Origin of the sequence: Synechococcus sp. R5-13 (genome assembly GCF_047462015.1) — a bacterium.
Taxonomy (GTDB): domain Bacteria; phylum Cyanobacteriota; class Cyanobacteriia; order Thermostichales; family Thermostichaceae; genus Thermostichus.
Genome location: NZ_JANSIL010000060.1, coordinates 1 through 57,671, shown reverse-complemented (window position 1 = coordinate 57,671; position 57,671 = coordinate 1). Strand labels below are relative to the sequence as shown.

The 57,671-nt window shown below is 59.4% G+C and carries 42 protein-coding genes and 1 other annotated feature; of the genes, 21 read left to right on the top strand and 21 right to left on the bottom strand.

The genetic code is table 11. The annotated features are described in order from the left end of the window. Positions 1-12: 12 nt before the first annotated feature. Positions 13-172 (top strand) — a sequence feature (ribosomal protein L10 leader region). A 58-nt stretch (positions 173-230) separates the two neighbouring features. Both rplJ and rplL read left to right on the top strand, forming a co-directional pair. Continuing rightward, the gene (rplJ, locus tag NW840_RS05145) at positions 231-794 is read left to right on the top strand and encodes a 50S ribosomal protein L10 (protein ID WP_011432851.1); all 564 of its coding nucleotides are present in this window, start codon (positions 231-233) and stop codon (positions 792-794) included. A 65-nt stretch (positions 795-859) separates the two neighbouring features. Next, on the top strand, positions 860-1,270 hold the full coding sequence (gene rplL / locus NW840_RS05140) for a 50S ribosomal protein L7/L12 (protein ID WP_414342772.1): 411 nt from the start codon (positions 860-862) through the stop codon (positions 1,268-1,270). Between the two features lie 57 nt (positions 1,271-1,327). Here the strand turns inward: rplL and NW840_RS05135 are convergent, their stop codons facing one another. After that, a complete protein-coding gene (locus tag NW840_RS05135; protein WP_414342770.1) occupies positions 1,328-2,410 on the bottom strand; it encodes a Rieske 2Fe-2S domain-containing protein in 1,083 nt (360 codons plus the stop codon). Between the two features lie 157 nt (positions 2,411-2,567). On the opposite strand from NW840_RS05135, the gene NW840_RS05130 reads away from it, so the two are divergent. Both NW840_RS05130 and NW840_RS05125 read left to right on the top strand, forming a co-directional pair. Next, positions 2,568-2,834 carry a hypothetical protein gene (locus NW840_RS05130; protein WP_414342768.1) on the top strand — a complete coding sequence of 89 codons (267 nt, stop codon included), beginning with the start codon at positions 2,568-2,570 and terminating at the stop codon, positions 2,832-2,834. A gap of 69 nt (positions 2,835-2,903) precedes the next feature. Next, positions 2,904-4,004, top strand: coding sequence for a TonB family protein (locus NW840_RS05125; RefSeq protein ID WP_414342766.1), 1,101 nt, complete (start codon positions 2,904-2,906; stop codon positions 4,002-4,004). A gap of 280 nt (positions 4,005-4,284) precedes the next feature. Here NW840_RS05125 and rpsU read toward each other — a convergent pair whose 3' ends face one another. Further along, the gene (rpsU, locus tag NW840_RS05120) at positions 4,285-4,470 is read right to left on the bottom strand and encodes a 30S ribosomal protein S21 (RefSeq protein ID WP_011432857.1); all 186 of its coding nucleotides are present in this window, start codon (positions 4,468-4,470) and stop codon (positions 4,285-4,287) included. A gap of 354 nt (positions 4,471-4,824) precedes the next feature. Next, positions 4,825-6,111 carry a trypsin-like serine protease gene (locus tag NW840_RS05115; protein ID WP_414342765.1) on the bottom strand — a complete coding sequence of 429 codons (1,287 nt, stop codon included), beginning with the start codon at positions 6,109-6,111 and terminating at the stop codon, positions 4,825-4,827. 194 nt (positions 6,112-6,305) lie between these two features. Here NW840_RS05115 and NW840_RS05110 point away from each other — a divergent pair, with 194 nt between their 5' ends. From NW840_RS05110 to NW840_RS05090, 5 genes are all read left to right on the top strand, one after another. Then, positions 6,306-6,929, top strand: coding sequence for a ParA family protein (locus NW840_RS05110; RefSeq protein ID WP_041436401.1), 624 nt, complete (start codon positions 6,306-6,308; stop codon positions 6,927-6,929). After that, entirely contained in the window at positions 6,926-7,219 is a 294-nt protein-coding gene (locus tag NW840_RS05105; RefSeq protein ID WP_011432860.1) for a hypothetical protein, read from the top strand. Before NW840_RS05110 ends, NW840_RS05105 begins: the two co-directional genes overlap by 4 nt. A 251-nt stretch (positions 7,220-7,470) precedes the next feature. Next, positions 7,471-8,649 (top strand): 1-deoxy-D-xylulose-5-phosphate reductoisomerase, encoded by a 1,179-nt coding sequence (locus NW840_RS05100; RefSeq protein ID WP_414329119.1) that lies wholly within the window; start codon positions 7,471-7,473, stop codon positions 8,647-8,649. A gap of 59 nt (positions 8,650-8,708) precedes the next feature. Then, positions 8,709-10,478 (top strand): ABC transporter ATP-binding protein, encoded by a 1,770-nt coding sequence (locus NW840_RS05095; RefSeq protein ID WP_414342762.1) that lies wholly within the window; start codon positions 8,709-8,711, stop codon positions 10,476-10,478. A 112-nt stretch (positions 10,479-10,590) separates the two neighbouring features. Continuing rightward, positions 10,591-12,147, top strand: coding sequence for a UDP-N-acetylmuramoyl-L-alanyl-D-glutamate--2,6-diaminopimelate ligase (locus NW840_RS05090; RefSeq protein ID WP_414342760.1), 1,557 nt, complete (start codon positions 10,591-10,593; stop codon positions 12,145-12,147). A 2-nt stretch (positions 12,148-12,149) separates the two neighbouring features. Here NW840_RS05090 and carA read toward each other — a convergent pair whose 3' ends face one another. The 9 genes from carA to NW840_RS05045 all read right to left on the bottom strand — a co-directional run bounded on the left by carA (position 12,150) and on the right by NW840_RS05045 (position 25,859). Further along, the gene (gene carA, locus NW840_RS05085; protein ID WP_414342759.1) at positions 12,150-13,337 is read right to left on the bottom strand and encodes a glutamine-hydrolyzing carbamoyl-phosphate synthase small subunit; all 1,188 of its coding nucleotides are present in this window, start codon (positions 13,335-13,337) and stop codon (positions 12,150-12,152) included. A gap of 61 nt (positions 13,338-13,398) precedes the next feature. After that, complete coding sequence (locus NW840_RS05080; protein WP_414342757.1) at positions 13,399-13,953, bottom strand: Tfp pilus assembly protein FimT/FimU; 555 nt, start codon at positions 13,951-13,953, stop codon at positions 13,399-13,401. A gap of 5 nt (positions 13,954-13,958) precedes the next feature. Next, positions 13,959-15,056 carry a type II secretion system protein J gene (locus NW840_RS05075; protein ID WP_414342755.1) on the bottom strand — a complete coding sequence of 366 codons (1,098 nt, stop codon included), beginning with the start codon at positions 15,054-15,056 and terminating at the stop codon, positions 13,959-13,961. A gap of 50 nt (positions 15,057-15,106) precedes the next feature. Beyond that, positions 15,107-15,862 (bottom strand): prepilin-type N-terminal cleavage/methylation domain-containing protein, encoded by a 756-nt coding sequence (locus NW840_RS05070; RefSeq protein ID WP_414342754.1) that lies wholly within the window; start codon positions 15,860-15,862, stop codon positions 15,107-15,109. 64 nt (positions 15,863-15,926) lie between these two features. After that, positions 15,927-23,204, bottom strand: a complete 7,278-nt coding sequence (gene hpsA / locus NW840_RS05065) for a hormogonium polysaccharide biosynthesis protein HpsA (RefSeq protein ID WP_414342752.1) — start codon at positions 23,202-23,204, stop codon at positions 15,927-15,929. A gap of 141 nt (positions 23,205-23,345) precedes the next feature. Beyond that, complete coding sequence (locus NW840_RS05060) at positions 23,346-23,942, bottom strand: response regulator (RefSeq protein WP_414342751.1); 597 nt, start codon at positions 23,940-23,942, stop codon at positions 23,346-23,348. A 105-nt stretch (positions 23,943-24,047) separates the two neighbouring features. Then, a complete protein-coding gene (locus NW840_RS05055) occupies positions 24,048-24,650 on the bottom strand; it encodes a pentapeptide repeat-containing protein (RefSeq protein WP_414342750.1) in 603 nt (200 codons plus the stop codon). 61 nt (positions 24,651-24,711) lie between these two features. After that, positions 24,712-25,581, bottom strand: a complete 870-nt coding sequence (locus NW840_RS05050; protein WP_414342749.1) for a DNA-formamidopyrimidine glycosylase — start codon at positions 25,579-25,581, stop codon at positions 24,712-24,714. Positions 25,582-25,631: 50 nt separating this feature from the next. Continuing rightward, positions 25,632-25,859 (bottom strand): photosystem I reaction center subunit IV, encoded by a 228-nt coding sequence (locus NW840_RS05045; RefSeq protein ID WP_414329200.1) that lies wholly within the window; start codon positions 25,857-25,859, stop codon positions 25,632-25,634. Between the two features lie 119 nt (positions 25,860-25,978). On the opposite strand from NW840_RS05045, the gene NW840_RS05040 reads away from it, so the two are divergent. Beyond that, the gene (locus NW840_RS05040; RefSeq protein ID WP_414342748.1) at positions 25,979-26,863 is read left to right on the top strand and encodes a penicillin-binding transpeptidase domain-containing protein; all 885 of its coding nucleotides are present in this window, start codon (positions 25,979-25,981) and stop codon (positions 26,861-26,863) included. A 116-nt stretch (positions 26,864-26,979) separates the two neighbouring features. Next, positions 26,980-27,132 carry a chlorophyll a/b-binding protein gene (locus tag NW840_RS05035; RefSeq protein WP_011429120.1) on the top strand — a complete coding sequence of 51 codons (153 nt, stop codon included), beginning with the start codon at positions 26,980-26,982 and terminating at the stop codon, positions 27,130-27,132. A gap of 220 nt (positions 27,133-27,352) precedes the next feature. Here the strand turns inward: NW840_RS05035 and NW840_RS05030 are convergent, their stop codons facing one another. The 4 genes from NW840_RS05030 to NW840_RS05015 form a co-directional block, all read right to left on the bottom strand. After that, positions 27,353-29,041, bottom strand: coding sequence for an NAD+ synthase (locus tag NW840_RS05030; RefSeq protein ID WP_414342746.1), 1,689 nt, complete (start codon positions 29,039-29,041; stop codon positions 27,353-27,355). 37 nt (positions 29,042-29,078) lie between these two features. Continuing rightward, the gene (locus tag NW840_RS05025; protein ID WP_414342745.1) at positions 29,079-32,288 is read right to left on the bottom strand and encodes a PAS domain S-box protein; all 3,210 of its coding nucleotides are present in this window, start codon (positions 32,286-32,288) and stop codon (positions 29,079-29,081) included. A 206-nt stretch (positions 32,289-32,494) separates the two neighbouring features. Beyond that, positions 32,495-34,366 carry an excinuclease ABC subunit UvrC gene (gene uvrC / locus NW840_RS05020; protein WP_414342744.1) on the bottom strand — a complete coding sequence of 624 codons (1,872 nt, stop codon included), beginning with the start codon at positions 34,364-34,366 and terminating at the stop codon, positions 32,495-32,497. Between the two features lie 614 nt (positions 34,367-34,980). After that, the gene (locus NW840_RS05015; protein ID WP_414329292.1) at positions 34,981-35,196 is read right to left on the bottom strand and encodes an IS630 transposase-related protein; all 216 of its coding nucleotides are present in this window, start codon (positions 35,194-35,196) and stop codon (positions 34,981-34,983) included. A gap of 285 nt (positions 35,197-35,481) precedes the next feature. On the opposite strand from NW840_RS05015, the gene NW840_RS05010 reads away from it, so the two are divergent. The 5 genes from NW840_RS05010 (at position 35,482) to chrA (ending at position 46,185) form a co-directional block, all read left to right on the top strand. Next, a complete protein-coding gene (locus NW840_RS05010; protein ID WP_414342742.1) occupies positions 35,482-40,089 on the top strand; it encodes a glutamate synthase-related protein in 4,608 nt (1,535 codons plus the stop codon). A 104-nt stretch (positions 40,090-40,193) separates the two neighbouring features. Continuing rightward, positions 40,194-41,285: a magnesium-protoporphyrin IX monomethyl ester (oxidative) cyclase gene (gene acsF / locus NW840_RS05005; protein ID WP_414342741.1), complete on the top strand. Its 1,092-nt coding sequence runs from the start codon at positions 40,194-40,196 to the stop codon at positions 41,283-41,285. A 47-nt stretch (positions 41,286-41,332) separates the two neighbouring features. Beyond that, positions 41,333-42,808 carry a site-2 protease family protein gene (locus NW840_RS05000; protein WP_011432882.1) on the top strand — a complete coding sequence of 492 codons (1,476 nt, stop codon included), beginning with the start codon at positions 41,333-41,335 and terminating at the stop codon, positions 42,806-42,808. 41 nt (positions 42,809-42,849) lie between these two features. Beyond that, positions 42,850-44,811 (top strand): tetratricopeptide repeat protein, encoded by a 1,962-nt coding sequence (locus tag NW840_RS04995; RefSeq protein WP_414342739.1) that lies wholly within the window; start codon positions 42,850-42,852, stop codon positions 44,809-44,811. Positions 44,812-44,913: 102 nt separating this feature from the next. Beyond that, complete coding sequence (gene chrA, locus NW840_RS04990) at positions 44,914-46,185, top strand: chromate efflux transporter (RefSeq protein WP_011432884.1); 1,272 nt, start codon at positions 44,914-44,916, stop codon at positions 46,183-46,185. Between the two features lie 74 nt (positions 46,186-46,259). Here the strand turns inward: chrA and lgt are convergent, their stop codons facing one another. Continuing rightward, positions 46,260-47,399 (bottom strand): prolipoprotein diacylglyceryl transferase, encoded by a 1,140-nt coding sequence (lgt, locus tag NW840_RS04985; RefSeq protein ID WP_414342737.1) that lies wholly within the window; start codon positions 47,397-47,399, stop codon positions 46,260-46,262. Between the two features lie 479 nt (positions 47,400-47,878). On the opposite strand from lgt, the gene NW840_RS04980 reads away from it, so the two are divergent. Beyond that, entirely contained in the window at positions 47,879-48,403 is a 525-nt protein-coding gene (locus NW840_RS04980; protein WP_414342736.1) for a molybdopterin-dependent oxidoreductase, read from the top strand. A gap of 5 nt (positions 48,404-48,408) precedes the next feature. Then, the gene (locus NW840_RS04975) at positions 48,409-49,617 is read left to right on the top strand and encodes a Coenzyme F420 hydrogenase/dehydrogenase, beta subunit C-terminal domain (RefSeq protein ID WP_414342735.1); all 1,209 of its coding nucleotides are present in this window, start codon (positions 48,409-48,411) and stop codon (positions 49,615-49,617) included. A gap of 279 nt (positions 49,618-49,896) precedes the next feature. On the opposite strand, the gene NW840_RS04970 is transcribed toward NW840_RS04975, so the two are convergent. Further along, on the bottom strand, positions 49,897-51,093 hold the full coding sequence (locus NW840_RS04970) for an aspartate aminotransferase (RefSeq protein ID WP_414342733.1): 1,197 nt from the start codon (positions 51,091-51,093) through the stop codon (positions 49,897-49,899). A 160-nt stretch (positions 51,094-51,253) separates the two neighbouring features. Here NW840_RS04970 and der point away from each other — a divergent pair, with 160 nt between their 5' ends. The 3 genes from der (at position 51,254) to NW840_RS04955 (ending at position 54,466) form a co-directional block, all read left to right on the top strand. Then, complete coding sequence (gene der / locus NW840_RS04965; RefSeq protein WP_011432890.1) at positions 51,254-52,633, top strand: ribosome biogenesis GTPase Der; 1,380 nt, start codon at positions 51,254-51,256, stop codon at positions 52,631-52,633. A gap of 23 nt (positions 52,634-52,656) precedes the next feature. Further along, the gene (gene smpB, locus NW840_RS04960; protein ID WP_011432891.1) at positions 52,657-53,121 is read left to right on the top strand and encodes an SsrA-binding protein SmpB; all 465 of its coding nucleotides are present in this window, start codon (positions 52,657-52,659) and stop codon (positions 53,119-53,121) included. 139 nt (positions 53,122-53,260) lie between these two features. Next, positions 53,261-54,466, top strand: coding sequence for a BMP family lipoprotein (locus NW840_RS04955; protein ID WP_414342732.1), 1,206 nt, complete (start codon positions 53,261-53,263; stop codon positions 54,464-54,466). 11 nt (positions 54,467-54,477) lie between these two features. Here the strand turns inward: NW840_RS04955 and NW840_RS04950 are convergent, their stop codons facing one another. The 3 genes from NW840_RS04950 to era all read right to left on the bottom strand — a co-directional run bounded on the left by NW840_RS04950 (position 54,478) and on the right by era (position 57,634). After that, positions 54,478-55,080, bottom strand: coding sequence for a glutathione S-transferase family protein (locus NW840_RS04950; RefSeq protein WP_414342730.1), 603 nt, complete (start codon positions 55,078-55,080; stop codon positions 54,478-54,480). A gap of 98 nt (positions 55,081-55,178) precedes the next feature. Then, positions 55,179-56,309: an aromatic ring-hydroxylating oxygenase subunit alpha gene (locus tag NW840_RS04945; protein ID WP_414328837.1), complete on the bottom strand. Its 1,131-nt coding sequence runs from the start codon at positions 56,307-56,309 to the stop codon at positions 55,179-55,181. 233 nt (positions 56,310-56,542) lie between these two features. Then, positions 56,543-57,634 carry a GTPase Era gene (gene era, locus NW840_RS04940; protein ID WP_414342728.1) on the bottom strand — a complete coding sequence of 364 codons (1,092 nt, stop codon included), beginning with the start codon at positions 57,632-57,634 and terminating at the stop codon, positions 56,543-56,545. Positions 57,635-57,671 lie beyond the last annotated feature (37 nt).

The window sequence follows — 57,671 nt, the reverse complement described above, 5'->3', positions numbered from 1 at the left end:
CAGAACATCTTTCCCCAGTCGAATAGCAAGCCGAAGACAGCAGGTGCCCGCGGGCTTAATGTCCTGCCGAGGTTTGAGCGAAGTTCAAAGGGATCCCTTCTTGGATCGCTTTTGATGGTGCGCTTATCTCCATGCGTCTCGGCCACGGCTGGGACGCATTCTGTTTGGCAGAACCCAGATTCACCACCCGTTAACCCTGGGTGACCATTGACAACAAAGGAGGTGAGCGCATGGGCAAGCAACCTTTAGCGAAGAAAGCGGAGATCGTCGATAAAGTCCGATCCCTGCTGCAGGCCAGCCAAATGGTGCTGGTGATCGACTACAAGGGGCTGACCGTTGCGGAGATGGACCAACTGCGGGCAGAGCTGCGCAAGTCGGATTCGGTTTGCATGGTTGTTAAGAATACCCTGATGCGGCGAGCCATCGCCGACCAAAAAGCTTGGGCAGGGATCATTCCCTTTTTGGCGGGGCCGACGGCCTTTATCTTGATTCGGGGCGATATTTCAGCCGCCCTGAAGGCGTATCAAGATTTTGCCAAGCAAACCAAGAAAACCGAGTTCCGCGGTGCTGGCATTGAAGGGCTATCCCTGACCTTGGAGCAGGCCAAGGCCATCGCCGAGCTACCGCCCAAGGAAGTGCTCATGGCCCAAGTGGCGGGCAGCCTCAAGTCGGTGGCCACCGGCCTGGCGGTCGGGCTCAATGCTGTGCCCACGCAAGTGGCGCGCGGTATCCACGAGATCCCAGCCTCTCTGGGGCGGGCCATCCGGGCCATTGCCGACAAAGAGGCTGCCTAAAGGGCTTCGGTTCATCAGCCCAAACCTATGTCATCCATTCCATTACCCCTTAAGGAGAAACCATCATGCCTTCAGAGCGCGTTGCAAAGATTTTGGAAGATTTGAAAGCTTTGAGCTTGCTGGAAGCTTCCGAGCTGGTGAAAGCCATCGAAGAAACCTTTGGCGTCAGTGCAGCAGCCCCAGCCGGCGGTATGGTTATGGCAGCTCCCGTGGCAGCAGCGGCGGCAGCTCCGGCGGCAGCCCCTGAGCCGGTGGAAGAGCAAACTGCCTTTGATGTCATCCTCGAGGCTGTGCCAGCCGACAAGAAGATCGCCATCCTCAAGGTGGTGCGCGAGTTGACCGGCTTGGGTCTGAAGGATGCCAAAGATCTGGTCGAGGCGGCTCCCAAACCCGTCAAAGAAGGGGTTGCCAAAGAGGAAGCCAACGACATCAAGAAAAAGCTGGAAGAAGCCGGCGCCACCGTCAAGATCAAGTAGTTCCAGTTACGAGGGGAGCGCCTCTCCCTGCTCTGACGAGGAATCTAATCAAGACTCTCAAACCCAAGGGGGGCTGCTCCGGCCCCTCTTTTGGGTCTGCCCGACCATTGGCGTGGGTTCGGGATCCCTGCTCTGCCGCGCTTCCACCTCTCCGTGAGCTTTCAAGAGGGCAGCCAGCTTGCGACGCATGACGATGCTGGGTTTATCGGTAAACATGTGCTGCTCCGCCTTGATATCGAGGGGAACGTCATAGTCGGTGCTTTCCAGAACCCGTTGATCCTCAAGGGTCACCTGCCGATCGAAGGCGATGATACTCTCAGCACTCACCTCTGCTTCCGAATCGTTGCGTAAACAGAATTGCACCACCTGCGAGGTTTGGTCGTCGATGGGGGTAGCCGCTGTGAAAATGATGTGGATGAGGCCGTTGGGGTAGGTGATTTTGAGCTTGCGACCAAAAGGCATAAACCAGGTGCCCTCCAGGATACGCACTGTGCGATCCTCTGACATCCGCAAGTTTTGCTTCTGCAAGTCACTGTTGAACACCGGCAAAACAGAGGTGGCCCGAAGGCCATATTCCAGTTCTTCAAGGCTGTCCAGATCTGGGGGTACAGGCTCGGAGATCACCCCAAAGCTCTGGTGATGGACGAAGTGGGGATGGGCATTGTCAAAGGAGTTTTCCATCAGGCGCAGGCCGGCGCATTTCCAGACCTCATAGAACTGATGAATTTGGCGAAACCGGGGATCCGCCACCTCTGAGATCTCGGGAATATCGGTCAAGGGATCCGCCAATGCCACCCAAACACAGCCATAGCGCTCTTGGCAGCGAAACCCCTCCACCTTGTAGGTGCGAGGGATGAAGTTGTCTGTAAGTTGGGGTACCTTCACACAGGTGCCAGAGCCGTCAAATTCCCAGCCGTGATAGGGGCAGCGGATGTGGCCATTGCAAACAACCCCTTTGGAAAGTTGGGCCGAGCGATGGCAGCAACGATCCAAGACGGCGCAAGGCTGCCCTGACTCATTGAGCCAAAGCACCAGAGGAGTCTTCAGCAGCGTGAAAGCTTGTGGGCCGGTTTCCAGGGCCGACATCGGGATCACGGGGTACCAAAACCGCCTCAGGACAGGTTGCTGGGTAACAAGCATAAACCCGCTCCACAAGCTCTAGTTCGGAGAATCATGAGCTGGCTTTTCGTGAGCCCAGGTGGCTCAAAGCATCGCCCCCCGTGAAAAAGATAGGCGTTGAAATGGCAGAAGTCCGTATAAGCCAACACAGCTTTGCCCTGGGCGCGTTTGTGCATCGATGGCTACCCCTCTGCCCGGGGATGGGCTATTGATCGAAGGAAGCAGAGAAGCGTCGGTGGGCTTCTGTTGGCATGTGGCTGTGGGGAGAGGTGGAAAGGTGCAAAACGAATTGAACCCCAACCGAGATCTCCGTAACACAGGGATCCCGGCCCAACCTACTGCAGAGTCCACCTCCCCCAAACCAGAACCGGCTGCTGAGAGCCGGCCAAACCAACTGACGGATCCAGATCCTCGCCTCAGCCGTTCTCAACAAGAACGACAGTAGGAACGCCGCTCCTTACCTTGGCGTCTGGGGCTGGCCAACGTGCTCTCGGCAGGGTTGCATTTCATCGCGATGAGCTGGGTGGGTTGGCAGCCTAGGATCCGGGAAGAGGAGGAGATCCTCCCCTTTCAGTGGGTGGAGATGGCGGATGAGCCGCCCCCAGAGCCGCAGTGGATTGCGCCCGTCTCCGCCCGTGAGTCCGGTGTCTCTGAACCTCGGGATCACGTATCGGTGCGGCAGTCGCAAGTGGCCAATCCAGGTGAATGGGTAGAGGTCACTTCTGCGGCGGCACAGCCTTTGGTTGCCTCAGCCGCAGGGAGTCCTGTCCCTGGGATCCTCCCCCCATCCCCAAGGGAGCTTGAGATGCCCCAACCCAACCGCGACTCTGCCTCTCCTCAGCAGCAGCCAAAGGCCAGGTTAGAAAATCTATCAGCGGGTTTAGCAGCTCTGGAGCAGGCAGTTGCCGATCACAATTGGGCGGAGGCGCTACATCTGACGGAAGAATGGCTGGATCACTGGCCTCTGTCCTCTCCACAGCGCCAGCAACTGCAGGACTATCGTCAGCATCTGCAAAGCCTACTGGCTACCTCCTCGCCAGCAGCAGTGGAGACCAAATCGGCTCAGATCTCTCCTGCTCAATCCCTCAAGCCTCAACCCGAAAGAGCAGCAAGTTCTCCTGAGGTTTTGCCACAACCCTACCTGTCGGCTCCAGCGGATCCGCATCCAACTTTGCCCTCTCCAGAGCCGATCGCAGCCCCGTTGGAAGAGCCTTCTCCCACCTTGCCCCCGACTTTTCCTACCGGATCCCACAACTCCGACTTCGGTCGCACCAGTGGGATCGAGTCCTCTCAGGCAGGCCCACCCAGCCTAAATGCCACCGCCGATCCGGATTGGGGAGACTACTTGGCTCAATTTCAAGAAAGGGTTCGCCAACACTGGATGGTACGGCGGGCATCCGGATCCTACGTAACGGTGGTGCAGGTGCGTCTGGATCGACAGGGATCCTTGCGGGAACTGCGCCTGCAAACCCCCTCAGAAGATCCCCTGTTGGATGCAGCCGTGCTCAGTGCCATCCAGCGCTCAGCCCCCTTTGCTCCTTTGCCCGAGAGCTATGTTGGCGAAGAAGTAAACTACCCGACCCTGACTGCTTCGCAGTACAGAGAGGGCTTTTAGTAGCCCTGCAGTTAGTAAACTAACCACGGACCTCTGGGATGGTTTACAGCACCCCCAATCGACCGTTACCAGTGCCTTAAACAACCGTTTCTGGTGTCCGCATCATTACTATAGCACAGAATATATCCGCCTTTCATTCCGACCCTCCTGCTGTTGCAGAGAGTGCGGGGCTTCCCTGCAGGCTGGCCCAACCCAGATTCCGAGAAACTAACGTCAGAACCTCAGGCAAGGCCACAAGCCCTGTTCAGAGGGGTTCAGATTTCCGAGTGTCGGCAATGGCCTAGGCCATAGATTTGCGGCGGTTCCGCCGGACGGCCACCGCTTTGCGCTTGCGCTTTTCTAGGTTGGTTTCAAAGTGCCGATGGTTGCGCAAATCCCGCAAAATGCCCGCCTTAGAAACCTGACGCTTGAAGCGACGCAGCGCAGATTCGATCCCTTCGTTTTCGCCAATCGTCACTTGGGTCATAGGAAAGACATCTCCTCCGTCAATCAAATGGGTTTGGTTACAACAGGGATCCCTATCGTGACATACTCCCGACTCCGACTGCTGGCGGTACGGAGCGGGCTTCTCGCTTCATTGGGGAGCTAGTGCAAGAACCCTCCACGAGCAGACACGGGATGCCCCACCGCGTAGCTGTACCAGATTCCGGCAATGCCGTTTTGCACAGCCAGGTTGATTATAGAACAGGGGATGTCCGCCTTTCATTCCGACCCTCGTCCTACGGACAGAGGGCGGGGCTTCAAGGACTCCGTCCCGCTAGCGCGAACGGCGGCCTAGCTAAACGATCGCCACACCACTGCTTGCTGCCACAGTTCGTGTTCACTGCGCCCGGCTGCCAAAGTTGAGCCCCGCAACCACCTCACCTTCCCTCAAATTGACAACGAATGAAGCAGTTGTCCCGGTGGGGGGTGGAGGGGAGGGTGGTGCTGGAGTTGGGCTGGGGGCACTGCCGATTACCGATTGCACAAAACCGGCGAAGCTAGACACCCGCGTATACACCCCATAGAAATTGGGCTGGGCGCAGCCGATGCCAAAACTGGTGATTCCGGCCAGGGCAAAACCCGTGCCACTGGACACAATCAAAGGCCCACCGCTATCAGCCTGACACGTATCGACTCCTCCCTGGGGAAAGCCGGCGCAGAGCATAGTATCCAAAATGGTGCCATTGTAGGATTGGGGCGCGTTGCACACCGCATTGGAGACGATGGGAACGGTGGCCTGCTGCAAATCTCGGGGAAAGCCGCTGGGTTCTTGATCCAGGGCGCGGGGGGAGGTAGCTCCCCAGCCGAGGATGGTGGCGGCAGTGCCAGGGGCCGTCAGGTTGGTTTGGTTGGGCTGCACCAGTGGCAGGGTGGCCAGAGCCACTGGCCGAGAAAGGCGCACCAGGGCAATGTCGTTCCCCCCAAGTTTCCCCACCTGGGGGTTGTAGCCGGGGTTGAGGACAATTTGCGCGGCGCGAATGCGTTGGCCGGCACCGATTTGCAAGCGGTTGGTACCCAACAGCAGATCCAGATTTTGGGCACTCACTACCTGCTTGCCTTGTTCGTCGAAAAAACAATGGGCAGCGGTAACTACCCACTCCGGTGCAATCAGGGATCCGCCGCAAAACTGCGCTCGAAAGGGATCCGGCTCAGCCGCGTTCAGCAAGGCCACCATCCAGGGAAAGGCCCCTTCGGGAGCAGGTCTGCCGCCCACAATCCGCTCCAGCCCCAAGCCTGAGCGCGGCGTGGTGAAGATTCGCCCTGGGGGCAAAAGGGCGGTGACGCGGTAGGTGCCAGGGGGCAAGTTGGAGAAGCGGAAGTTGCCGCCGCCGTCGCTGACGGTGCTGGGCTCCCCCGGGTCGAGGCGGCCATTGCCGTTTAAGTCCAAAAACGTGGTAATGCCCGGCAGCCCCGGCTCCCCCGGATCCCGCAGCCCATTGCCGTTGAGATCGTCGAAATGGGATCCCTCAATTCGTCCTGTGGGAGGGGCCGAGACTGGGGGAAGCAGGCGACTGGAACCGCCACCGCCACAGGCGCTCACACTCAAGGCCAGACTCAACCCCAGCAGAACAGACCAGGAGCGAGCCAAGCCAAGGGGGGAATGGGATCGCGAGAGATGAGGCATGGTCAGATTCTCCAAAGCCAGCCGGTTATGCCAGCCAAGGATATCCTACCGGCGAAGCCTAAAGATTGCGCAACCGGGAGAACTTCTCCCCGCGGCCGGCTCTCCCGAGTTGCCCCAAGACCCCAATGCCCACTTTTGCCTCTTGCCGCCCGTGCACCTGGGCAGTAAAACCAGGGTGGGAGGGTGTGTGGCAGATGAATATCGCGGTCTTGGGGTTCAAAGGGGGCGTGGGCAAAACCACCACGGCGGTACACCTGGCCCTCTACCTTCAGCAAAAACAAGGGGCAGCTCCTGCGGGTGGGTCGGGGATGGCCCTGTTGATCGATGCCGATCCCAATCGCTCGGCCTCTCGCTGGGCAGAACGGGGATCATCCTTTCCTATCAAGGTATTGGCCGGGGATCCCACCACTCCCACGCCCACAGGCTTTCAGCACACGGTGATCGACACTCCTGCCCGTCCCACCCCGGAACAGTTACACGCTCTGGCGCAGCGGTGTGATCTGCTGCTTTTGCCCTGTTCCCCGGATGCCTTGGCTCTAGATGCCTTGATGCTGACCGCCAAGGCCCTAGACCGGTTGGGGGCAAAGCACTACAAGGTCTTGCTGACGCTGGTTCCCCCCTGGCCCAACCGAGATGGAGCGGAGGCCCGCAACTTTCTCAAGCAAGTCGGGATTCCTCTCTGCCACCATTCCATTCGCCGCACGGTGGCTTTTCAACGGGCTGCTCTGGAGGGGGTCTGTGTTCACGAGATCCCAGAGCCGAGAGCCAAACAAGCTTGGTCAGACTACGTTGCTGTGGGGGAGGAAATCTCGTCATGAGCAAGTTTGAGCGCCTTCTCGACCGGCAGCCAGAGGGGATCCCGGCCCGACCCGCCCCGAAAAAGCTGAGCGCCCAAGCCTACAAGATTCCAGAACCCAAGCCGACCCTCGAGCAACCGGAAGCAGGCGCCAAGCCCAACAGCTCTGAGTACGTCAAATTGACGGCCTACATCCCCAAAGAGACTCACCGAGCCGTGAAGCGCATCCTGTTGGAATCGGATCAAGATCTTTCGGAGCTGATCGAGGCGCTGCTCAGCCAGTGGCTGCGTTCTCAGTCGGGAAAGGTTTGAAACCAAAATCTGGGGAAGGGGGGCATCGCGGACCCCACAGCCGCATAGGATCCCGCTGTCGGGGATCGGAGGGAGCACACAGATTCCAGATCAGAACCAGATAAGAATAAGATGAAGGGGCGTGAGGCAGGGATCCCCGAACGCGAGGTGGGGCCGTTCGCAATAGCGGGACGGAGTCCTTGGGCAAGTTGCGCGAGGGGAAGTCTGCGTTGGGAGGACGTTACGCTCTTTCAGGGGTAAAGGGATCCTTTATGCAAGCCATCACCTTGCTCGGCTCCACCGGCTCGATTGGCACCCAAACTCTGGACTTGGTGGCCCAGTATCCAGAGCGTTTTCAGGTTGTTGGCCTGACCAGCTACAGCAACGTCGCCCTCTTGGCCGAGCAGGTGCGGCGGTTTCGGCCCCAGATGGTTGCCATTGGCCGGGAGGAGCTGCTGCCGGAGCTGCGGTCGCTGCTGACGGGGATCCGACCGCTGCCGGAGTTGGTGGCCGGAACGGAGGGGCTGTGTCAGGTGGCGGCTCACCCGGCGGCCCAGCGGGTGGTGACGGGGATCGTCGGCTGCGCCGGTTTGTTGCCAACCCTGGCGGCCATCCGTGCCGGCAAAGACATTGCCCTGGCCAACAAAGAAACCCTGGTGGCAGGGGGGCCGGTGGTGCTGCCCTTGGTGCGGCAGTACGGGGTGAACCTGATCCCCGTCGACTCTGAGCATTCGGCCATTTTCCAGTGTTTACAGGGGGTGCCCGCGGGATCCCTGCGAAGAATCCTGTTGACTGCCTCGGGTGGCGCCTTTCGGGATTGGCCTGCCGAAAAATTGGATCAGGTCACCCTGGCCGATGCCCTCAAGCATCCCAATTGGGTGATGGGGCGCAAAATCACCATCGACTCGGCTACCCTAATGAACAAGGGCCTGGAGGTGATCGAGGCCCACTGGCTCTTCGGCCTGGACTACGACCACATCGACATCCTCATCCACCCGCAGAGCATTGTCCACTCCCTGATCGAGCTGGCCGATACCTCGGTTCTGGCCCAGTTGGGCTGGCCGGACATGCACCTGCCCATCCTCTACGGCCTCAGTTGGCCGGAACGCCTGGCCACCCCCTGGGATCCCCTCGATTTGGTCAAGCTGGGATCCCTCACCTTTAAGGCTCCGGATCACCGCAAGTACCCCTGCATGGAGTTGGCCTATGCCGCTGGACGGAGGGGGGGAACGCTGCCGGCAGTGTTGAATGCGGCCAACGAAGCGGCGGTGGCCCTGTTCTTGCAGGAGCGCATCCGTTTTTTGGATATTCCCCGTCTCTTGGAGCGGGTTTGTGAGCGGCATCAAGTTATCGCCGATCCCAGCCTGGAGGATATTTTGCAGGCGGATGCCTGGGCGCGGCGGGAAACGGCGCAACTGGCCCAGCAAGCCCCGGCTCAGGTTCTGGTCTGATCCCTACCGGGGGGATCCGGCTGAGCGCTAGAGTGGGAGAGGATGCAGGGAGCAAGTGAGTGACCGGATCGGGATCCCATCTCCGACAGTTGGCCCATTATCTGCGCCCCTATCGACGACAGGTGGGGTTGGGCATTGGATCCCTGCTCCTGGTCAATGGCCTGGGGGTGTTCCTGCCCTGGTACGTCAAGCTGGTCATCGATGACCTGAGCCAGAACCTGGCCACTTTGTCGGCCCGGCGCATTGCCCTTTACGCCCTAACGGTGCTGGTCGTCTCCAGCCTGATGATGGGCATTCGCATTGCCTCGCGGGTGTGGATGTTTGGGGTGGGACGGCAGGTGGAGTTTCACCTCAAGCAAGCCATCTTCGAGCATTTGCTCACCCTGCAGCCTTCCTACTTTGCCCAGCAGACCATCGGGGACATTCTCACCTGCATCACCAGCGATGTGGAAAACATCCGCCGCCTGTTGGGGTTCGCCCTACTCAATTTGGCCAACACGATCTTTGCCTATGCCACCACCTTGCCCGCCATGTTTGGCATCGAGCCCCGTCTGAGCACCTTGGCGCTGTCGGTGTTTCCGGTGATGTTGGTGCTGGTGAAGTTGAGCAGCAACCGCCTGCAGCAGGAGCAGCTCCAGGTGCAGCAGGAGTTGGCGGATCTGAGCGATCTCATTCAAGAGGACCTGAACGGCATTGCCCTGATCAAGGTGTACAGCCAGGAACAGCACGAGCAGCGGGAGTTTCGCCGCCAGAACCAGCGGCTGCTGCAGGCCAATTTGCGCTTGGCCCTCACTCGCAACTTGCTTTTCCCTTCTTTGGTGGCGCTGGTCAGCCTAAGCTTGTTGCTACTGCTGGCGGTGGGGGGGCCGCAAATTGCAGCAGGGACGCTGACCATCGGGGATTTTTCGGCCCTCACCCTCTACGTGGAACGGTTGGTATTTCCCACCGCCCTGCTGGGCTTCACCATCACGGCCTACCAGCGGGGGCAGGTCAGCTTGGAGCGGATCGACGCCCTGCTGAGGGTGCAGCCCACCATCTGTGACGCCCCCGCGGCTCTGCCGCTGCCGCTGGAAAAGGTGCAGGGTCGCCTCGAGGCCAGAGGTCTCGCGTTTGCCTTCGCCGGCCCTGCGGCAGCTCCGGCTCTAGAGGATTTGCACTTTTGCATAGAACCGGGCCAGATGGTGGCGGTGGTGGGGCCGATTGGGGCGGGCAAGTCCACTCTGGCCAATGCCCTTCCTCGGCTGCTGGAGATCCAGCCGGGGCAACTGTTTTTGGATGGGCAGGATATCACCCAGATTCAACTGGGATCCCTGCGCCGGGCCATTGCCTATGTGCCCCAGGAGAGCTTCCTGTTCAGCGCCACGGTCCGGGATAACATTCGCTACGGCAAGCCGGATGCCGAAGATTGGGAGGTGGAATGGGTGGCCAAAGCCGCCCACATCCACGCCGAGATCCTCAACTTTCCCAAGGGCTACGACACTCTGGTGGGAGAGCGGGGCATTACCCTCTCCGGTGGCCAGCGACAGCGGGTGGCCTTGGCTCGGGCTTTACTGGTGGATGCTCCCATCTTGATCCTGGATGACTCTCTCTCCAGCGTGGACAATCAGACGGCTCAGGCCATTCTTCGCCATCTGCGTCGGGTCACGGCCCAGAAAACGGTGATCTTCATCACCCATCGCCTTACGGCTGCGGTGGAGGCCGATCAGATTTGGGTGATGGACCAGGGCCGCCTCGTGCAGAAGGGATCCCATGCCGAATTGCTGGCGGACGAGAAGGGCCTCTACGCTTCTCTGTGGGCCAAGCAAAAGCTGGAGGAGATACTGGCCTGATTTCTTCACCCCTGGCTCCTCTCCCAAGGTAAAGAGGGGATCTCGCTGGCGCTCTGGTCGGAAAGGGGGTTGAGCGGCTACCGTAAGCTGCAAAGCAGGGAGGAGTGGTGGAATGGAGACTGTTGGGATTGTTCGCGCTAGGGGTGCGGAGCGCCCTCTGTGGGAATTGCTCAGCCAAGCCGGGATCCAGCCCCGATTGGCCCAGGGATCCCTGGAGGGGGTGCAGGTCTGGGGCCTCTGTGCCGACTCTCGCCAGGTACAGCCGGGGGATCTCTTCTTGGGGATGCCGGGATCCCGCGTGGATGGAGGTAGCTTCGTGGCCCAAGCCCTGGCGGCAGGGGCAGTGGCGGCCCTCATTTCCCAAGAGGCGTGGGAGAGCGTCAGCGGAGAGGCTGGATGGGGAAGTCAGCCCGTCCTGGTTTTGCCTCGCGCCAGCCTGAACAGGGCCGTGGCCCAGGTGGCGGCAGCTTTCTATGGGTTTCCCGCCCGCCAACTGACCTTGGTGGGGGTGACGGGCACCAATGGCAAAACCACCACCACCCACTTAATCGAACATTTGGTGCAAGCTGCCGGCCGCTCCGCGGCTTTGCTGGGCACTCTGTACAACCGCTGGCCTGGCTATAGCGAAGTGGCCTCCCACACCACCCTTTTTCCGCCTGAACTGCAGCGCAGCCTCAGGGAAGCCCAGAGAGCCGGGGCGGAGGTGGCGGTGATGGAGGTGAGCTCCCATGCTCTCGCTCAAGATCGGGTGTGGGGATGTTCCTTTGCCGCTGCCGTCTGGACCAACCTTACCCAGGATCACCTGGATTTCCACGGCAGCATGGAGAACTACTGGCAGGCCAAGGCCACCCTCTTCCGACAGGAATATCTCCAAGGGCGGGCGGTGATCAACGCCGACGATGCTGGGGGACGGCGGCTCTTGCAAGCCATTCGGCCCGATCTGCAGCCCTGGGCCTACTCGCTGCAGCCCCTGCAGGGGATCCCCGGCCTCTGGCCCGGCCAAGTTCAACTGCGCCCCACCGGCCTGAGCGCGACCCTGCACACCCCTGCGGGCACGTTTGCCGTGGAGGCCCCCCTGGTGGGATCCTTCAACCTGGCCAACCTGCTGGCGGCGGTGGGGGTAGCCCTGCACTTGGGGATCCCTGTCGAGATCATCCAGTCGGCCCTGCCCCACTTTCCGGGCGTACCGGGGCGGATGGAGCGGGTGACCCTGCCGGGGCAGGATATCGCGGTAGTTGTGGACTACGCCCACACCCCCGACGGCCTGGAAAACCTGCTCAAGGCCCTGCGATCCCAGGTGCAAGGGCAACTTATCTGCGTCTTTGGCTGTGGCGGGGATCGGGATCGGGGCAAACGACCGCAGATGGGCCGCATTGCCGCCACCTGGGCCGATCAGGTGATCGTTACCTCCGACAACCCCCGCACCGAAGATCCCCAGCAGATCCTACGGGATATTTTGGCCGGGATCCCTGGATCCCCCAGGGCGGTGGAGGTGGATCGGCGGCAGGCCATTCGCCTGGCCATCCTCGCAGCCCAGCCAGGGGATACGGTGGTCATTGCCGGCAAAGGCCATGAGGACTACCAGATCCTGGGCACCGAGAAGATTCACTTCGACGACCGAGAAGAAGCCCGCGCCGCCCTGGCCCTGAGGGAAAAAAGCCGGGGGTGAGGCTAACGGGAGCGGTGCTGCAGCATCAGCTCCACGAACTCGCGGAAGAGGTGATCGGCGTCGTGGGGGCCGGGGCTGGCCTCCGGGTGATACTGCACAGAAAACAGGGGCAGGTGACGGTGGCGGATCCCGGCTACGGTGTGGTCATTCAAGTTGAGGTAGGTGATTACCACCCCATCGGCAGGGATCGAAGCGGCATCCACCGCAAATCCGTGGTTCTGGCTGGTGATCTCCACTTGCTTCTCCAACCCGCAAGGGTGGTTGAGGCCGCGGTGGCCAAACTTGAGCTTGTAGGTGGATCCCCCTAGGGCCAAGCTGAGGATCTGATGGCCCAGGCAAATCCCAAATAGGGGCTTCCCGGTTTGCAGCAGAGCTTGGGTGGTGCGGATGGCCGTGGTCTCTGCCGCCGGATCCCCTGGCCCATTGGAGAGGAAGATCCCATCGGGGTTGTAACTCAAAATCTGCTCCGGGCTGGCATTGGCCGGCAACACCATGACGCGACAGCCGTAGCGGGTGAGGCGGCGCAAGATGTTGCGTTTGATGCCAAAATCCAGGGCCACCACCCGCAGGGGCGGCTCCGGGATCGGGATCCCTTGGCTGCGCCCATAGTCCCAGTCGGCGGGGGTAGGTTCCAGCCACTCGTAGGGTTGAGGAGTAGTAACTTCCGCCACCAAGCTCAACCCCTGCATGGAAGGAGCCTGGTGCACCCGCTCCAACAAAACCTGGGGATCCAAAGTCTCCGTGGAAAGGGCCCCGTTCATCACCCCCTGAGAGCGCAGCCGCCGTGCCAAAGCCCGCGTATCTACCCCAGCAATGGCCGGGATCCCATGCTGTTGCAGATAGTGGGGAAGGGTGGAAGTAGCCCGCCAGGAGCTGGCCAGGCGAGACACATTGCGGGCGATGATCCCCGCAACCTGAGGCCGAGCCGATTCTTCGTCCAGCTCATTGACTCCGGTATTTCCCAGCTCCGGACAGGTGAAGGTAACCATCTGCCCCCGGTAGCTAGGGTCGGTGATCACCTCCTGGTAGCCGGTCATGCCCGTGTTAAACACCACCTCGCCCACCGCCGTGCCCGGCGCCCCAAAAGACCAACCGGCAAAGGAAGTGCCATCGGCCAGCACCAGCAGAGCCGGCTGACGAGCTTGCCAAGGAAAGGTTTTTTCCTGAAGGATTGGGGAAGAAGGGGCCATGCGCTACCCAAAAACATCGGCCTGACCATCCTACCCCCTTTCAAGGAGGTTGCAAGGCTGGCTAGTCTTCTGCATCTGTTCTACTTGCACAAGCCGGGTCGTTGTCCTTGCGGATGGTGCCTATCAAGGTGCTCACCACCACGCAGCGGTTTTCGCCCTGGGAGTAGGTGCTGCTAACTACAAAGCGACCCAGTTGACGGGCGCGGCCATCGGATTCAAAAACCGCCCTTCCGTCATTGAAGGTGTTAGCCACAGTTACAAAATTGTTCAGGCGTAGCCGCTGACAGGGGGTAGGTTCATCGCAGAGGCCCTCCTCATCCTGGATAACCAGAGTCGGCACGTTTGGCTCTGAATTGTCCACCCCCACCACCCAAGCTCGGCCCAGGAGAGAAGCTCTGGCGTTGGTGCGGGCGGTGCGCAAGGCTCGCTCCACCCTGTTCTGCGCATCCTCAAGCTGGATCCGCGCCCAGATGTTGATCCCAGAAGGAACGGCCAGCCCGGCCAGGATGCCGATGATGACCACCACCGCTAGGACTTCTGTCAGCGTAAAGCCCCGGGATCGAAAAGGCTGAGCTCGGCCAATTGCCTTTTTCTCCAAGGCCAACATGGTGGACATTCCCCCTAGGAGAGCGGACGGTTGATAACACCGCGGGCAAGAACCCGTGTTTGCATTGGCAGCAAGTAGCGCGACACCTCTGAGATATCGACGCTGGTGGCATTTCGGATGTAGCGACGGAAAAGGCCAGGGTTGGCCCGCTCCATGGCCGTGGCGGTGATGTTGATGATCACATCCTGCGGTCGGTCAGCGCCGACGCTTTGCCGCACGCAGACATGGAAGCCCACGTCGTTTTCGTTATCTCCCAGCCCTGGGAAGGTGACTGGGAAGGTGACGCCGTTGGGCTTGCCGCCACCAAAGGCATAGCCCTGCGGGCAAGCGGGTGCAACCTGCGGACTTCCCTCCCGGCTGCTGAAGATGTTGGAGACCAGAGTTACAAGACGAGGGCCTGCTGAGCTGGTGGCAATGGGAGTTTGACCATCTGGATTGCGAGGCCAAGCCAGAAAGCCAGCCTGGAAAGGATCCGGATCCTCGACAAAAAATCGGCTGCGCTGAGTGCATGTGTCATTAAGAGGTTGCAACTCAAACCTAGCAATGCGCGCATTGCCCTCCCAGGGGGTGCTGCCGTCTGGGTTACCGGCGTTGTTGTAGTTACGTCGCAAGTAGTACACAACCAAGGTATAGATGTTGCGGCGGTTGCGGATGTTGTCCCAGTCAGCTACAGAAATGTCTCTAGGTCTCTCCTTCAAAGTTGCTTGGCCCCTTCGGATATCCTGCAGAGTAGGGTTGCCTGCGTAGCACCTCTGCGGGATCGGATTCAGCTTCCAAAAGGCGACCACTGGAATGGCCCCATCGGGGCGGCGAATCCAGCCGGGGGTGTAAAGGTTTTGGATGAGATCTGGCGTTCCGTCTCCGTTGGGCTGTTCCGCATCGTTGTAGATGTAAAGCGCCTCTGCCAGATCCTGCTGGATATACTGCATGGCCTGGGTCAGCTCCGCCTGCACCTGAGTGCGCCCTGTCTCTTCCCGATCCAGCCGCATCGTATCGATGACAATCTTCGCGGTGGCCAGGAGAAAGATGGCGGCAACCAGCAGCGACACCAAAAGCTCGATGAGGGTAAACCCCGCACTCTGGTAAACCCTGTGGCGAAAAACCTTGAACATAGGAAAACACCACCTTTTTGTGAGCCTGCAGGAGGAGCTTACCCGTCGCTTCAAAGCGAGGTAGGGCTTGGGCTGGGCAGCGGGAAGGCATTGCAGTTGTTGGTCGGTGTTCCACCCCTAGCTTGAACATCGGCCAAAATGGCCCGGCAAACATCCCCCAAATTGGCGGCCAGGTTGACTTCTACAATCGAGCTGGCCATGGGAAAGAGCCACACATCGGCATTGGCCAAGTTCTGATTGGCGGAGACCGTCTCAGCGCGCAGGCCAGGAAGAGCTTGCCGAGTGTTTGGATCAAAAGAAAAGCGGTGGTACACCCTCACCCCCAAAAAGAAGGAGCAGGGAACCCCTGAGATGACGGTGTTGTTGCGTCGGTCGATGCATTCCCCGCCACTATCCCGAAAGGTTTGGATGACATAGACCTCGGGGTTTCGCCCCGGCACCTGAACTTCAGCCAAACGAATGGAGTAGTTGGGGCCGGGGTTGTCCATATCAGCAGGAGGCGGGGTATTGGCCAAGGGGCTTGCTCCAATCCTGGGCAGACGGGCCAACTGAGCTGAGTCCTGGAAGGCGCTTGGGTTAGCGGCCAGCTCCAGGTCAACCAGGGTGCGAATGCGATCCACCTCAGCCCGGGCCAGTTGATTGGCCACTTCTATCCGCTCCGTCATGGCCCGCCGGTAGGCGATCAGGGTGAGGGCAGGAGCAAGGGCAGCCATGGCCAAAGCCACAATGACCACCGAGGCCAAGACCTCTATGAGCGTGAAGCCTTCTGCTTCCAATTGCTGCCGCAAAAGCCGCCACCTTTTCATATCCCCTCCAGCGCTCGCCCAGATCTGCCTACCTTGAATCTACCCCTGGCATGGGAAGTCAATATCAGCAGCCTCCAATCCGAGCAGCCGCCTGCAGGGGCACATCTGGCTGAGCTTGCAGCCCGCAGCGCAGCCGCCGCACATACGGATCCTGAGGATCCAACTCCCGCAAGAACTCAGTGCGGGCATTGGAGGGGAATTGGAAGCGAGCCGACACCGCGCTGGGACGACGGGCAATTTGCAGGCCCACATCGTAGCCGAAGCGGCGATTGGGCGGGTAGTAGTAGTCGTAGCCCCGCACAAAGGTTGGATCGGCTACCAGATCGGGTGGCTCAAAGCTGTGCTGCAGGAAGGGGCCGGTAGCATAGGTGCTGTAGTTGAGCTGGATCATCGAGCCGCTGAAAAAGAGGTTGACATCTCTCCACAGCTCGTTGAGCCGCAGGAAGTTGTGCATGCCCCCGCCCGTCTGATTCAGCCGAGACGGGATCACACCGCTGATGGCAATGGCATTTACCCGCGTTTCCCTGGCCGGCTGGAGCTGCCGGTTTTGGGTGCCGTTGTCGTTGCGGCGGCGCTGGTTCACATCGGTTGAAGCCAGCTCCTGGAAGCTCGGGATGGGAATGGGCCGACGGGTCACCTCATCCAGGATTACCCCCAGCACAGGGTTGTTGCCGGCAAAGCCGGTGGTGGGCTTGTTCAGATCCAGGGTGAAGGGCTCTACGTCCACCCACTCCGGTTTATTGCCACTGCCGCCATCCCGATCAACCTGCACCTGGATGGTGTTGCCGTTGGGCTTGACGTAGAAGCAGAGGCCATTGCGAATATCTTCACTGCCCTTGTGGTTAATGTAGTATCCGTCCGCATACTTGGACGCGGGAGTGTAGGCTTGGGTCGCGGCGCTTTTGTTGACGCGGGCGTAAGGGTTGAGCGCCATCTGGGGTTGGATCTCTAGCTCTGGCCGATCCGGCAAGTCTAACCCAAACAGTGGATCCCGCTCCAAAACATTTGAAGGCTCCTCCGGATCCCAAATGCCATTCTTGTTGAGATCCTCGAAGGTAGGATCGGCACCTTTAGGAGAGGTACGCAGAGTGCTGGGGCGGCTGTCACCGGTGTAGGCGGTGTACTTGAAGCGGTCGTTGAAGTTGGGGCGAAACACCCCCGGTACCCAGAAGCCACCGTCGGTGGGAGTGACCTTTTCTTCTGAGTCACAGCGAACAGTTCCATTGGGATTGAGCAATCGCCGCCGCAGTTGCCGCGCCCAGTCGTCGGTGCCTAGGCTAAGAGTTCCGGAAATCGGAGAAGCACCACTCTCGGCAGGGCGAATGCCGGGTTCTTTGCTGGGGTTGGCGATCTGGCTGGAGAGCAAATTGCCTCTCAGTCCGGCGCGGGCAGCATAGGCGGGCTCACCAAACATCCAATTGAAGGCCGCCTGCAGAGCCTCGGCAGGGTTGGGCCACTTGGGCGGCTTGGGCACTCCCGCCTTCACCTCCAGCACCGGCGAGAGCTGCGGCTCCAGAGCAATGGTCACGCCTTCAGTAGAAGCCTTGGCCACCGTGTTCACGCCGATCGTCTCCGGCTCTGGATCGGCTTGGATTTCGTGGACAGGGCGCAGCTCCACCGTGTTAGGCTTGGCCGCCATCCACTCGCCGAAGGGGCTCTTGCCGGGAGCCTCAGGGGCAAAGGTACCTGGCCCACAGGGCTTGCCGGTACAGGTAATCGTCTGGCTCTCGGTTTTGGTGGCCGGACAGGTGGGGCTGTTATTGGGGCCTTTGGTGCCAGTACGGGTTTGGTCGAGCGGCTGGCTAGTGCCGCAGGCAATGGTAAGACTGCTACAGTCAGGAGTCCAAGGCCCAAAGGTGTAGTCATTGCAAATGGCCGGGCAGGTGACCGTCTGGGTTTGCTGCCTGGTGGTGGTTCCGCAAATCGAGGTGCAGGTTTCGGTGCGGGTCTGAGTTATGGTCAGGCCGCCATTGGCCACCGTGCACGCAGGAGTCCAGTCTGTATAGGTGCAGGTAGCCCCCGGAGGTTGGCAAGTGATGGTTTGGTTTTGGGTTTCAGTAAAGGGGCTTTGGCTGGGACACAGCGGCGTAACCGTGCGGCTGCGGCTCTGCGTAATGGTAGCCCGGCTGCACTGCTGCTGCTGGGTACACTGAGGCGTCCAATCCGACCAAGGCCCGTAGTTGTACTGCGGCTGGCAGGTGATCTGCCGAGTTTCCGGCGTTGGCGCGCTGCCAGGGCAACCGGCAGGCAAGGTGGCCGTTCTGGTTTGGGTGATGGTGGTGGCCACACAGATGTCGGTTCTACATGCAGGACTCCAGTCTGTCCAGATGGGATTGCAATTGAGAGGGGCTTCGCAGTACTTCTGGTTGGGTAACAGAGGTTTATTCCGATCCGGCTGGCAAGGCTTGTTGACCGGCGGCAGCGGCTTCAGGTACCGCAGGTCGTAGTCTTCTGGATCGCTGTCATCGCGAGTGGCAAAGCGCAGGAAGGCACCGCTGGTATTTTCGTAGGTCTGGATCTCCACCAAGTAGGGAGAAGGCCCAGATGGAGGTGCACACTCCAGCTCCACCCGCAAGGTGGTCTGGTTACTGCCGCCATCCTGCCAAGTTTCGGCGCCTGCAGCATTTGGCCCTAGGTTGAGGAAAGTGCTATTCGAGGCGGACGCATTGGCAAAGGTGGCTGTAGAGCCGTCGCGGCGCCGAATAATAATCCGCGCGCCATCGTCGCTGAAGAGACGGTAGCTCTGTAGGCCAGGCCAACGGGGATACAGCTCCCCTACCCAGCGCACCACGAAAAAGTCGTTGCCGTTGTTGTTGCCGTTGTTTGTCCCACCACTTCTGCGCCGCCAGCAGGAGCGCTGGAAGTTGAAGTGACTTGGAAAGTTGAGGTCATCCGCGTCGATGGGCGGCAGGCTGTTGTTGCCACCGGGCTCCCCACAACTGGGCATCCAGAACCAATCGCCGCGATCCCGCCGATCGGGGCTGCCAGGCGGTAGTGACAAACTGCAGAGGGGCTGCAGAGCGTCAACCAATGTGCCGTTGCAGCTGGGGGGATTGTTGTACAGCCGCCGTTTGAAGGGGGAGCGCGAGTCTATGCTGTTATTGCTGCCAAAAAAGTACTGGAAGCCTCCCCAAGAGGGGAAACCGCTACCGCTGCGGGCAAAGAGGGCTAGGTTGGTCGGGTTATCGATAGCATTGCGCACGCAGGCCCAGCGTTGGTCGTTGGTGCCACTTGGATTACAGGTAGGCGCACTGGTGGTATAGCCATTGTTGTACTGACCAATGGCGTCAGGTACTCCTTGCGCCGGGAACACCGGATCCGGCCAGCGCACTGCCCGCAGGTAGGGCAGGTTGCGATCTTGAGCCCCTGAGAGCAGAGGGCCCACAGTCCCGTTCGTGGCAAACCCTGTGTTGCGTTCGTACTGGTCTCTCGGGCTAGTCAGCCAGCCGTTGTAGTACTCGGCCAGCAACCCAGAGCCACCGGGATCCGGGCAGGGTCCCAGCGGAGCCACCAGCACCCAGCGGGAGGTATCCAGCACCGGGTTGCCCAAAGCCGAGATGCGCACACCAAAGTTGGCATAGCCCGTATCGGGCGCCCGCAAGGGCCGCACTGCCGGCACGCCACCGCCCGCCGTTCTGTCATCGTTATTGGGATCCGAATCGGCGTTGTCGAAGGGAGCCAGAATGGTGTCGCGGGCAAACACATCCGGCCAACCCGGCTGGTTGAGGTTGTCGCCCAGGTTCTGGGCCCCGTTCGTGTTGTCAAAGCGCAGAACCCCAGCGCTGTTGGGATCCGGAGCCGGCCAGTTGTTGCCCCGGATCACCAGCGCTTGGTTGAGGAAGGAGGTGTTGAATCCCAGGTTATCCCTGTCCTTCTCACCCCTGAGACAGCCGTAGTAATCCCACCGCCGAGGGGCTGATGCCCGCCCACCGTTGTAGTCCTGCCCGGGGTTGTAGTTAACGCCGCCGCCATTGAGGGTGCCATCCTGGACAAAGGCATCATCAATGCTGCCATCGCAGAAATCGGCAGAGAGGATGTTCACCGAGTCGCCCAACACGTCGCTCGGCCGCCAGAGATCCTCCGCCGCCCGGGCAAAGCGCCGGTCTTCATTGGCCCGCCGCCGCCCGTAGAAGTTGCTGTAAAGACCGTCTGCTCCGAAGGCAAGGCGAGTGGTAAACTCCTCCAGGGGCTCGCCGCTCTTCGTCTGATGCAGGTTAAAGTCCCCTTGGATATAAACGGGGTTGTCGGAAATGAAGGAGAGGCCAAAAATCGCGTCATCAGGGTTGAACCCACCCCGGGCCAGCACCGCCCCGTTGCGCAGCCGGAAGCCGTAGGGCCGCCGATCCGGATCGGCATAGTAGTCCACCGGTTTGGGGCTGAGTCCACCTGGATTGGAAACAGGGGGATCCCAGACCGTTTGACCATTCTCCGTGCCGCGACCTGGCTGACCGGCGTTCATGATGCCGGCGCTGCCCAAAGTGCCGCGGGCGTTTGCCTCTCGCCAAGCTTGTTGATAGGCAGCAAAGGTGCCCAAGGGCGGGCGGGCAATGGCATCCTCCCGTACCGCATCTTCCCGGAAGGCGTAGAAAATGCCACCCTCGCGGCCTTCTTGCACACCGGCAGGCAGCCAAGTATCTCCGTTGATCAACCCGTTGTTCTGTCCGTTGACGTTGTTGGTCAGCAGGGCCAGGTCGATGTTGAGGGCCCGCACCGCCATCGCCTCGCGGCCATCGTAGAAGACGGAATCTTTGAAGGGCACGCGATGACACTCGTCACCAATCCGAATCAGCTCAAACTGGTTGCTGTTGGGGCCAGCAGCAGTGCAATTGGCTGGGACATGGGGCAAAGCCCAGTTGCCAATTCCAGGACGGGGCTCCAGAGCAACCTCGTTTAAGTTGGTTACAGCCTGATAGCTGACTGTGCTCGGAAGGAAGGAGTAAGCGCTGCGCCGCTCCGTTTCCAGGGTATCCGTCTGGTTGAAACTGGTGGTCGGGAAAATGTAGCGCAGCGGCAGATAAAACCGATTGGCCGCCTCTCGGTTCCCGGCACGGCTGGCTTGAATGTCGTTCCAGAGGGTTTGAGCCGCTGGATCCCCGGCATTGGCAGCCGCCTCAATGCGGAGCATGTTGTCGGCCAGCATGCCCAACATGCAGCCTGCCGTTTGCAGTGTCGATTGATCCGCCAAGCTGAGGTTTGTCGGGTTTTCAATGATTCGCCGCAGCTCCGAGAAGTTGCCAAAAGCCGTAATAAACGGATCCGGGTGAATGCGGCCCGCCTCTTGACGCGGCGGATAGGCCCCATCGGGATCGCCGGCAAAATTGGCCAGGTTGGTGAGGGCCGTCCACAAGGGGGTGCCCGGAGCTAGCCGAGCCTGCATCGGGGTTGGGTCATACTCCCAAACGTTGGTGCCCTCTCCAGTAAAGAAGTTGATGCCCAGTTGAGTGCGCTGGTCGCCGGTAGGGAAGGTGGAAGCCCGCTGCAAGCTCCAGGGAGAGCCGGGGTGGGCTACCGTGGCCAGGCAAGCAATGGGGAAGCGCCCATCTCGGTGGCTGTAGTGGTAAACGGCAGTGGCCTGCACCGCCGCTGGGTTATCTCGCAGGGTTAGCCGTTGCCGCGCCTCGTTGCTGATGAAAATGGCCTGCAGCTTGGTGGGATCGTTGGGATCCCCGGGCGGCACCAGAGGCAAAGGCAAAGAATCGGTGCGGGTTAGTTCCAGCCGCTGCCCGACAATTACCCGCAAGCCCTCCACGCGGGCCCGCCGCTCCCAGTAGCCATCCAGCCCCACCTCGGCAAGCACACCTGGGGGTGGGTCGTCTGCAGTGAGGGATTCCCCCAGCTCATTTTCGGCATCATCCGGGATCCGGCCACCTGCCCTGGCATTGTTGAACTTTTCCGCAAAAGTGGGCACGTTGCAACCGTTCTGCGGGTCGGGCGTTACGGGTGGACGTTCGTAGCTGGCCTTGGGCCCAAAGCGGTTGTCGGCCCGATACACATCGTCCACGTAGGGAGGGCAGGTCTGGTCGGCCCCGGCCTGAAAACCGCCCGCCTTAATCCGTCCGGGGTTGGGATCGCGCTTAGCGTTGAGGGGAGAAGCCGCCCATCCCGATGCATCTTGGGCATAGGATCCCCGGGTGCGAATGCGACCGAAAAGGTGGAGCTCCAACGGATCCAAAGCCACATTTTCTGGCTCTACCTGGTTTTGCACCGAGTCAAAATTTAAGTTGTTCAACCGAGCCAACACAGTCGGCTCTCTATCTTGCTGGCCAGAGTGAACATCGAAAATCAGGGTATCGCTCACCTGCTGGCCGGCATAGCCAATAGCCCCAGCCACCAGCTCTCCAAAGGCAGTGATTTCGGAGTTGTCGGGGGGCATGTAGAAGCAGGATTGCTCCGAGCTGATGGTGAAAGCCCGGAACAAGTTGTTGGGGGCATAGCGGAAGAAAAGGCTGCCGCCGGCGTAGATGGCGCCGTTCCAGTTGTAGCCGGGGGTGAAGAAAAACTCTAGGTCGCCGCGGCTGAAGGCCCCCCACTTGTTCAGCAGATCCCGCTTCCGATCCTGCTGGAATTGCAAAGCCGAAATGGCGCGGGTGGTGGAGTCGGCCCCCTCAAGCGGCAAGGTAACGGCAAAGACCTGAAAGGGCTTGTACAGCGCCGTGCCCACCTGGAACCAGTCCCCCACGTTGGGGTTAATCGTCTGCTGAGCGGGGTTATCGGTACAAGGGCCCAGAGCGGAGCCCTGTAGGGGGCCACTGCGGATCATCAGGCGCCGCGCCCGCTCCGTATCCGTTAGCTGGCTATCCTCAAAGCCGGCGCCAGCAGCCCGACGGGTGTTAAGGATGGTATAGGCGGTTACGGAGTCGTTGACGCCGTTGTTGTCGGTGTCCGCCAAAAACCACCAGGCTGGCGCCCGCACTTGCTGAATGTTGCTTCCGATCACAAACTGAGTTTCATCGGGGAGGATGTAGGGATTATTCTCATCCCTAGGGATTAGTTCTTCCTCCCCGTCATTAATCAAGGCTGCGACAAGCTGCGCATCGGTGGGGGTACCGGCGGGAAGGCGAGGATCCCGTACCAGATATTCGATCTTGGCCCTGGCCCGGTCGATGGCGGCATTCAGTTGCCGGCTGACGGTTTGCCCTGCCCGTTCCACCTGGGTTTGGATGCTGCGCTGAGTGGAGCGGGTCAGCAGCCCCACCGTCACCAAGCTCAAGACCAGCACGATCAAAATGGCAACCGGCAGGACAAAGCCCCGCTCTCGAATCTTGCGCCGATCCACCCGTGCTTTCAAAGAGGCGAGCAAGCGCAGGGTGAGCTTGAGCAGCAGCGTGGAAGGAGCAGACATACCGTATCTCGGACAACGTGAAGGGGAAGGCGGCACCCCAGGGATCCCTTGTCAAGATGCCAAGCTAGCAACAGTATGGCGGTGATCATGGCCGCCGCAAATCCCCACCTCTGGGGGGAATCCCCAAGCCCTTTCTCCAATTCACAAGATCCCCAGTTGCTGCGCCTTGAGCAGGGCGGTGACACGGTCGCTAGCATCCAGCTTGCGGTAGGCGGTGCTGGCATATTCTTTGACGGTTTCGATGCTTAGGCCCAGACGGCGGGCAATCTGTTTGTTGGCCAGGCCCTCGCTCATCAGTTGCAGCACGCACAGCTCGCGGGGGGTGAGCTTGGGCAGCTCCTGTCGGGCAGGCAGCCAGTCTCGTTCGGGGTTGGACAAAATCTGACGGATGACGCGGGCCAATTCCGCCGGGTCGGTCTCTTTGGAAAGGTAGCCTTTGGCCCCGGCGCGGCGGGCTGCCTCAATCAGACCCGGCTCCTGAAAGGTGGTCATCATCACCACCACCACCGGCAGGCCCAGCTCGGTGATTTGCTGGCAGGCGGCGATCCCATCCCCATCCGGCATGCGCACATCCAAAATGGCTACGTCGATGGGGCAACTGCGACAACAGTTGACGGCCTGGGATCCCGTCTCGGCTTCGGCCACCACCTCAAATCCTTGGGCTTGCAGGGCAAACTTCAGCCCCAGCCGGAAGAGGGGATGATCGTCGGCAATGAGAACGCGGACAGGGGAAGTCATGGCAGGGGATCCCAGCCGAGGGGGGTGCTGATTTTAATCTGCCCAAGGGGGGATCCCAAATAAAGCGCCCTCACCCCCAGCCCCTCTCCCTTGGGGAGAGGGGGGTTATGGCTTCACCAAGACCATGCCGCGGGCCTGGGGGTCAAAGGTGGGATCCAGCCGGGTTTGGGCATTGTACAGGGCGCCGGTCAGATCCGCCCCCTCCAGAAAAGCGCCTCGCAGGTCGGCCCCCCGCAGATCGGCATTGTGTAACTTGGCCCCTGTGAGGTCGGCGCCGGTGAGGATGGCTCGACGCAAGTCGGCCCCGCTTAAGTTGGCCACCTGCAGATTGGCACCCGTCAGATCTGTCTGCTGCAGGTTGGCCTGCGCCAGATCGGCTTCCCACAAGAAAGCCCCTGCCTGAGCTGAGCCACTCAGATTGGCCCCTCTCAAATCGGCCAGATTGAGGATTGCTTGGGAGAGGTCGGCAGCTTGGAGATTGGCCTGTCTGAGGATCGCTTCTTTTAGGTTGGCCCCACTGAGGTCAGCTCCCGGCAGTTCTGCCCCCGTTAGGTTGCAGGCGGGGCAATCTTTGCTGGGAAAAACAATTTGGGAGCGGCCCAGTTGGGCATCCAACTCCAGTTGGGCAAAGGCCGAAGCCCCTGGGAAGACCACCCAGCCGAGCAAACTCGCCCCACCCCAGAGCTTTGTGAACCGGAGCCATGCCATTCTTTTCACCGGATCCCCTGCACTGGCGATGGTAGCTGCTCCGGAGCCCAAGCGCTCCCCCTCACCCCCAACCCCTCTCCCCAAGGGAGAGGGGGGTTTTGAGTGGCTGGCAGTGGGGGCAAAAGTGAGCCGACCGACCTGCCAGCTTCATCCGCTGAATTGGGGTGCCACAGAGGCGACAGGGATCCCCTTCCCGACCGTACACCCACGCCTGCCCCTGGTAGTTGCCGTTGAGCCCACGCAGATCCCGGTAATCCCGCAAGGTGGTGCCCCGCTGCTCCAGCCCGGCCCGTAACACCTCGATCAAAGCTTCTCGCAGGCGTGCCTTGGCCACATCCGAAAGCTGAACTGCTGGCGTCAAAGGGTGAATGCCGCTCAGAAACAGGGCTTCGTCGGCGTAAATGTTGCCCACCCCGGCTACCAGCGATTGATCCAGCAGCGCGGTTTTAATAAGACGGCGGCTCTTCTGCAGGGCAGCCTGGAAATAGGCCTCAGAAAAAGCTGGCGAAAAGGGCTCCGGCCCCAAGGTCTGCAGGGTGGGGATCACCGCCTCCAGCTCAACACCGGCGGGCACCAGCCACATCTGGCCAAAGGTGCGCTGATCCACAAAGCGCAAGTCCCACCCTTCCTCGAAGGCCAAACGAACACGAGTGTGAGCTGATAAAGGGGTGGATCCCTGCACCCAGAGCAACTGCCCGGTCATGCGCAGATGCACGCCCAGAACAGCTCTCGAATCCAGGGATCCCAGGAGATACTTTCCTCGCCGCTGCCACTGGGTAAAACGGGTGCCAATCAAGCTCCGCCCAAACATCTCCCCTGCAGGGTAGGCAATGGTGCGGGCCAGGAGCACCTCCACCGCAAGTATCCGCGGCCCCAAGGTGAGGCGTTGCAAATCTTGCCGAACTGTTTCAACTTCCGGCAGTTCAGGCACAGAACGACTTGCTCAAGAACACAGTCCCCGGCATCAGAACCCTTGTTGGTTTAGCTGGCCGGAGCGGCTTTGGCCTTGGCCTTGGGAGCTTCCAACACTTCCAGCTCATCTTCGCGGAAGTTGTTGGTGTTGATGTTGTAGTAGTTGATCTTGTCAAAGCGGACGATCACCGGGTAAAGAATGCCGCTGGTATCCACCGCCGCAACCGTTCCCACATCCCGGTACCAGTAGGATTCTTTCCGCAGCACACGGACTTTGGCACCACGCTGAATTGCCATGAGGGTTATCTCCATTGACCTGAACTCAGATTACCCTAGTCCGTGAGAAGGCTGCGATTTCCGAATTTTTGTAACAGGGATCCGCTTTTGTCTGGCTGGGTTTTCGGGGCCAACAGCAGATGAACCGTCGCACCTGTGGAGCCTGGCTGTTGGGTTCTGCTTTGACCTGGGGCTTGCAGGGGAAATCTGCAGGGCTGCCCCATCCGCGCGATTTTGCCGCCGTCCTCAACCTGAACACCGGTCGTTTAACAAGGGTTTGGCAGCCGGAGCAGGCTTCCAGAATCAGGGCCAGCCCTGGCTCAACCGTCAAATGCGCCGTTGCCGCCGCTGCTCTGCAGACCGGGATCAGCTCTGGGGAGCGCTTGATCCACTGTCCGGGTTGGTGGGATCCGCCGCCGCAACTGGGGTTGGGCCGCCTACCCTGCTGGGATCCCCGCGGCCATGGGGCTTTGAACTTGCGCCAGGCCCTGGCCCACTCTTGCAACGTGCATTTTTACCAGTTGGGCTGGGAGCTGGGGGCCGATACCCTGGTGGAGTGGCTGCGGCGCTTCGGCCTAGGGAGTGTGCAGAATACAACTCCGGCTCCGCTCTTGGCGACCGGTCTGGCTGGGCCGGTAGATCCCTGGGAGCTGTTGGTTTATGGGGGCGTGATTGCCCGCCGCGGTGTTCCCCTTTCTGGCGAGGTCTCCCTGCCTGCCCTCTCTTTACCGGCTTGGATTTGGGAGGCTCTCCATGCCGGCATGAGCCTGGCGGCAACAGCGGGCACCTGTCGCGGCATTGCCCCAGAAGGGATCCCAGTGGCAGCCAAGTCTGGCACCATCCTCAATCCTCAACGACGAGGACGACCAATTCTCTGGGCAGAAGATTTTCAAGCCTGGTTGCTGGCCTTTTGGCCCCTGCCGGATCCCAACTGGACGCTGGTGCTGCACCTGCATCAGGGCAAAGCCTATGAGGCGGCCATTCCCCTGGCGCGGCAGATCATCGCCGCCATCGGCAGCGGGTGACCACCTTGCTTGCGATCATGAAGAAATGCAAACTATACTGAAGGTCAAGTGCCGTTCTCGTTTTCGTTCTTTACGGATCCCACTCCCCGTCGTTCCCATTTACCCTGGAGGTTCTCATGTCTAATCCCAATTTGTCTGAGCCCAAGTTTGGCTTTAACGAGTATGCCGAGCGCCTCAACGGTCGGGCTGCCATGATTGGCTTCGTGTTGGCCATTGTCATCGAAGCGGTGACGGGCCAAGGCGTTGCTTCCTGGCTGGGCCTGATCTAAGAGACCTCAACTTACCGCCTTTTGGCTTTTCCTTGGGTCTGCTGGCTTGCAGGCCCTTTATTGTATTGAGCAGGAAGCTTGACTGCACCAGTTGTAGCCGTTCTGAATGGCAACAAGGCTTGAGCGGGCACCAACTACTCCAAGCAATTCCGACAGCGCCGAATCTTTCCCTTTCTCCCTCTGAGGGAGGAGCTGGTGTGAGGGTATCCCACTAGTTCCATTAGATGATCCCTTCCTGCCGCTTGGCGATTGGCATGCGCCAGCCGGTGCCGAAGGCGCGATCGGTAATGCGTAGCCCAGGGGGAGCTTGGTGTCGCTTGAACTCGGCATTCTGAACCAGCCGCAGCACGTGCTGCACCGTGTCGGGATCGAACCCTTGAGCCACCAACTCGGGGCTGGATTGATGCTGCTCGATGTGCCGCTGCAGGATCTTGTCCAGCAAATCGTAGGGGGGCAAGCTGTCGCTATCTTGTTGGCCGGGTCGCAATTCTGCCGAGGGGGGCTTGGTCAGAGTAGCAAGCGGGATCCGCTCCTGCTGTCGGTTGATCCAGCGAGCCAAGCGGTACACCCAGGTCTTGGGCACATCGGAGATCACCGCCAGGCCGCCGGACATATCCCCGTAAATGGTGCAGTAGCCCACTGCTAGCTCTGATTTGTTGCCTGTGGTCAGCAGCAGCCGCCCGAACTTGTTGGAAAGGGCCATGAGGAGGGTGCCGCGAATGCGAGATTGCAGGTTTTCTTCCGTGATGTCTGGGGGGAGGCCGGCAAAGGGCTCTGCCAAAAGCTGGTGGTAGCTCTCCATGATGGACTGAATCGGCAGCTTCAGGGTCGGGATCCCCAGGTTTTGCGCCAGTTGGTAGGCGTCGGTCAGGCTGCCAGGGCTGGAATAGGGAGAGGGCATGAGCACCCCCAGCACCCGCTCCGGCCCCAAGGCATCGGCGGCGATCACAGCAGTGACGGCAGAGTCGATCCCCCCCGACAGGCCCAATAGCACCTCGCGAAAGCCACATTTGCTGACGTAATCGCGGGTGCCCAAAACCAACGCCTCGTACAGCTCAGCTTCCGGCTCGGTCGGCCAGCGGGATCCCGTAGTCGGTGGATTCTGGTCTGGGTTGGGAGACTGGGTCAACTCGTCCACATCCAGGATGAGCTGATCCGGCTGAAAGGCAGCCGCTTGGGCCACAACCCGACCCCAGCGATCTAGGGCGCAACTGGCCCCATCGAAGATCAAATCATCATTGCCCCCCACCTGATTGACGTAGAGAATGGGCAGGGCGTGCTTGCGGGCCAGGGAGCCCAGCATCTCCACCCGCAACTTCTGTTTGCCCAGGCTGAAGGGGGAGGCCGAGAGGTTAATCAGCAGGTCGGCACCGCAGCGGGCCATCTGTTCCACCGGATCCCAGTGGTAGCGACGGTGCTGCCAAAAATCCCGGTCGTTCCAAATGTCTTCACAAATGGTAAAGCCCAGGCGGCGGCCACGGTACTCGATGGGTTGGGGCTGGGATCCCGGCTCAAAATAGCGATCTTCGTCGAAGACATCGTAGGTGGGCAAGAGCGACTTCTGGAACCAATGGCGGATCTGGCCCCCCTCCAGCCAGGCAGCAGCATTGTAAAGGGGCCGACCCTCAGGCAGAGGATTGGGCTGCACGGATCCCACGACCACCGGAATGCTGGCCTGTAGCCGACTGGCCAAGTGCTGCAAAACTTGGTTCGCTCTCTCGATCAGGGCCGGGTAGAGCAACAAATCGCGGGGTGGATATCCCAGCAACGCCAGCTCCGAGGTGATGGCCAACTCTGCTCCCGCCGCCGCCACTGCCTCGACTGCCGAACGGATGCGCTCGGCATTTCCGCTTAGATCGCCGACGATGTAGTTCAGTTGCAACAGCGCTACCTTCACCCTGCCCCCCATATGGTAAATCTCACCATAAGTGGCCCAAACCGAATCGTCAACAAGATTCTGCTGCGGGCAAGCGAAGAATAAACGTGGTTTGGTGGGCAGTGCTTTCCACCTGCAAAGAGCCGCCCAAGTGGTTGGCAATGGCTTGGGCCAGAGCCAATCCCAAGCCTGTTCCCCCCTGCTGCCAGGGATCCGAGTGGGGGATGCGATAAAACTGCTCGAAAATGCGTTCTTGTTCTTCGAGGGGAATGGTGGTGCCCGTGTTGGTCAAGCGCAGCTCCCAGCGGTCGGAACCTAAAGCAACAGCCTCTAGGACAATGTGTTCGCCGGCGGGCGTGAATTTGTGGGCATTGGTCAAAAGCTCACAGACCAAGCGCTCCAACAGGCGAGGATGGGTGTGCAGATAGGGCAGGTGGGGATCCCAGTGAACTTGTAGAGTTTGCTGCCGCTTGCGCATCTGGTCTTGGAACCGATTGATGAGAGGTGCCAAAAGGAAAGGCAAGTTAACCTTCTCAGAGGGCAGCGTAAGCCTATCGCCCAACAAAGTTTGTAGATCCAGAAGATCGTTAATTAGGGAGATCTTTCGCTTGCACTCCTGCTCCAGAACCTCAAGATATTGAATTTGCTTAGGGGTAAGGGGGGAGGTTTGATGGCTTAACCTTAACAGGTGAACCGAGAGGTTCATGCTGTTGAGGAGAGTGCGCAGCTCATGGGAGACGGCGGCCAGGAAGTTATCCCTAATTTGGCTGAGCTTTTTCAATTCCGTCACCTGAGCCTGGCTGCTGAGGTAGAGCCTGGCCTGTCGCAAGGCAATCGCGCACTGGGCCGCCATTTGCTGGGCCAAATCGATTTCCCAATCGCTAAAACTCTCCTCAGGAGGCCGAGCCAGCCACAGATCCCCAAGAATGCCCTGATCGTCCGCAATGGGGCAGGCCAGCTTGGTCAAATAAGGGGGCAAAGTGTCGGGATCCCGTTGGCGATCCCGAGCGCACAGTTGAAAGCACCAGCCTCGCCATAGCTGTTCGTAGAAGAGGGGAAAATCTTTCATCTGAACCCGAGCGCCGATCCCAGAGGTCGAAAGCGTCGTGTATTCATAGCTGATCAGGGAGTAGGTTCGGCGGCTATCGTAAAGGCCGACATTGCAAAAAAGAACGCCCAAAAATTTCCCCAGCTCGTTCACAACCGTCTGCAAGATCTGCTTTTCGTCCAGAGTTGCCCGTATCTGATGGGTAAGGCGGCGCAGAATCGATTCAAACTGCAGACTGCGTTCCAGTTGCTGGGTTCGCTGTTGCACCAGGGCTGTTAATTCAGCTTCTCGTGTTTGCTGGGCCAGCTCCAAACGCTTACGCAGAGTAATATCACGCACCAAAACAATGGCCTCATCCGGCCCAAAGGGCAACAGACGGGCCTCGCGATATTCCGGCAATGCTTCCGCAGTGTCTTGAGAAGTTTTGGGAAGCGGATATTCAATAACCTGAATTTCTCCCGTTTGAAAGGCTTTCTCCAACAAGGGAGCAAAGTAGATTTTCCAATGCTCTGGAAACAGATCCTGAATGTACTGGTTAGGATAGCGGTCATCGGGATAGGCCGATGCAAATCCTTTGGGGGGCTTGTAGGACAGGATTAGCCCTTGCCGATCCACTTGCAAAAGCATATCTGGGATCGCTTCGTAAAGAGCGCGGTAACGTGCTTCGCTGCGGGCCAGATCGGCCAAACTTTCTCGCAGGTGAGTTTCGGCCCTTTTTCGCTCGGAAATATCTTCTAGAAATTGGATGGCAAACAGAGGCTCGTTTTGAGCGTTTCGCACCGCGAAGAGTTGTAAGCGAACCCAGATCTCTCTGCCATCTTTACGGCAAATCACCTTTTCATATTCATAGTTGTTGGTGTACCCGGAAAGCAGTTCATTCCAGAGTATCTCGCCCCGTTCTCGGTCTTCGGGATAGGGAGTGTAATCTTCCGCTTTCAGAGCTGACCAATCTTCCTCGCTATACCCCGTAATCTCTGCCATTGCCGGGTTGAGGCTGAGATACTGGGGATCAGGATCCAGGCTCATCAGAGCAATCCCTTGGCTACAGGAGTTGAAGATCCCCTGCAATTGGTTTTGAATTTCCTCAAGAGCAGATTTGATGGATCGGCGCTCGCTAATATCATCCAGGAAGTGAACGGCAAATAGAGGCTTTTGTTCTTCATCTCTCACAACATAAACCTGAGACTTTACCCAGATGATTTGGCCATTCTTACGGGTGTAGCGATGTTCCCATTCATAATGACTGCGCCGGCCATCAACCAACTCCTGCCAAAGTTTTTTTAGAGTTTCAACATCGGCCAAGTCTGGGATACAAGCCTCCAGAGGCAAAGCCTTCAATTCCTCTGCAGAATATCCTGTTATATCCTTGAGGGCTGAGTTCATGCCATGCGGACTAGCTTCTGGCTCAAGAGGCAGCAGAGAGATGCCCAAATTGCAGGACTCCACAATTCCCCAGAATCGCTGTTGAATCTCCAACAAGGCCAGCTCTAGCCGCTTGCGCTCGGTGATATCTTGAATGCAGCCAAGCACGCAATCTGCTCCGTAGGGAACTATGCAAATTTCTTGGTAACGGAGCTCTCCCGCTGAGTTGGTTAGGGGATATTCCAAGGTTTGCCGGGATCCGCTGCTCAAGCAACGGTCAATCAGCCTCCGGAGTTGGTCGCTAACCTCAGGGCCGAACAGCTCTTGCACTGCTTTTCCCTGAAGGTGCTCTGCTGGGAGTGAGGCAACACAAGCATTCTCCGGGGAAGAAATCAGCTCTAGGCATTGGCCTTCTTGGCTAAAGATCATTAAGGTTTGTGGGATAGCGCAAACCAGCCTTTCGTAGCGGAGCTGGCTCTCTGCAAGCGCTTGTTCAGCCCGCTTCTGTGCCGTGATGTCTTCCACATACCCCTCAAAACAGAGGGGATCCCCTGCCGGATTGCGGACAACTTGAATTTGTTCTCGCACCCACAAGTCCAAGCCCTTGCGACTGTGGATCAAAAACTCTCGCGCCACTCTCCCGTCGCCGACTTTGCCTGCAAGCAAATCCTGGAAAAACTGGCGACGACCGGCAGCGTCAGCATAGAGATGATGGCCAAAATCCGACAGATGGCGCATCAAATGGGCAGAGGAAGTATAGCCGTATATCTCGGCAAGCTTGGCATTGGCAAACCGGTATCGTCCCTGCAGATCCACACGAAAGATCCCAATGGGGGCATTTTCCAGGAGCACATCAAGTTCGGCCAGCATCAGGATCCCCTATTGGCAAGCAGTACCAGGGCACTAAGAACGTCTGACCCTGAGATTATGTATCATTTCTGCCTTAAGCGATGTTTCCCGCACTACAAGTTCCCCCCTAACCCCGTAAAATCACGGGCGAGGAAGGGCGCTTAGGTTTCTGTGGATATCACCCCACCGAGTGCTGGGGGAGCAGGGATCCCTGCGCGGATTCTCAACTACTCCACCTGCGCTGTCTCCGGGGATCCCGCCTGAGTTTCTGGGTGAAAGTAGCGGTAAATCTGTCGGGCAATCTTCGGGCCAATGCCGGGCACTTGAGCCAACTGGTCTTCTGAGGCCACCTGAATGCGGGCAATCGACCGAAATTCTTCCATCAGCAGCTTTTGCCGATACTTGCCCAAGCCGGGGATCTCGTCCAGCGTAGAGGCATGCTGACGCGCTTTCCGTTGCTGGCGATGAAAGGCGAGAGCAAATCGGTGGGCCTCATCTCGCAGGCGTTGCAACAACAAGCGAGCCGGATCTTGGGCCGGCAACCGCAGGGGCACGGGATCCCCCGGCAGAAAGATCTCTTCTTCTCGTTTGGCCAAGGCAATTACCGGCAGGTGATCCAGCCCCAAATCTGCCAAGACGGCCATGACTGCCGACAACTGCCCCTTGCCCCCGTCGATGAGCACCAAATCCGGCTGATCCTCAGGGGTCATTTTGCTGAAGCGACGCCGGGCCACTTCTGCATGGCTGGCAAAATCATCGGAGTGACCGGGGCGCACCTCAGGGTTGCGAATCTTGTAGCGGCGGTAGTGCTGTTTGGCAGGCAGGCCATCGATGAACACCACCTGACTGGCCACAGCATCGGATCCCTGGATGTGGGAAATATCGTAGGCTTCTAGACGGCGGGGCACATCCGGCAAATCCAAGACTTCTGCCAAGCGCTCCAAGGCCGCGGCATCCCGATCCGCCAAGCGCTGAGTGCGGGTTAGCTCCAGTTGTGCATTCCGCTCAACCAACTCGATCAACTCAGCTTTGCTCTGCCGTTGGGGGGCAACAAGGCTGACCTTGCGGCCTTTTTTCTGGCTCAGCCAAGACTCCAGAAAATCGTGATCGGGCAATTCATACTGGGTCAAAATCTCAGAGGGAATTTCCACCGGATCACAGTATTGATAATGCTCTTGTAGAACCCGCTGCAAAATCAACGCCGGATCATCGCCCCGATTTTCGGCCACAAACCCCAGCCGCCCCACCAACTTGCCTGCCCGCACCTGAAACAATTGAATGCAGGCTCGTGAATCATTCATGGCCAAGGCCAGAGCATCACGGCTGACGGTAGAGTTAGGCAAAGAGACCTTCTGGGATTCTCCCAATTGTTCCAAACCGCGAATTTGATCCCGATATCGTGCGGCTGCCTCATAATTTTCCTGTTCGGCGGCCTGGATCATCTTCTCCTGCAGCTCTCGGATCAGCTCATCTGTCTGGCCTTGGAAGATCATGGCCACTTGAGTCAGCGTTTTGCGATACTCTTCTGGGCTGATCAAGCCTTGGCATACCCCGGGGCAGCGCCCAATGTCGTAGTTCAAACAGGCGCGATCTTTGTACAGAGGTTTGGGCCGTTGGCGCAAGGGAAAAATCCGTTTGACCAACCCAAGGGTATGGCGCAACAGGCCAACATCGGTGTAGGGGCCATAGTATTTGTCTTGATTTCGATCAAGGCGACGATGGCGGGTGATGTAAAGCTGGGGATAAGGCTCCGACCAGGTAATACACAAATAGGGATACTTTTTATCGTCCTTAAGGAGAACATTATAAGGGGGCTGATGGGTCTTAATCAGATTGTCTTCTAGGGCTAGGGCTTCACTTTCATTGTCGGTTACGATAAACTCGATCTCGCAAACCTGAGCTACCATGCGCTGAATGCGAGGGGACAGGTCGCCGGTGAAGCGGAAATAAGATCGCACTCGAGAGCGCAATTTCTTGGACTTGCCTACATAGAGGATCTGATCCGTGGCATCTCGCATTAAATACACGCCGGGTTCAGCAGGAATCTCCTTGAGACGGCTCTCTAGAACGTCACGGCTGTGAATCAGAGGGACGGTCATAAAGTTCAGTTCTACCGGGTAGAGTCAGGGATCCCATGACTTCAATCTAGCAAGGATATGGCTTTTCTCGGCAACACTGACTCCAACCCATGTGGAGACACAGTCATTCTGAACAATCATTCTGAACAAGTTTGGGAAGCTCGTCCTGCTTTCAAGCTCCAACCTGCTAGCACAAATGGCAATAGCTCGTCGCATCGCAGGATCAAAGTACCTCTTTTGACGGGTAGACCTCCATGATTTGGGAAGGATAAGTTGATTTGTGATTAACGTAATTTTGTCCAGAGTTCTGGTAGTTCATTTACATAAGATATAGCAGCAATGGAAAGTCGCTTAAGTTTATTAACTAGGGATATATTGACTTCTGAGACAATCTTTTGAGTAGATTCAGATATAAATTGCCTGTGACAATCCTGGCATCGATAATGCTGCTTTCCATTATGGATCTTGTCGTATCTAAGTTAAAAGAATGACGGCTTGGGCAAGTCAGCATGAGCTTACTCAGAAACACGAAAAATCTAGGGTAATAGTATCATTGCTCCCAGAGCACCACCAGTATAGTCAATAGGGCAAGGGCTCCGTCCCGCTGGCGCGACCCGAATCTCTGAGCTCTATCCTTACAATTGAGCTCCTGGATCCTGGCCTATGTCTTGCTGCAGGGCGGCCAAGTCTATCTTTGGCTTCTGGGTCTTGACTTTTGTCGGCCTGAGGTCTTCTAGGTTCAGCCAGCGATAGACCGTTGCACGCCTGACTTTGTACATCTGTTGTACATCTGTGGGGTTGCCCTCTTCCTGGACATACCCTACGGCTGTCTCCCTACCGCAGTTCTCCACAGGGCCAGTTGCCAGCGAGCGGAGCCGGTGTGAGCTGGCGCATTCGCCCTAGCTTTCTCAGATCGTCCGCAGTCCGTCGGGGAAAGCTGCAGAAGAAACTCGAAAAATCTGTTCATGGCGAGCTTTTTTGTCTTTACTTCGCTGATCCGATTGCCCCAACGGTTGCCCTGTTGGCAAGAGCCAGCCGTGACTTGAGACTGCCCCCCTTTTCCTGTCGGATTGGAGTGCGATATGCTGGTTTTCCACCTCTGAAAGCGTGATTTATTCCAAACTGTTTTTACTCCTATGAATCCCCATCCCTCTCAGGTCTCGGCCCCTATCCTGCAGGAAAACTGGCACTTTCAAGAGCGGGATGCTTGCGGGGTCGGCTTTTTGGTGAATCAGCAGGGGAGAGCCAGCCACGACCTCTTGCAGAAAACCCTTCAGGCCCTCACCTGTATGGAACATCGGGGTGGCTGTGGCGGCGACGGCCAGAGCGGTGATGGGGCGGGCATTGCAACGGCAATCCCCTGGTCGCTGTTGCAGGCAGAGAGGGAAGAAATTCGAGCTTGGGATCCCACTCACAGCGCGGTGGGGATGGTCTTTTTGCCTCAGGATCCTGCTGAGTGTCAGGCGGTGCAGCAGGTGATCGATGAGTACTTGACCACCACCGACTGGCAGCGGGTGGTTTGGCGGCAGGTACCGGTCAATCCCAATTGCCTGGGGCCGATGGCGCGGCAGACCATGCCCTCCATTTGGCAGATGCTCCTCACCCATCCCACGCTGGAAGGAGACGAGCTAGAGCAGCAGCTCTATCTGTTGCGGCGGCGCATTCGGCGGCGGGTAGAGGCTCGGTTTGGCTTTTATGCTCTGTATTTTGCCTCTTTGTCCTGCCGGGTTGTCGTTTACAAAGGCATGGTGCAATCGTCGGTTCTGGGCCAGTTTTATCGAGATCTGCAAAACCCCCTCTACACCACCACCTACGCCACCTACCACCGCCGCTTCAGCACCAATACCCTGCCGCGTTGGTCGCTGGCTCAGCCTTTCCGCTACCTCTGCCACAACGGCGAGATCAACACCTACCTGGGCAATGTCAACTGGATGGCCGCCCGCGAACAAACCCTTTCCCATCCCCGCTGGGGTACAGCGGTCGAGGATCTGAAGCCGATTATTGACCCGGGCACCAGCGACTCAGCAGGTCTGGACGCTGTGTTTGAGCTGTTGATTCAGTCGGGCTACTCCACTCAGCAGGCGATGATGGTGCTGATCCCGGAAGCCTATCGCAACCAGCCAGAACTGCAGAATCACCCGGAAGTGGTGGATTTCTACGAGTTCTTCGGCGGCCTGCAGGAGCCTTGGGATGGCCCGGCGATGGTGGTTTTCTGCGACGGCAAAACCATCGGGGCCACGTTGGATCGCAATGGCCTGCGCCCAGCCCGCTACGCTCGCAGCCGCGATGGTCTGCTGGTGGTGGCCTCGGAAGCTGGCGTGGTTCCTCTGCCGGAGACCGACATTTTGGAAAAAGGGCGGCTAGGCCCGGGGCAGATGCTGACGGTGGATCTGCAGAGCGGGCAAATCTGCAAAAACTGGGAGATCAAAACCCAGGTGGCAGCCCAGCACCCCTACGGCGAATGGCTCAAAGCCCATCGCGTTCAGCTCAGCACCCAAGGCTTTGAAAATACCCCTCACCTCTCGGAAGAACAACTGTTACAAGCCCAAACCGCCTTCGGGTACTCCTCAGAAGATGTGGAGATGATCATCGAGGAGATGGCGGCTACGGGCAAGGAGCCCACCTTCAGCATGGGGGACGATGCGCCGCTGGCTGTGCTGTCCACCCAGCCTCATCCCCTCTACGACTATTTCAAGCAGCGCTTTGCCCAGGTCACCAACCCTGCCATCGATCCCCTGCGGGAGAGCCTGGTGATGTCTTTGGATGTGTATCTGGGATCCAAGGGCAACCTGCTGGAGATCCGCCCTGAGCATGCCCGCCTGTTGCAGTTGCGCAGCCCGGTGCTCAACGAAGCGGAGCTGGCCGCTCTGCAGCATACCCCTTTTCCCTGCCACACGCTCCCGATTCTCTACCCGGTGGCTGCCGGCCCAGAAGGACTGGAGGTCCAGGTACGGGCCCTCTGCCAGCAGGCGGCTCAGGCAGTGCGGGGGGGAGCTGAGATTTTAATCCTCTCGGATCGCGGCCTTGATGCCGAGCAGGCTCTGATCCCACCTCTGTTGGCGGTGGGCGCCATCCACCATCACCTCATCCAGGAGGGGCTGCGCCTACGCGCTTCCCTGGTGGTGGAGACTGCCCAATGCTGGAGCACCCACCACTTTGCCTGCTTGATCGGCTACGGGGCCAGCGCCGTTTGTCCTTATCTGGCCTATGAAGCTGTGCGGCAGTGGTGGCACAAGCCCAAGACGCAAACCCAGATGGCTGCCGGCAAGTTGCCCCAGCTTTCCCTGGCCGAGGTGCAACTGAAGTACCGCGCCGCCATTGAGGCAGGGCTGCTCAAGATTCTTTCCAAAATGGGCATTTCTCTGCTCTCCAGCTACCACGGAGCGCAGATTTTCGAGGCCATTGGCCTGAGCCAAGAGGTGATCGATCTGGCCTTCCGCGGCACGGTGTCGCGGGTGGGAGGCATGACGCTGGCGGATCTGGCCCGCGAGGGCATGGTGAATCACCAGCGGGCCTTTCCCGAACTCACCTCGAAAAAGCTGGAGAACTTTGGCTTTATCCAGGCGCGGCCCAAAGGCGAATACCACATCAACAGTCCAGAAATGGCCAAACTGCTGCACAAGGCCATCGAATCGGGTCAGCCTGCCCACTATGAGATCTACAGGGCGCACCTGCGCAGCCGCACCCCCACCGCGTTGCGAGACCTGCTGGATTTCCGCAGCGACCGGGATCCCATTCCCTTGGAGGAAGTGGAACCGGTGTCGGAGATTTTCAAACGCTTTGCCACAGGTGGGATGTCCTTGGGGGCCCTCAGCCGCGAGGCCCACGAGACCCTGGCCATTGCCATGAACCGCATCGGCGGCAAGTCCAACTCCGGTGAAGGCGGGGAAGATCCGGAACGATACCTCCCCATCACCGATGTAGGCCCAGATGGCACCTCGGCCCGCTTTCCCCACCTGAAGGGACTGCGGATGGGGGACAACGCCAGCTCGGCGGTGAAGCAGGTGGCCTCGGGCCGCTTTGGCGTGACACCGGAGTATTTGCTCAACGCGCGGCAAATTGAGATCAAAATTGCCCAGGGGGCCAAGCCGGGCGAGGGGGGGCAACTGCCGGGCAAAAAGGTCAGCCCCTACATCGCCAAGCTGCGCCGCTCCAAGCCGGGGGTGACCTTGATCTCGCCGCCGCCCCACCACGACATCTACTCCATCGAGGATCTGGCGCAGTTGATCTTCGACTTGCACCAGGTGAACCCCCAGGCACAGGTGTCGGTGAAGCTGGTGGCGGAGGTGGGCATCGGCACGGTGGCGGCAGGAGTAGCCAAGGCCAACGCCGACATCATCCAAATCTCCGGCCATGAAGGGGGCACAGGGGCTTCCCCCTTGAGCTCCATCAAACATGCCGGGGCACCTTGGGAGTTGGGCCTGGTGGAGGTGCATCATACCCTGCTGGAAAACGGCCTACGGCAGCGCTCCATCCTGCGGGTGGATGGCGGCATTCGCACGGGTTGGGAAGTGGTGATGGCGGCCATGCTGGGGGCAGAAGAGTTTGGCTTTGGCACGGTGGCCATGATTGCGGAGGGGTGCATCATGGCGCGGGTGTGCCACACCAACAACTGCCCTGTGGGAGTGACCAGCCAGAAGGAGGAGTTGCGCAAGCGCTTCCCCGGCACGCCAGATCACGTGGTGACCTTCTTCACCTTTGTGGCGGAGGAGGTGCGCCAAGTCTTAGCGCAACTGGGCTACCGCTCTCTGAAGGAGGTGATTGGACGGGTGGATCTGCTCTGTCCGCGGGCCGATGCCGTTCTCCAGAAAACCCCATCCTTGAACTTGGAGTGTCTGCTGCGAACTCCCCCCGGTTTTGATCCCAACACCCTGCCCGACTGGTTGGAGCATGAGCCGGTGCATTCCAACGGCCCGGTGCTGGATGAGCAGATCCTGGCTCAGCCGGAGGTGCAGAAGGCGGTGGAAACCTGCGGCACGGCCACGGTGGAGATCCCTATCGCCAACACCGACCGCTGTGTGGGCGGGCGCATTGCCGGAACCTTGGCCCGCTTGTACGGAGATACCGGCTTCGCCCAACAGGGGGGGCAGTTGGATCTGCGCTTTGTCGGCAGCGCCGGCCAGAGCTTTGGCGCTTTTACACTGGCGGGGATGCGCCTGACCCTGACAGGAGAAGCGAATGACTACGTGGGCAAGAGCATGTGTGGCGGCGAGATCGTCATCCTGGCTCCCCCTGAGGCGCCCCGCGATCCGGCGGAAAATGTAATCCTGGGCAACACCTGTTTGTACGGGGCCACGGGCGGATCCCTGTTTGCCAACGGCCAGGCGGGGGAACGCTTTGCGGTGCGCAACTCGGGAGCGCAGGCGGTGATCGAGGGATCCGGCGACCACTGCTGCGAGTACATGACCGGTGGGGTGGTGGTGGTGCTGGGGCGGGTGGGCCGCAACCTGGGAGCGGGGATGACCGGCGGCCTGGCCTATGTGCTGGATGAGGAGGGCAACTTCCCCGCCAAGGTCAACGGGGAGATCGTGCGCATTCAGCGGGTGCAGACAGCAGCAGCAGAGGCACAACTGAAGAGCCTGATCCAAGAGCACTATCGCCGCACCCATTCCCCCAAAGCGGAGCGCATTCTGCAAAATTGGGAATCCTATTTGCCTCTGTTTTGGCAGGTGATCCCGCCTTCGGAGGAGGGCAGCGAGCTGACGGATCCCTTGCGATCCCAGCCGCTGGCAGTGGAGTCTTAAGGATCTCTCAGAGCCTGCCGGTAACACTTCTTATCCCCACGACGGCCAGAGAGGCTGGTAAACTGCGAGAGTATACCTGGCCTTTTCATCCGCTTTAAATCACTATGAGTCCCAGTTTGCAAGCTGCTCAAACTCAAGCGCGAGTGCCCACCGAGACCATCCTGACGCCGCGCTTCTACACCACCGATTTCGAGGCCATCGGCAAAATGGGCTTAGGGGATCGAGAGGCCGATTTCCGGGCCATCCTGCAGGAGTTTCGCGCCGACTACAACCGCCATCACTTCGTCCGGGGTGAGGAGTTCAACCAAGACTGGGAAAGCCGCCTGGATCCGCAGGCGCGCCGGTTGTTTGTGGAGTTCTTGGAGCGCTCCTGTACAGCCGAGTTCTCCGGTTTTCTCCTCTACAAGGAGCTGTCGCGCAAGCTAAAAGAGACCAACCCCGTTTTGGCCGAGTGCTTTGCCCTGATGAGCCGCGATGAGGCCCGCCATGCCGGCTTTCTGAACCGCGCCATGGGCGACTTCAACATGGCCTTCGACCTGAGCTTTCTCACTAAGCACAAGTCTTACACCTATTTCGCGCCGCGTTTCATCTTCTATGCCACCTATCTCTCGGAGAAGATCGGCTACTGGCGCTACATTCTCATCTACCGCCACCTGGAGGCCCACCCCGAGGATCGCGTTTACCCGATCTTCAACTTCTTCAAGAACTGGTGCCAGGACGAGAACCGCCACGGCGATTTCTTTGCGCTCATGCTCCTAAGCCAGCCGCGGCTGCTCAAGGGATGGGTGGCCAAGCTGTGGTGCCGCTTCTTCTTGCTGTCGGTGTTCGCCACCATGTACCTCAATGATGTGGGAGAGCGCCCCGATTTCTACCGCCTCATCGGGCTGGATCCCCATACTTATGACATGGAGGTAATCTACAAGACCAACCGCGAGGCGGCCAAGGTGTTCCCGGTGGTGTTGGATGTGGAAAACCCTGGGTTTGTGCGGCGGCTGCAAAAGTGCGTGGCCAACAACGCTAAGCTGAGGGAGATTGCCCGGGGATCCGGCCCCTTCAAGGGTTTGCGCAAGCTGCCCCTCTACTTGGATAACTTCTATCAGTTTTTGCGGCTGTTCCTCCTGAAACCTCGGAAAGCTGGCTTCTACCTGTGGGAGCAGCCGGAGCCCCGTTTTGAAGGAACGGCTGTTTCTGCTTGAGCCGTCTTGCCCTCAGCTTGGTACCCGTACAGCCTCATAGGTCAGCCATGAACATTGCCGCTGAGATTACGCCGCTCTTTTTGCTGGGAACGCTGGCCTTTTTGGGTTGGGGCTTCTGGAGAGCCCGTCGGCGGGGATCCTTAGCCGTTTGGGTGTGGTTACAGGGATCCCTGCTCTTGTTGCCGTGGGTGGTTTTCCTGGGGCTGCTGCTGCTGGGGATCTACCTCAATTTTGCAGGCTTCCTGGTGTTGCTGTTGGTCTTTACAGGGCTTTACATTGCTGTGGGGCGCAAGACCCGCCAGTTGGCCCAACAGGAGCTGCAGGCCCGTCGCGAGCAGTTGGCTCGTCTGGAAGAGCAGGGGGAAGCCCCTTCGGCAGGGGAGGCGCCTTTGGAAGCGCCTGCGGTTCTGCAGCGGATCTCGGCTGAGGATCTGCAGGCCATTCAGTCTATTTTCGGCCTCGATACCTTTTTCGTCACCGAGACCGTCCCCTATGGGGAAGGGGCGATTTTTAAGGGCAACCTGCGCCAGGAGGCGGAGGTGGTGGTACCCCTGCTGGTGGAGAAGCTCAAAGAGCAGGTGGGCAGTCGCTACCAGCTCTTTTTGGTGGAGGATCCGGCGGAAAAGCCGGCGGTGGTGGTCTTGCCGGATCCCATCGTCAATTACCGCGCTTCCGTGGGGGCGCAGATCCTGGCGGGGGCGTTGCTGGTCTTCAGCTTCGTCGCCACGTTGGAGGTGGGGGCCAATCTCTTGGGCTTCCGGCTGTTGGATGCGCCAGGGCGCTGGGTGGAAGCCCTGCCGGTGGCGGCCGGGATCTTCGCCATCTTGCTGGTGCATGAGACCGGACACCGCTGGATGGCGGGCAAGTACGGCGTGCGCCTCAGCCCTGCTTTTGTTATCCCCAGCTTGGGGATCGGCACGCTGGGATCCCTAAACCGCATCCAATCGCCGGTGCCCAGCCGCAAGGCCCTCTTCGACATTGCCTTTGCCGGCCCGGCAGCGAGCGGGATCCTGTCGCTGCTGGTGCTCTTGGCTGGCCTGAAGCTCTCCGGCTCCGAGGGTCTGTATGTGCCCACGGAGATCTTCCGCAGCTCCATCCTGGTAGGCACCCTAGCGCGGCTGGTGCTGGGATCCCAGTTGCAGGCGGAGCTGGTTCCCATTCATCCTTTTGTTGCCGTGGGCTGGATTGGCCTGGCAATCACCGCCTTGAGCCTGCTGCCGGCAGGGCAGCTGGACGGGGGTCGCATTGTGCAGGCGGTGTACGGGCGGAAGACGGCGGCCCGCGCCACCTTCATCACCCTGATTGCCTTGGCGGTGGCGGCCATCAGCAACGTCTTGGCCCTCTACTGGGCGCTGCTGATCCTGTTCATCGCCCGCGAGCCAGAGCGTCCACCGCAGGATGAGATTACTGAAACCGACGGTCAGCGGGATGCTTTGGCATTGCTGGCCCTCTTTTTGATGGTCATGACCCTGTTGCCGATTGCTCCGGCCTTGGCGGGCTTTCTCAATTTCCCCAACGGCTGATGGGGTAGAGGCCCAGGATCCGCCGGCGAGAGGAGCTCACTGTGTCTGGACCGGGGAAAGGCTTTGGCCTAGGCAGAGCTGGAAAGGACAGAGGAGAGCACCTGCAGCGTCTGTTGGCCCAAGCCGTTCGCCATCACCAGGCAGGGCAATGGCCACAGGCTGTCTCACTTTACCAGCAGGTGCTGCAAGCCCAGCCCACCCACCCCGAGGCACTGCACCTCTTGGGGGTCTGTCGGCAGCAACAGGGATCCCTGGACGACGCGATTGCCCTGATCCGGCAGGCCCTTGCCCACCAGCCCTGGTTTCCCGACGCCCACTTTAATTTGGGAATTGTTCTCAAGCAGGCGGGGCAGCTGGCGGAGGCGAAAACTCACCTGCAACTGGCCCTAGAGCAGGGGGGGCCGGACGCGGAAGTTTTGTACCAGCTGGGGCTGGTGCTGCGGCAGCAGGGGGATTTGGAGGCGGCCCTTGTCCCCTTGGGACAGGCCCTGGAGCTGCAGCCGGACTTTGCCGATGCCGCCTACACCCTGGCCATCCTGCTGCGGGATTGTGGCCGGGAGGAGGAAGCGGCGGAGCTGTTCTACCAACTCTGGCAAGCGGATCCCGCCGACTTGGCCGCGGCCCTGGGCTGGTGTGTTAGCCAGTTGCCCTTGCTGTACGCCTCGGCAGACCAAGTTTCCGTGGCTCGGGAGCGCTACCGCCAAGCCCTACAACAGGTGAAGGGCCGCTGGGAACACCTGCCGCGGGATCCCGAAACCCTGGAGCGAGCAGCTGCCGGGATCGGCTCCGTCCAACCCTTCTTTTTGCCCTACCAAGGCCAGAACGACCGCGATCTGCAGCAGCTCTACGGATCCTTGGTGAGGGACGTGATGGCGGCCCGCTATCCCCAGCCCTCCGTCCTCTGGCAGCGACATCCTGGCCGAGTGCGGGTGGGCATTGTCTCCGGCCTGTTTCGGGATCACTCCGTTTGGAAGATCCTGACTCGCGGCTGGGTAGAAGCCCTGGATCGTGCTCAAGTGGCCCTCTACGGCTTCCACACCTCGGTCATCCAAGATGAGGTCACGTGCTCCCTGCCCCCTCGTTTTGAGCACTTTGTGGCCGGATCCCGCAGCATAGAAGAATGGCAAGCGGCTATTCGAGAGGCACAGCTGGATGTGCTCCTCTACCCGGAAGTGGGCATTGACCCGGTCTGTGCCCAACTGGCCGCCCTCCGCTTGGCGCCGGTACAGGCGATGGCCTGGGGCCACCCGCAAACTTCTGGCCTGCCGACAATAGACGTTTTCCTCAGCAGCGAGCTGATGGAGCCGCCGGACGGGGCCGGCCATTACACCGAGCAGCTCCTGCCCCTGCCTGGCATCGGCACCTACTATATTCCCCTAGAAGTTGACCCCGCCCCTGTGGACTGGCAAGCTTGGGGGGTGGATCCCGACAGGGTGCTTTACCTCTGCGCCCAATCCCTATTCAAGTACTTACCTCAGTACGACGAGGTGTTCCCCCGCATCGCCCGGGAAGTGGGGAAGTGTCAATTTCTATTTTTGCGGGGCCGCCTCTCCCAAGGGATCCGCGAGCGCTTTTGGCAGCGGCTGCGACGAGCCTTTCAGGCCTATGACCTAGCTGCCGAAGAGTATGTGGTGCTCCTACCGGAACTCTCGCCTGCAGAATATGCCGCCTACAACGCCCTGGGGGATATTTACCTGGATAGCCTCGGCTGGTCAGGGGGCAACACCACCCTGGAAGCCCTGCCCCACGGCCTGCCCATCGTCACCTTGCCCGGATCCCTGCTGCGGGGCCGCCACACCTACGCCATCCTGCAGCAGATGGGGATCCTGGATACCATCGCCCACACCCTCGATGAATACGTCCAGATTGCCAGTCAGTTGGGCTTGGATCCAGAGTGGCGAGAGCAAATGGGCCAGCAGGTGAAAGCACGTCAAGATCGCGTCTACCGGGATCCCGCGCCGATCCGCGCTCTGGAAGAGTGGTTGCGAAGCCTGAAGACCTGAGGGGGCAGTTTGGGTGAAAGGATAAACGGGTGAGTGTTGTCCTCTTGAAGGGATCCCGGACAGATGGCAGGATAGGCGGGGTTGTCTTGCCGGGCTTTGCCCATGTCTTCTGAGTCTGCTCCCGGTCAGTTCCCCAGGCCGGAAAACGCCCCCGACAACTTGCCCTCCCTTTCAACGCGCCTGAAAGAGATTGCCGTGGTATTCCTGCGGCTGGGATCCCTGGGTTTCGGCGGCCCCCAAGCCCACATCGCCATGCAACACGATGAGGCGGTGATCCGGCGGGGCTGGATGAGCCAGGAACAATTTACCGAAGGGGTGGGCCTATGTGAAATGTTGCCAGGGCCAGCTTCTACCCAGATGGGGATCTATGTCGGCTATGTGCGGGCAGGCTGGTTGGGGGCGGTGCTGGCGGGGATTTGCTTCATTGCCCCTGCTTTTGTGATCGAGGTGATTTTTTCTTGGCTTTACTTTCGCTTTCAGGGGGTGCCGCAGCTAGAGGGGATGTTTTTTGGGGTGGCCCCGGTGGTGATCGCCATTATCCTGGCCTTTTGCTGGAAACTGGGCCGTAAAGCTGTGAAGGATTGGAGCCGGGGGCTGATCGCGGTGGCGGCCTTTGCCCTGCTGCTGATTGGGGGGGTGAATATCCTGTTGCTGTTCGGGCTGGCGGCTCTGGTGGGGCTGCTGCTGTATGGGCCCAAAAAAGGCCCACTATCGGGGATCCCGATTTTACTCCCTTGGCCAGTATTGACGTTGGCCCAGACGGTAGTGGCCACGGTTCCACCGGAAACCCTTATCCTGAGCAGCTTTTGGGGTCTGGAGCGGATTGGTGCCTATTTCTGGCCTTTGACCTTGTTTTTCCTGAAAGTAGGCGGCACCATCTTCGGGGGAGGGCTGGTGATCATCCCCTTCATCGCCGACGAGGTGGTGGATCAGTTGGGCTGGTTGACGCCGACAGAGTTCTTGGATGGGGTGGCCATTGGGCAATTTACTCCTGGCCCGGTGGTGCTGACGGCAGCCTTTATCGGCTACAAGGTGGCAGGGGTGCTGGGGGCCCTGACGGCAACAGTGGCCATCTTTGCCCCTTCTTTTGCCTTTATTTTGCTGGCAGCTCCGGTTCTGTTGCGCATACGGCACAATGCTTGGGTGAAGGGATCCCTGCAGGCAATTACCCCAACGGCCCTGGGGGCTGTTGCTGCGGCTACAGTGCCCTTGGCCCAAAATGCGCTGCTACAACAAACAACTCCCGCTTCGCTGGTGGCTTTGGGGATCGGGGTAGCGGCCTTCATTGCCTTGATGCGCTTTCGCCAGCCCACTTGGCTGTTGGTGTTGATGGGAGGGGGGGCGGGTTTGCTGGCCCGAGGTCTGCTGGCCTAAAGGTTTTGCTCCCTGGCCCTGCTTTCTCCTTGGGGGTGAGGGAATGACCCTGATTCAGCCTGATGGCCACGGCACTAACTGGCTTGGGCCAGCCCTTCCTCAGTGGGATCCCGCCCTTCCAGGCGACAAAACAGTTGCCGCATGAGCAGCTCCCGTTGGCCAAGAGACAGGTGAGGGGCAAGGGTGCCGGGAAAGTGGGGCATGGCGAGGGTGACACGATCCAACAGGTCGGCGCGGCGATGTCTCTGTTGAATAGCCCAAGCCCGTTCCAGAAGGTTTTGGGCTGCTTCTGGCGCTAATCCCGCTTGCTCCGATAACCACGCTGCCAGTTGTTCCAAATCGGGGTCGAAGCGCAGCCGGTACATGTAGATCAACATGCCGATCCCGATCACCAAGCCCAAGCCACTGGCTACATAGGCGGCTTTGATGGAAGTTCCCGGCAGATAGGCCACCGCCGACACGCGCAAGATTTCGTAAGGGATGCGGATCAGGCTATAGCCGACAACATAGGTCCAAACCCAAGTGCCATCTTTGAGTTTGGGAAAGCGCCAGAACATTCCCATCAAGAGGGCAAATAGAAGCAGGTTGAGGACGCTTTCGTAAAAAAAGATGGGGTGAAAAAACTCAAATTGGCTGTATTCCGGCTCGCGGGCTTGGGGAGGAATGTACACCCGCAGCGGCCAAGGGCTGTCGGGAGGAATAGGGGCACCGTAGGCCTCAGAGTTGAAAAAGTTGCCCCAGCGCCCGATGGCTTGGCCCAAAATCAACCCCGGCGTGAGCACATCGGCGTACTTCCAGCCGTTGATCCCGGTGGTGCGGCAATAGAGGTAAAGGGCAAGCGCGCCGGCCAACACCCCACCGTGGATGATGAGACCCCCCTGCCAAATGGCAAAGGCCGAGAGGGGGTTGTCTTGGAACTCTGACCAGTGGGTGAGGACGTAGTAGAGGCGGGCGCCCAGAAACCCAGATATTACCAACCACAGGGCCAGTAGCTCCACTCGTTCACTGGCTTTGCCAGGCTCTTTCTCTAGATGACGAGATTCTGCCAACGCTTTGGTCAAGATCAAGCCGACCAACACGGCCACTGCCATCAATAGGCCATACCAGCGTAGGCCCAGCCCTCCCACCAGCGGGGTGCCGGGGGGAAAGCGGAAGACAAATTCTCCCGGTGAGCTGAAGGTAAGGCCCAACAGCCCTGCACTCCATAGGTTCATCGACAACACGCTCTGCACCCCAAAATTGCTCAACTCAGTTCCACCAGTCGGCTTTATCAACCTCACCCGCTTGGGTTAGCGGGACGGAGTTCCTTCCGGGCTCTTCTCCCCTATCCCCGGCAGCCATTCACAGGCTCCAACAGGGATCCATTCTCCCCGATCCTGAAGCAGCGCCAGTCCTCGTTCCCGGTTGACCCGATCCTACAGGCCCGTCACGGACAAGATTCCACCCTAGAGCCCATACCTTTACCAAAAAGCTAGGTCCAAAGCCCCGCCCTTCCAGGACGGCTTTTGCCCTGTTAGACCTGCGATAAGATACACCCACGCTGGTCGGAGATGCCAAACTCCTCAAGGCCACTCCAGCGCAGTACCAAGCCTTGGATGACGGAGTACACCGGCCAAGTGGTGGGGCTAGATGGGGGCGACAGCAGTGGGCAAGCTGTGCCGTGTCTCCAGTCTTTGCGTTGTACCGAAAGGAGATGGAGGATGTCAACTGGACAGGGGTGTGGATCCCGGATGGGTTGCAGTTGGTATCCATTGCTCCTGAGGCCAAGGCGGTGATGCAACACTGTTATGGCGGCTACACCACCAACCTGACTCTGGAGGAGTTCATCCGCCCCGAAAACTACCTGGTTCATACCCTGGAAGGACAACCGCTCCCGGTAGGGCCGGTGCGCACTTTGATCCCTCACCCATATGCCTGGAGTTTCCCCCCTAAGATCAGCTGGGCTTTTGGGGGAGCAACGGCTACTACATGGGCGGTGAACCCTGGGCGGAAGAACGCTACAGCAATCTATAGAGGCTCTGAAATTTTGCGCTCCTTTAGCAGGGATCCCTCGAAGTTCTTTGCCGCTATCTGCCGTTTTGGCCGCAAACTGAAGAGAGCACCTTGGTTGCCGTTGCTGCGAACGCCTGAGGTGCCTGTGTCTTTAGATCTCAAAGAAAGCTTAAATAGCAAAGCTCAAAAGATCCATTGGACTCCGTTCCGCTTACGCAAACACTAGAAATCATGGGATCCCGTTCACCGCGTCCAGCCCGGCCCATCCGTTCCGGCCGCTATCCGGCCAAAGAGCTGTGCAGCCAGTGCGGCCTCTGCGATACCCGCTACGTGGCCCACGTCAAAGAAGCCTGTGCCTTCTTGGACCAGCAACTGACCCAGTTGGAAGAACAGACCCACGGGCGATCCCGGGAATCGCTGCGCTCAGGATCCCTCGCCGTCACCGATACCGATTACTTCGGTGTCTACGAGGCAATGTTTACGGCCCGCAAACGGGATCCGATCCCGGGGGCCCAGTGGACGGGCATCGTCAGCAGCATTGGCATGAAGGCCCTCACCAGCGGCTTGGTGGAAGGGGTGGTGTGCGTGCAGGCGGATGCCCAGGATCGTTTTCAGCCCCGGCCCATCCTGGCACGTACCCCCGAAGCGGTCTTGGCGGCGCGAGTTAACAAGCCAACTCTTTCTCCCAACTTGTCTGTGTTGGAGCAGGTGGAGCAAAGCGGCCTCAAGCGCCTATTGGTGATCGGGGTGGGCTGCCAAATTCAGGCTTTGCGGGCGGTGGAAAAAAAACTGGGCCTGGAGAAGCTGTACGTGTTGGGCACGCCCTGTGTGGACAATGTCAGCCGTGCCGGGCTGCAAAAGTTTCTAGAAACCACCAGCCGCTCCCCACAGACGGTGGTGCACTACGAGTTTATGCAAGACTTCCACATCCACTTCAAACACGAAGATGGCTCGGTGGAAAAGGTGCCCTTCTTCGGCCTCAAGACCAAAGAACTCAAGGACGTGTTTGCCCCCTCCTGCCTCAGTTGTTTTGACTATGTGAATGCTCTGGCAGATCTGGTGGTGGGCTACATGGGATCCCCCTTGGGCTGGCAGTGGCTGCTGGTGCGCAATCAGCGGGGGCAAGAGCTGTTGGACTTAGTCTGGGAGGAGCTGGAAACCCAACCGGTGATCTCGCAGGGATCCCGGAGGGCGGCAGTGCAGCAGGGGATCCCTGCCTACGATCAAGCCCTGACCCTACCGATGTGGTTGGCCCAGATCATGGGGGCGGTGATCGAGCGGTTTGGGCCACGCGGTTTGGAATATGCCCGTTTTTCCATCGATTCCCACTTCACCCGTAACTACCTCTATGTGCGCCGCCACTATCCGCACAAGCTAGAGCAGCACGTGCCCCCCTTCGCCCGGCGCATCGTGGAGCAGTATCAACTTCCCAAGGACTGAGAATTACGGTCATTTCGATTCAAGCCAGGACACTGCAACCACCCTAAAACTTTGAAGGAACGGGTCTATAGGGCTTTTCTCAGTGGCGCAGGCGTCTCACCCTAACCTGAAACGACCATATGCGGTCACTTCAAGTAGCCAATCAAAGGGTTTGTCGCGTTGATCCCTAGCTCCCCCTGGGAGAGAGGCCGGGGGTGATGGAGGATCGAGAATGGCTATTGATCTAAATCCTTCAGATCCTTGCCAGAAGGGATCCTCGCGGCTCCTTCATCCTATGGCTCAGCAGTAGCGGATCCCAGCTTCCGCCCAGCGATCGATGGCCTGCCCCATGCGCTCGCAATCGGCAATCAAGCTAATCCGCACGTAGCCTTCTCCCCCTTCTCCAAAGGCGCTGCCGGGAGTCACCACCACCCCGGTGGACTCTAAAACCCGTAGGGCAAACTCTGTTGATCCCTCGGGGGTGCCATCAGCAGTGCGAGGGGTAGGGATCCAGAGGTACATCGTCGCCTGAGTCGGTGGGATCCGCCAGCCCAGTTCCGCCAAGCGGCCAATCAAATAGTCGCGACGGCGGCGGTAGCGCTCTTGTACCTGCTCCAGGTAGCTATCCGGCAGGCGCAGGGCAGTTTCGGCGGCCTTTTGGATGGCGGCAAAAATGCCGTAGTCGAGATTGGTTTTCAGGGTGCGCAAGCTCTGGATGATCTGGCGATTGCCCACCACAAATCCCACCCGCCAGCCGGCCATGTTGTAGGTTTTGGAGAGGGTGTGGAACTCCACTGCCAAGTCCTTGGCGCCTGGGATCTGCAGCAGGCTGGTGGGCCGGTAGCCGTCAAAAGCCAGCTCGGCATAGCACAGGTCGTGCACTAGGATGAGATCGTAGCGGCGGGCAAACTCCACCACCTCCTCAAAAAAAGAGCGGGGCGCAACTGCCGCCGTCGGGTTGTTGGGGTAGTTAAAGTAGAGCACCCGCGCTTGCTGGGCCACTTCCGGCGGTATTTCTTGCAGATCGATCAACCACCCCTTCTGCGGGCGCAGCATCATCGGGTAGATCTGCCCGCCGGCAATCATGGGGCCGCGAAAATGGGCTGGATAGGCAGGGCTGGGCACCAACACCAGATCTCCGGGATCCACATAGGCCAGAGCCAGGTGGGTCAGCCCCTCTTTGGATCCCAGCAAAGGCAGCGCCTCTCCATTGGGATCCAGCTCCACCCCGTAGCGACGCCAGTACCAATCCGTGATCGCCTGGCGGAAGCTGGCCGTGCCCTCAAAGGGCGGGTAGCCGTGGTGGGCGGGATCCGCAATGGCCGCCTGCGCCGCCTCCACCACCGGCTGTGGGGTGGGACCATCGGGGTTGCCCATGCCCAGATCGATCAAATCCAACCCCTGCTGGCGGGCGCGGGCCTTCAGCTCATCCAAGCGGGCGAAGACATAGGCGGGCAGCTTGTTCAGCCGCTGGGCGGGAACGAGAGCGCGGTTCATGGCAAGAATGGGGAAGGGGCACAGCCGGTGCCTGATGGGAGGATAGGTACCTAACTTACCGCCAGACCTGCATCCAAAGCAATGATCGAGATTGGCGGCTTTGGGCATCCGGGATCCCGAACAGCTAGGATAGATATCCCAAGTTATCGACGAGCCAACAGTGCCCCTACCTCTTGTGGCCATTGTGGGTCGCCCCAACGTGGGCAAATCTACCCTCGTCAACCGCATGGCGGGGGTGCGTTCGGCCATTGTGCACGATGAGCCCGGCGTGACCCGGGATCGCCTGTACCAGGAGGTGGAATGGAACGGGCGCCGCTTGCGGGTGGTGGACACCGGCGGCCTGGTTTTTGGCGACGACAGCGAATTTCTGCCCCACATTCGCCAGCAAGCGATGGCAGCCATGGCCGAGGCGCAGGCCGTGATCTTCGTGGTGGATGGCCGAGAGGGACTGACACCCGCCGATGTAGAAGTGGCCGATTGGCTGCGCAAACAACCCCTGCCGGTGGTGGTGGCCGTAAACAAGTGCGAGTCGGGGCAGATGGGCCTGGCTCAGGCAGCAGCCTTTTGGGAGCTGGGGCTGGGGGATCCGATCCCCTGTTCCGGCATCCATGGCAATGGGGTAGCCGAGCTGTTGGAGGCGGTGCTGGCTCACTTGCCCGAAGTGACCGCAGAAGCCGCAGGCGAGCCAGATCCCATCGCCGTCTCGATTGTGGGACGGCCCAACGTCGGCAAATCCAGCCTGCTCAACCGCCTGGTAGGATCCGAGCGGGCCATCGTCAGCCCCATTTCCGGCACCACCCGCGATGCCATCGACACCGTGGTCACCTGGGAAGGGCAGCCCTATCGCCTCATCGATACCGCCGGCATCCGCAAAAAAAACCGCGTGCAGTACGGCATTGAGTTCTTCAGCATCAACCGGGCCTTCAAGGCCATCCAGCGCTCGGATGCAGTGCTGCTGGTGATCGATGCTTTGGAGGGGGTTACCGAACAGGATCAGAGGCTGGCCGGGCGCATCGAAGAAGAGGGCCGCGCCTGCGTTGTCGTCGTCAACAAGTGGGATGCAGTAGAAAACAAAGATACCCACACCATCAACGAGTTCACCCGCGAGATTCGCGACAGGCTTTACTTTATTGAATGGGCGCCGCTCCTGTTTGTCAGCGCCCTCACTGGGCAACGCACCCACAAAATCTTTGAGCAGGTGAATACCGTGGTGGCCGCCCACCGCAAACGGGTTCCCACCGCTGTGGTCAACGAAGTGCTCCAGGATGCTCTTGCCTGGCAATCGCCCCCCACCAACCGCCAGGGCAAGCAGGGCAGAATTTACTACGGCACCCAGGTGGCGGATCGGCCCCCCACCTTTGTTCTGTTTGTCAACGATCCCGATTTGTTTAAGGATAACTACCGCCGCTTCCTGGAAAAGCACTTCCGGCAAAACCTGGACTTTACCGGTACCCCCATTCGCTTTCTCTGGCGCGGCAAATCCGAGCGCTTGGTTGGGCGGGCGGTGCGAAAATTGGAGAGATCCCTGACCTCTCGTTAGGCCCTCTGGTCTACTGAAAGCCTATGGCTGTGGATCCCAACGTCAAAACCCTGGTTGACAACCGTCGCGCCCGCTTCGAGTACGACATCTTGGAGACCTATGAGGCCGGGATCCAACTGACCGGCACAGAGGTGAAATCGATACGAGCGGGCAAAGCCAACCTGCAAGACGCTTTTGCCCTCTTTCGGGATGGGGAAGCATGGCTGCACAATCTGCACATCTCCCCCCATGACACCGCCAGCAAAGTGTTTAACCACGACCCTACCCGCCGCCGCAAGTTGCTGCTGCACCGCCGCGAGATCGACCGCCTACGGGGCTTGGTGGAACAAAAGGGCCTGACCGTGGTTCCCCTCAAGCTGGTGCTCAACCGCGGCTGGATCAAAGCCCATCTGGGCGTAGCCCGTGGCAAAAAGCTCCACGACAAGCGGCAGGCAATCAAAGAGCGGCAAACCCAGCGGGAGATTCAGCGGGAACTGAAGGAACGATAAATTTCTCCCTGAGCCCCTGCTGGCTTCCACGTCGTTTGCCAAGCGCCTTTTTGTATTCTCAGATACAGCGATCTGCAGCGGGATCCCGATGATGGATGTAGTCTTCCGGCTTTGGATCCCTGTTCTGTTGGAGCTGCCTGTGAACTGGAATCTTACCCGCGCTTTTTCTCCCTCGAGAGGCTGGGCTATTGGCCTGGCAGTCGCCGCTCTACTGGGATCCACCCCCACAACGGCGCAGGAGACCTTCAAAGTGGGCATGGTGCTGGTGGGGCCGATGCAGGATGGCGGCTGGAGCCAGGCGCATGTGGAGGGCAGCGAATACGTCAAGGCCAAGTTGCCCGGTGTCGAGTTTGATTACCTGGATAAGGTGAACCCGGCGGATCGGCCCAATGTGCGCGCCTCCCAGGTGGCGGATGACATGATCGCCCGAGGGGCCAAGGTTATCATCTTTACTTCTGATGACCACAAAGACGACGCGATTGAAACGGCCCGCAAGCATCCCGAGATTGCGGTTATCCATGCTTCTGGGGACATGGCCTGGAAGGAGGGGAAAAATTACATCGATCTGCCCAACTTGGCCAACATCATGCCCCAGATGGAAGCGATGCGCATGGTGGCCGGATGTGCCGCGGCTCTGGGATCCGAAACCGGCAAAATTGGCCTGTTGGGACCTCTGATCAACGATGAAACCCGCCGTTACGCTGCTGCTGCTTACTTGGGGGCCAAATACTGCTGGGAAACTTACCGAGATCGTCCTGAAGAGTTGCAGTTCCGGGTGACCTGGATTGGCTTCTGGTTCAACATTCCAGGGGTTACTTTGGATCCAAGCAAGGTTGCCGATGACTTTTACAACAGCGGCTTTGATGTGGTGATGTCGGGGTTGGATACGCCGGAGGCGGCGGTACAAGGCAAGCGGGCTGCTGAGGCCGGAAAGCGAGTGCGCTACACCCACTACGGCCTGGCCAGCGGTTGTAACTTTGCGCCCGAAATTTGCCTGGGGGTTTCCTACTACAACTGGGGGCCAGGATACAAGCAATTGATCGAGGCAGCTCGCGCGGGCACCTTCGAGAGCCAATTCCTGCGTCCGCCCATCGACTGGTCGGATATCAACAACCCGGACACGTCTTCGGCAGGGTTCATCATGGGAGAAGCCCTGGAGCCAGAAGATAGGGCTAAGTTGGAGGAGTTCATCGCCGGCTTGGGGAATGGCAGCATTCAGCTCTTCAAGGGGCCGCTCAACTTCCAAGATGGCACGCCCTTCTTGGCTGAGGGAGATGTGGCCAGCGAGGTCGAGATTTGGTATCTGGGCCAGTTGCTAGAGGGCATGGAGGGAGCCAGCAATTAGGAGAAAATGTTTCATGCTCCGGGTAGGGGGAAGAACCGGTCGGTTTCTTTCACCCGCTGACACCAGGCTCGGATCTGGGGAAAGGGCTTGAGGTCAAACCCGCCCTGCTCCGCCACATGGGTGTATGTGAAAAGGGCGAGATCGGCGATGGTGTAGCGGTTGCCCACAAAAAATGCTTTCCCCTGCAGGTGGCCTTCCATGATCTCCAAGGCCTCTGTTCCAGATTTCAAGTTCTGGGCGATCACGTCAGCATGGGCCTCTGCTTGGCCGGCCCGCACCCAGAAGCGAGTGGTGGCGATGTAGCGGGCAATGCGGGTTTGTTCAAAAAGCAACCACTTCAAAATCTCGGCCCGTTCCAACTTGTTTTGGCCGTAGAGGGGGGTGTCTTCTGCCAGGTAGACCAAGATCGCGGCGGACTCCGCCAAGACCGTTCCATCTTCCAGTTCCAAAGCCGGGATCTGGCCCAGGGGGTTTTTGGCCAGGTACTCGGGGCGGCGGTTTTCTCCGGCCCTGGAGTTGACTTCAACCGTCTCATAGGGAATCCCCAATTGCTTGAGGAGCAATTCCACTTTGTAGCAATTTCCGGAGGTTGGGATCCCGTACAGTCGCAACATTGTGGTTAACCTCAGCCCAAAGCACCTTACAAAGAACTTCGTCCTGACAACGCCAACGGCAACCCAATCAACAAAAACCCTCTGTCCCTAACACTTTTTTAGCAGCTTTGTTCTTCCAACTCCTGCATCTGCCGGCGGTATTCCCGCCCAAAGGCTTGCAGCAACCCTTCTGCATGGGAAAGAGGCCCTGCTTCATAGGCACGGGATCCCACCCCTTGCTGGGTGAGCTCGCACAGGTGCCAATCCTGTCGATTGGTGCGATCCCACAATTCCACCACCTCGCTGGGATCAAAACCATCCAGCGCCAAGGTCTCCGGCTCAAACAGCCAATCGCAGACAACCCGCGTCCGGTCGGATCCCTGGGGCCACAGAGTGTGGGTCATGACATAGTCCGGCTGCAGGCTCAAGAATAGATTGGGCATAAGGGTGTAGTAGTAGGCCCGCCGTTGGTTCTCGCCTCGCACGGTGGAGATCAGGGGCAAGCTGCGTTGGCCACTCATGTTTAGGCTGGTCACATCTGGATTGAGCAACATGTAGCCGCCCAAAAAGGGGCCTTCCATCAAGTCGTTGCGACCACTGCGAGCCGGCGAAAGGCGGGCCAATTCTGGGTGAATGAGCGGGCAGTGGTAGCACTCAGAGTAGTTTTCAAACAGCAATTTCCAATTGGCTTGAACGTGGTATTCAATACGATGGCCTCGCCGCAGAGCGGACAGGTTCCACTCTCGGAAACGACCTTGCAATGGGGCAAAAACCTCATCGAAGGGCTGAGGATTGCGGCTGAGGTTGACCCAGACGAAGCCTTCCCATTCTGCCAAGGCAGCGGAGTGGAGGGGATAATCTTCACGGCGAAAGTCTTCCACCTCGTGCATCTGGGGAGCTGCCAACAATTGCCCGTCCAGCCCATAGCGCCAGGCGTGGTAGGGGCAAGGGATCCCATCGGCAAAATGGCCTTGGAGCTCGCTGCAGAGTCGGGTTCCTCGATGGCGACAGTGGTTGAAGAAGGCATGGGCTTGCCCCTTGGGATCCCGTACCAGGATCAGGCTTTCTCTGAGCACCTGCACCTGCAAAAAGTCTCCGGGTTGGGCCAGATCGGCACTGCGCCCCACGCAGAACCACTGCCGATAAAAAATCTGCTCAATCTCCGCCTCAAAGCGGCTGGAGGAGACGTAGTAGTGGCCAGGCAGGGTGCGGGCGCCGGGTTGAACCGTAGCGGGATAGAAAGCGGTCATAGCGCGGGGCAGCAAAGCAAGATGGGAAAAACTGCCGTTGAACTCCAAAGGCTTTGCTATCCAAGCTAACGCAGGGATCCCAGTCAGTATCTGTTCTAAGCAGGTCTAGGGCATTTTTGCAGCATTCCCCCCAAGCACGCTGTGCTGCTCGCGCAAATACCCCAGTCTCCTACCCACAAGGGGAGAGGGGGGCATAGGAACTCCGTCCTGCTGACGCAAATGGCTTATTCCCGCTAGGGGGACGTAGCGCTGTAGCCCAAGTCGCGCAGAAGGTGCTCAGAGCGCCGCCAGTGGGGCCGCACCTTGACAAACAGCTCCAGGTACACCTTGCCCAGGATCAGCTTTTGAATCTGCAGGCGGGCTGCCTGGCCGATCCGCTTGAGCCTTTCCCCCCCTTTGCCGATGAGGATCCCCTTTTGCGAGTCCCGCTCCACATAGAGGGTGGCCAGGATGCGGGTGACGTTGGGGGTTTCTTCCACCTGGTCGATGGTCACGGCCACGGAATGGGGCACTTCCTCGCGGGTCTGCAGCAGCACCTGTTCTCGGATCAGCTCCGCCATGATGAACCGCTCCGGCTGATCCGTCACCAGATCCGGCGGGTAGTAGTAGGGGCCGGTGGGCAGCAGATCGATGGTGGCTTGGATCAGGGGTGTCAAACTGCTGGGATCCAAGGCAGACACCCAAACGACAGGAGCGCCGGGGCGCAGGGCTTGGTAGCTCTCCTGGTGAGCTTGGCGCACGGCAGCATCCCGAGGAAGCAGATCCGCTTTGTTGCAGACGATCAGGCAGGGGGAAGCAGCAGGGATCCGCTCGGCAATAAAAGCATCCCCGCGTCCTGCCGGCACCGATCCATCCACCACGAAGAGGATCACGTCCACAGCGGCAATGGCTGCCTGGGCGTTGTGTACCAAGATTTCCCCCAGGCGGTGGTGGGGTTTGTGGATGCCAGGGGTATCCACCCAGATGATCTGGGCTTGGGGTAGGGAGAGGATCCCCTGCAGGCGGTTGCGGGTGGTCTGGGCCACGGGAGAGGTGATGGCAATCTTTTGTCCCACCAGGGCGTTGAGTAGGGTGGACTTGCCCACATTGGGCCGCCCGATCAGCCCCACAAACCCCGACTTAAACCCTGGCGGGGCAGCCGGGATCGCAGACAGTTCCCCACTGCTGACACGACCGGGCGCCGATTCCCCTTCTGCTGCAGCAGCGGAGGACTCTGTCCCGCCGTCGCCAATGGATCCCTGTCCCTCAGGGGAGGGATCCCTCCCGTCTGAGGGAGAATGGGGATGTCCGGCGCTGATACATTTACGCTGAACACTGCTGAACATCACTGTTCAACTATGCAGCGATAGCATTCTGTTTGTT

What these genes read in the sequence shown, in the direction of transcription:
- acsF (WP_414342741.1), top strand. Translation starts at nt 40,194, where the DNA reads ATGAGTCCCAGTTTGCAAGCTGCTCAAACTCAAGCGCGAGTGCCCACC.
- NW840_RS05100 (WP_414329119.1), top strand. Translation starts at nt 7,471, where the DNA reads ATGCAAGCCATCACCTTGCTCGGCTCCACCGGCTCGATTGGCACCCAA.
- rplJ (WP_011432851.1), top strand. Translation starts at nt 231, where the DNA reads ATGGGCAAGCAACCTTTAGCGAAGAAAGCGGAGATCGTCGATAAAGTC.
- uvrC (WP_414342744.1), bottom strand. Translation starts at nt 34,366, where the DNA reads ATGACCGTCCCTCTGATTCACAGCCGTGACGTTCTAGAGAGCCGTCTC.
- rpsU (WP_011432857.1), bottom strand. Translation starts at nt 4,470, where the DNA reads ATGACCCAAGTGACGATTGGCGAAAACGAAGGGATCGAATCTGCGCTG.
- NW840_RS05115 (WP_414342765.1), bottom strand. Translation starts at nt 6,111, where the DNA reads ATGCCTCATCTCTCGCGATCCCATTCCCCCCTTGGCTTGGCTCGCTCC.
- NW840_RS04975 (WP_414342735.1), top strand. Translation starts at nt 48,409, where the DNA reads ATGGGATCCCGTTCACCGCGTCCAGCCCGGCCCATCCGTTCCGGCCGC.
- NW840_RS05040 (WP_414342748.1), top strand. Translation starts at nt 25,979, where the DNA reads ATGAACCGTCGCACCTGTGGAGCCTGGCTGTTGGGTTCTGCTTTGACC.
- NW840_RS05035 (WP_011429120.1), top strand. Translation starts at nt 26,980, where the DNA reads ATGTCTAATCCCAATTTGTCTGAGCCCAAGTTTGGCTTTAACGAGTAT.
- NW840_RS05055 (WP_414342750.1), bottom strand. Translation starts at nt 24,650, where the DNA reads ATGGCATGGCTCCGGTTCACAAAGCTCTGGGGTGGGGCGAGTTTGCTC.
- smpB (WP_011432891.1), top strand. Translation starts at nt 52,657, where the DNA reads ATGGCTGTGGATCCCAACGTCAAAACCCTGGTTGACAACCGTCGCGCC.
- NW840_RS05030 (WP_414342746.1), bottom strand. Translation starts at nt 29,041, where the DNA reads ATGGGGGGCAGGGTGAAGGTAGCGCTGTTGCAACTGAACTACATCGTC.
- hpsA (WP_414342752.1), bottom strand. Translation starts at nt 23,204, where the DNA reads ATGTCTGCTCCTTCCACGCTGCTGCTCAAGCTCACCCTGCGCTTGCTC.
- NW840_RS04945 (WP_414328837.1), bottom strand. Translation starts at nt 56,309, where the DNA reads ATGACCGCTTTCTATCCCGCTACGGTTCAACCCGGCGCCCGCACCCTG.
- NW840_RS05060 (WP_414342751.1), bottom strand. Translation starts at nt 23,942, where the DNA reads ATGACTTCCCCTGTCCGCGTTCTCATTGCCGACGATCATCCCCTCTTC.
- NW840_RS04980 (WP_414342736.1), top strand. Translation starts at nt 47,879, where the DNA reads ATGGAGGATGTCAACTGGACAGGGGTGTGGATCCCGGATGGGTTGCAG.
- NW840_RS05105 (WP_011432860.1), top strand. Translation starts at nt 6,926, where the DNA reads ATGAGCAAGTTTGAGCGCCTTCTCGACCGGCAGCCAGAGGGGATCCCG.
- NW840_RS04950 (WP_414342730.1), bottom strand. Translation starts at nt 55,080, where the DNA reads ATGTTGCGACTGTACGGGATCCCAACCTCCGGAAATTGCTACAAAGTG.
- NW840_RS05075 (WP_414342755.1), bottom strand. Translation starts at nt 15,056, where the DNA reads ATGTTCAAGGTTTTTCGCCACAGGGTTTACCAGAGTGCGGGGTTTACC.
- NW840_RS05045 (WP_414329200.1), bottom strand. Translation starts at nt 25,859, where the DNA reads ATGGCAATTCAGCGTGGTGCCAAAGTCCGTGTGCTGCGGAAAGAATCC.
- NW840_RS05070 (WP_414342754.1), bottom strand. Translation starts at nt 15,862, where the DNA reads ATGAAAAGGTGGCGGCTTTTGCGGCAGCAATTGGAAGCAGAAGGCTTC.
- NW840_RS05000 (WP_011432882.1), top strand. Translation starts at nt 41,333, where the DNA reads ATGAACATTGCCGCTGAGATTACGCCGCTCTTTTTGCTGGGAACGCTG.
- NW840_RS05010 (WP_414342742.1), top strand. Translation starts at nt 35,482, where the DNA reads ATGAATCCCCATCCCTCTCAGGTCTCGGCCCCTATCCTGCAGGAAAAC.
- NW840_RS05110 (WP_041436401.1), top strand. Translation starts at nt 6,306, where the DNA reads ATGAATATCGCGGTCTTGGGGTTCAAAGGGGGCGTGGGCAAAACCACC.
- NW840_RS05080 (WP_414342757.1), bottom strand. Translation starts at nt 13,953, where the DNA reads ATGTCCACCATGTTGGCCTTGGAGAAAAAGGCAATTGGCCGAGCTCAG.
- carA (WP_414342759.1), bottom strand. Translation starts at nt 13,337, where the DNA reads ATGGCCCCTTCTTCCCCAATCCTTCAGGAAAAAACCTTTCCTTGGCAA.
- NW840_RS05025 (WP_414342745.1), bottom strand. Translation starts at nt 32,288, where the DNA reads ATGCTGGCCGAACTTGATGTGCTCCTGGAAAATGCCCCCATTGGGATC.
- NW840_RS05090 (WP_414342760.1), top strand. Translation starts at nt 10,591, where the DNA reads ATGGAGACTGTTGGGATTGTTCGCGCTAGGGGTGCGGAGCGCCCTCTG.
- era (WP_414342728.1), bottom strand. Translation starts at nt 57,634, where the DNA reads ATGTTCAGCAGTGTTCAGCGTAAATGTATCAGCGCCGGACATCCCCAT.
- NW840_RS05130 (WP_414342768.1), top strand. Translation starts at nt 2,568, where the DNA reads ATGGCTACCCCTCTGCCCGGGGATGGGCTATTGATCGAAGGAAGCAGA.
- NW840_RS04970 (WP_414342733.1), bottom strand. Translation starts at nt 51,093, where the DNA reads ATGAACCGCGCTCTCGTTCCCGCCCAGCGGCTGAACAAGCTGCCCGCC.
- NW840_RS05135 (WP_414342770.1), bottom strand. Translation starts at nt 2,410, where the DNA reads ATGCTTGTTACCCAGCAACCTGTCCTGAGGCGGTTTTGGTACCCCGTG.
- rplL (WP_414342772.1), top strand. Translation starts at nt 860, where the DNA reads ATGCCTTCAGAGCGCGTTGCAAAGATTTTGGAAGATTTGAAAGCTTTG.
- lgt (WP_414342737.1), bottom strand. Translation starts at nt 47,399, where the DNA reads ATGAACCTATGGAGTGCAGGGCTGTTGGGCCTTACCTTCAGCTCACCG.
- chrA (WP_011432884.1), top strand. Translation starts at nt 44,914, where the DNA reads ATGTCTTCTGAGTCTGCTCCCGGTCAGTTCCCCAGGCCGGAAAACGCC.
- NW840_RS05125 (WP_414342766.1), top strand. Translation starts at nt 2,904, where the DNA reads ATGAGCTGGGTGGGTTGGCAGCCTAGGATCCGGGAAGAGGAGGAGATC.